Annotated in this window: 52 protein-coding genes, 1 tRNA gene, 1 pseudogene and 1 riboswitch; of the genes and pseudogenes, 15 read left to right on the forward strand and 39 right to left on the reverse strand. The window is 73.4% G+C overall.

From position 1 onward, the window contains the following. Positions 1–46: 46 nt before the first annotated feature. The 3 genes from ACWGKU_RS16245 to ACWGKU_RS16255 form a co-directional block, all read right to left on the reverse strand. A complete protein-coding gene (locus ACWGKU_RS16245; protein WP_452178221.1) occupies positions 47–1,378 on the reverse strand; it encodes an LAETG motif-containing sortase-dependent surface protein in 1,332 nt (443 codons plus the stop codon). A gap of 227 nt (positions 1,379–1,605) precedes the next feature. Continuing rightward, positions 1,606–2,352, reverse strand: coding sequence for an MBL fold metallo-hydrolase (locus ACWGKU_RS16250; protein ID WP_401048362.1), 747 nt, complete (start codon positions 2,350–2,352; stop codon positions 1,606–1,608). Between the two features lie 244 nt (positions 2,353–2,596). Continuing rightward, positions 2,597–2,788 carry a MarR family transcriptional regulator gene (locus ACWGKU_RS16255; RefSeq protein ID WP_359904135.1) on the reverse strand — a complete coding sequence of 64 codons (192 nt, stop codon included), beginning with the start codon at positions 2,786–2,788 and terminating at the stop codon, positions 2,597–2,599. Positions 2,789–2,974: 186 nt separating this feature from the next. On the opposite strand from ACWGKU_RS16255, the gene ACWGKU_RS16260 reads away from it, so the two are divergent. Then, positions 2,975–3,433, forward strand: a complete 459-nt coding sequence (locus ACWGKU_RS16260) for a type II toxin-antitoxin system PemK/MazF family toxin (protein ID WP_380545619.1) — start codon at positions 2,975–2,977, stop codon at positions 3,431–3,433. Positions 3,434–3,490: 57 nt separating this feature from the next. Here the strand turns inward: ACWGKU_RS16260 and ACWGKU_RS16265 are convergent, their stop codons facing one another. From ACWGKU_RS16265 to clpS, 7 genes are all read right to left on the reverse strand, one after another. Then, a complete protein-coding gene (locus ACWGKU_RS16265; protein WP_359904138.1) occupies positions 3,491–4,459 on the reverse strand; it encodes a PLP-dependent cysteine synthase family protein in 969 nt (322 codons plus the stop codon). 71 nt (positions 4,460–4,530) lie between these two features. Beyond that, entirely contained in the window at positions 4,531–4,809 is a 279-nt protein-coding gene (locus ACWGKU_RS16270; protein ID WP_030242903.1) for a MoaD/ThiS family protein, read from the reverse strand. 117 nt (positions 4,810–4,926) lie between these two features. Continuing rightward, positions 4,927–5,046, reverse strand: coding sequence for a putative leader peptide (locus ACWGKU_RS16275; RefSeq protein ID WP_387694855.1), 120 nt, complete (start codon positions 5,044–5,046; stop codon positions 4,927–4,929). A 139-nt stretch (positions 5,047–5,185) separates the two neighbouring features. Next, a complete protein-coding gene (locus tag ACWGKU_RS16280; protein ID WP_359904141.1) occupies positions 5,186–5,617 on the reverse strand; it encodes a M67 family metallopeptidase in 432 nt (143 codons plus the stop codon). A gap of 157 nt (positions 5,618–5,774) precedes the next feature. Then, the gene (locus ACWGKU_RS16285) at positions 5,775–7,163 is read right to left on the reverse strand and encodes an amino acid permease (RefSeq protein WP_401048363.1); all 1,389 of its coding nucleotides are present in this window, start codon (positions 7,161–7,163) and stop codon (positions 5,775–5,777) included. Between the two features lie 304 nt (positions 7,164–7,467). Beyond that, positions 7,468–8,040, reverse strand: a complete 573-nt coding sequence (locus ACWGKU_RS16290; protein WP_452178222.1) for a DUF2017 domain-containing protein — start codon at positions 8,038–8,040, stop codon at positions 7,468–7,470. A 130-nt stretch (positions 8,041–8,170) separates the two neighbouring features. Continuing rightward, a complete protein-coding gene (clpS, locus tag ACWGKU_RS16295) occupies positions 8,171–8,464 on the reverse strand; it encodes an ATP-dependent Clp protease adapter ClpS (protein WP_049654313.1) in 294 nt (97 codons plus the stop codon). Positions 8,465–8,604: 140 nt separating this feature from the next. On the opposite strand from clpS, the gene ACWGKU_RS16300 reads away from it, so the two are divergent. Then, complete coding sequence (locus ACWGKU_RS16300; protein WP_401048355.1) at positions 8,605–9,939, forward strand: nicotinate phosphoribosyltransferase; 1,335 nt, start codon at positions 8,605–8,607, stop codon at positions 9,937–9,939. A gap of 214 nt (positions 9,940–10,153) precedes the next feature. Further along, entirely contained in the window at positions 10,154–10,744 is a 591-nt protein-coding gene (locus tag ACWGKU_RS16305) for an isochorismatase family protein (RefSeq protein ID WP_380545613.1), read from the forward strand. Positions 10,745–10,883: 139 nt separating this feature from the next. Here the strand turns inward: ACWGKU_RS16305 and ACWGKU_RS16310 are convergent, their stop codons facing one another. Beyond that, the gene (locus tag ACWGKU_RS16310) at positions 10,884–11,891 is read right to left on the reverse strand and encodes a hypothetical protein (RefSeq protein WP_452178223.1); all 1,008 of its coding nucleotides are present in this window, start codon (positions 11,889–11,891) and stop codon (positions 10,884–10,886) included. A 256-nt stretch (positions 11,892–12,147) separates the two neighbouring features. On the opposite strand from ACWGKU_RS16310, the gene ACWGKU_RS16315 reads away from it, so the two are divergent. Beyond that, the gene (locus ACWGKU_RS16315; RefSeq protein WP_452178224.1) at positions 12,148–12,822 is read left to right on the forward strand and encodes a hypothetical protein; all 675 of its coding nucleotides are present in this window, start codon (positions 12,148–12,150) and stop codon (positions 12,820–12,822) included. 587 nt (positions 12,823–13,409) lie between these two features. Continuing rightward, entirely contained in the window at positions 13,410–13,850 is a 441-nt protein-coding gene (locus ACWGKU_RS16320; protein WP_401048709.1) for a hypothetical protein, read from the forward strand. A gap of 33 nt (positions 13,851–13,883) precedes the next feature. Here the strand turns inward: ACWGKU_RS16320 and ACWGKU_RS16325 are convergent, their stop codons facing one another. Further along, positions 13,884–14,480 (reverse strand): DinB family protein, encoded by a 597-nt coding sequence (locus ACWGKU_RS16325; RefSeq protein WP_359904161.1) that lies wholly within the window; start codon positions 14,478–14,480, stop codon positions 13,884–13,886. A 206-nt stretch (positions 14,481–14,686) separates the two neighbouring features. Between ACWGKU_RS16325 and ACWGKU_RS16330 the strand changes: the two genes are divergently transcribed. After that, the gene (locus ACWGKU_RS16330; protein ID WP_452178225.1) at positions 14,687–15,268 is read left to right on the forward strand and encodes a GNAT family N-acetyltransferase; all 582 of its coding nucleotides are present in this window, start codon (positions 14,687–14,689) and stop codon (positions 15,266–15,268) included. Here ACWGKU_RS16330 and mycP read toward each other — a convergent pair. The 4 genes from mycP to ACWGKU_RS16350 form a co-directional block, all read right to left on the reverse strand. Further along, the gene (gene mycP / locus ACWGKU_RS16335; protein ID WP_452178226.1) at positions 15,262–16,512 is read right to left on the reverse strand and encodes a type VII secretion-associated serine protease mycosin; all 1,251 of its coding nucleotides are present in this window, start codon (positions 16,510–16,512) and stop codon (positions 15,262–15,264) included. The genes ACWGKU_RS16330 and mycP overlap by 7 nt on opposite strands. A gap of 85 nt (positions 16,513–16,597) precedes the next feature. After that, complete coding sequence (locus tag ACWGKU_RS16340) at positions 16,598–18,025, reverse strand: PPE domain-containing protein (RefSeq protein ID WP_452178227.1); 1,428 nt, start codon at positions 18,023–18,025, stop codon at positions 16,598–16,600. A gap of 37 nt (positions 18,026–18,062) precedes the next feature. Beyond that, positions 18,063–18,512 carry a hypothetical protein gene (locus tag ACWGKU_RS16345; RefSeq protein ID WP_380545597.1) on the reverse strand — a complete coding sequence of 150 codons (450 nt, stop codon included), beginning with the start codon at positions 18,510–18,512 and terminating at the stop codon, positions 18,063–18,065. A gap of 95 nt (positions 18,513–18,607) precedes the next feature. Further along, a complete protein-coding gene (locus tag ACWGKU_RS16350; protein ID WP_401048717.1) occupies positions 18,608–19,321 on the reverse strand; it encodes an endonuclease V in 714 nt (237 codons plus the stop codon). A gap of 222 nt (positions 19,322–19,543) precedes the next feature. On the opposite strand from ACWGKU_RS16350, the gene ACWGKU_RS16355 reads away from it, so the two are divergent. Next, positions 19,544–19,846, forward strand: coding sequence for a hypothetical protein (locus ACWGKU_RS16355; protein ID WP_452178228.1), 303 nt, complete (start codon positions 19,544–19,546; stop codon positions 19,844–19,846). A gap of 36 nt (positions 19,847–19,882) precedes the next feature. On the opposite strand, the gene ACWGKU_RS16360 is transcribed toward ACWGKU_RS16355, so the two are convergent. Together ACWGKU_RS16360 and ACWGKU_RS16365 are read right to left on the reverse strand one after the other, a co-directional pair. Continuing rightward, a complete protein-coding gene (locus ACWGKU_RS16360; protein ID WP_452178229.1) occupies positions 19,883–20,635 on the reverse strand; it encodes an RDD family protein in 753 nt (250 codons plus the stop codon). A gap of 73 nt (positions 20,636–20,708) precedes the next feature. After that, positions 20,709–22,364, reverse strand: a complete 1,656-nt coding sequence (locus ACWGKU_RS16365) for an RDD family protein (RefSeq protein WP_452178230.1) — start codon at positions 22,362–22,364, stop codon at positions 20,709–20,711. Positions 22,365–22,769: 405 nt separating this feature from the next. Between ACWGKU_RS16365 and ACWGKU_RS16370 the strand changes: the two genes are divergently transcribed. Beyond that, positions 22,770–23,186, forward strand: a complete 417-nt coding sequence (locus ACWGKU_RS16370) for an SsgA family sporulation/cell division regulator (protein ID WP_097237712.1) — start codon at positions 22,770–22,772, stop codon at positions 23,184–23,186. On the opposite strand, the gene ACWGKU_RS16375 is transcribed toward ACWGKU_RS16370, so the two are convergent. The 4 genes from ACWGKU_RS16375 to ACWGKU_RS16390 form a co-directional block, all read right to left on the reverse strand. Further along, entirely contained in the window at positions 23,183–23,305 is a 123-nt protein-coding gene (locus ACWGKU_RS16375; RefSeq protein WP_452178231.1) for a hypothetical protein, read from the reverse strand. The genes ACWGKU_RS16370 and ACWGKU_RS16375 overlap by 4 nt on opposite strands. A gap of 60 nt (positions 23,306–23,365) precedes the next feature. Then, positions 23,366–24,766 (reverse strand): glycosyltransferase 87 family protein, encoded by a 1,401-nt coding sequence (locus ACWGKU_RS16380; RefSeq protein ID WP_452178232.1) that lies wholly within the window; start codon positions 24,764–24,766, stop codon positions 23,366–23,368. 177 nt (positions 24,767–24,943) lie between these two features. Then, on the reverse strand, positions 24,944–26,515 hold the full coding sequence (locus tag ACWGKU_RS16385; RefSeq protein ID WP_452191465.1) for a sensor histidine kinase: 1,572 nt from the start codon (positions 26,513–26,515) through the stop codon (positions 24,944–24,946). Positions 26,516–26,574: 59 nt separating this feature from the next. Next, the gene (locus ACWGKU_RS16390; protein WP_401055119.1) at positions 26,575–27,279 is read right to left on the reverse strand and encodes a response regulator transcription factor; all 705 of its coding nucleotides are present in this window, start codon (positions 27,277–27,279) and stop codon (positions 26,575–26,577) included. 134 nt (positions 27,280–27,413) lie between these two features. On the opposite strand from ACWGKU_RS16390, the gene ACWGKU_RS16395 reads away from it, so the two are divergent. Next, positions 27,414–27,965 (forward strand): hypothetical protein, encoded by a 552-nt coding sequence (locus ACWGKU_RS16395; protein WP_452178234.1) that lies wholly within the window; start codon positions 27,414–27,416, stop codon positions 27,963–27,965. 128 nt (positions 27,966–28,093) lie between these two features. Here the strand turns inward: ACWGKU_RS16395 and ACWGKU_RS16400 are convergent, their stop codons facing one another. Further along, a complete protein-coding gene (locus ACWGKU_RS16400) occupies positions 28,094–28,636 on the reverse strand; it encodes a VOC family protein (RefSeq protein ID WP_401055117.1) in 543 nt (180 codons plus the stop codon). A gap of 342 nt (positions 28,637–28,978) precedes the next feature. Between ACWGKU_RS16400 and ACWGKU_RS16405 the strand changes: the two genes are divergently transcribed. Then, complete coding sequence (locus ACWGKU_RS16405; RefSeq protein ID WP_401055998.1) at positions 28,979–29,440, forward strand: Lrp/AsnC family transcriptional regulator; 462 nt, start codon at positions 28,979–28,981, stop codon at positions 29,438–29,440. A 153-nt stretch (positions 29,441–29,593) separates the two neighbouring features. Continuing rightward, a complete protein-coding gene (locus tag ACWGKU_RS16410; RefSeq protein ID WP_359904201.1) occupies positions 29,594–30,364 on the forward strand; it encodes a helix-turn-helix domain-containing protein in 771 nt (256 codons plus the stop codon). Positions 30,365–30,408: 44 nt separating this feature from the next. On the opposite strand, the gene ACWGKU_RS16415 is transcribed toward ACWGKU_RS16410, so the two are convergent. The 3 genes from ACWGKU_RS16415 to ACWGKU_RS16425 form a co-directional block, all read right to left on the reverse strand. Continuing rightward, positions 30,409–31,215 (reverse strand): S16 family serine protease, encoded by an 807-nt coding sequence (locus ACWGKU_RS16415; RefSeq protein ID WP_401053469.1) that lies wholly within the window; start codon positions 31,213–31,215, stop codon positions 30,409–30,411. Between the two features lie 38 nt (positions 31,216–31,253). Beyond that, positions 31,254–31,904 (reverse strand): IclR family transcriptional regulator, encoded by a 651-nt coding sequence (locus ACWGKU_RS16420; RefSeq protein WP_049654777.1) that lies wholly within the window; start codon positions 31,902–31,904, stop codon positions 31,254–31,256. Positions 31,905–32,256: 352 nt separating this feature from the next. Next, positions 32,257–34,089, reverse strand: coding sequence for a DEAD/DEAH box helicase (locus tag ACWGKU_RS16425; protein ID WP_387694897.1), 1,833 nt, complete (start codon positions 34,087–34,089; stop codon positions 32,257–32,259). A 312-nt stretch (positions 34,090–34,401) separates the two neighbouring features. Here ACWGKU_RS16425 and ACWGKU_RS16430 point away from each other — a divergent pair, with 312 nt between their 5' ends. Continuing rightward, complete coding sequence (locus tag ACWGKU_RS16430) at positions 34,402–34,827, forward strand: SsgA family sporulation/cell division regulator (protein WP_401053472.1); 426 nt, start codon at positions 34,402–34,404, stop codon at positions 34,825–34,827. Between the two features lie 114 nt (positions 34,828–34,941). Here the strand turns inward: ACWGKU_RS16430 and ACWGKU_RS16435 are convergent, their stop codons facing one another. The 3 genes from ACWGKU_RS16435 to ACWGKU_RS16445 are packed head-to-tail and all read right to left on the reverse strand — an operon-like array spanning position 34,942 to position 39,475. Further along, complete coding sequence (locus tag ACWGKU_RS16435) at positions 34,942–37,545, reverse strand: rhomboid family intramembrane serine protease (RefSeq protein WP_452191461.1); 2,604 nt, start codon at positions 37,543–37,545, stop codon at positions 34,942–34,944. Next, positions 37,512–38,837, reverse strand: a complete 1,326-nt coding sequence (locus ACWGKU_RS16440) for an alpha/beta hydrolase (RefSeq protein WP_401051065.1) — start codon at positions 38,835–38,837, stop codon at positions 37,512–37,514. The genes ACWGKU_RS16435 and ACWGKU_RS16440 overlap by 34 nt, the downstream gene beginning before the upstream one ends. Continuing rightward, the gene (locus ACWGKU_RS16445; RefSeq protein ID WP_380351913.1) at positions 38,834–39,475 is read right to left on the reverse strand and encodes a class F sortase; all 642 of its coding nucleotides are present in this window, start codon (positions 39,473–39,475) and stop codon (positions 38,834–38,836) included. The genes ACWGKU_RS16440 and ACWGKU_RS16445 overlap by 4 nt, the downstream gene beginning before the upstream one ends. A gap of 404 nt (positions 39,476–39,879) precedes the next feature. Here ACWGKU_RS16445 and ACWGKU_RS16450 point away from each other — a divergent pair, with 404 nt between their 5' ends. Next, positions 39,880–41,190, forward strand: coding sequence for a hypothetical protein (locus ACWGKU_RS16450; RefSeq protein WP_452191463.1), 1,311 nt, complete (start codon positions 39,880–39,882; stop codon positions 41,188–41,190). A 3-nt stretch (positions 41,191–41,193) separates the two neighbouring features. On the opposite strand, the gene ACWGKU_RS16455 is transcribed toward ACWGKU_RS16450, so the two are convergent. Further along, entirely contained in the window at positions 41,194–42,633 is a 1,440-nt protein-coding gene (locus ACWGKU_RS16455; protein ID WP_452178236.1) for an MFS transporter, read from the reverse strand. Positions 42,634–42,757: 124 nt separating this feature from the next. Beyond that, on the reverse strand, positions 42,758–43,072 hold the full coding sequence (locus ACWGKU_RS16460; RefSeq protein ID WP_380545568.1) for a DMT family transporter: 315 nt from the start codon (positions 43,070–43,072) through the stop codon (positions 42,758–42,760). 44 nt (positions 43,073–43,116) lie between these two features. Continuing rightward, a riboswitch (guanidine-III (ykkC-III) riboswitch) is annotated at positions 43,117–43,182 on the reverse strand. An 85-nt stretch (positions 43,183–43,267) separates the two neighbouring features. On the opposite strand from ACWGKU_RS16460, the gene ACWGKU_RS16465 reads away from it, so the two are divergent. Continuing rightward, positions 43,268–43,339 (forward strand) — tRNA-Cys (locus tag ACWGKU_RS16465). A gap of 86 nt (positions 43,340–43,425) precedes the next feature. Here the strand turns inward: ACWGKU_RS16465 and ACWGKU_RS16470 are convergent. The 6 genes and pseudogenes from ACWGKU_RS16470 to ACWGKU_RS16495 all read right to left on the reverse strand — a co-directional run bounded on the left by ACWGKU_RS16470 (position 43,426) and on the right by ACWGKU_RS16495 (position 50,897). Then, positions 43,426–45,753, reverse strand: a complete 2,328-nt coding sequence (locus ACWGKU_RS16470; RefSeq protein WP_380545566.1) for a xanthine dehydrogenase family protein molybdopterin-binding subunit — start codon at positions 45,751–45,753, stop codon at positions 43,426–43,428. A 656-nt stretch (positions 45,754–46,409) separates the two neighbouring features. Then, a pseudogene (locus ACWGKU_RS16475) lies at positions 46,410–46,967 on the reverse strand ((2Fe-2S)-binding protein); the annotation flags it as partial. A gap of 68 nt (positions 46,968–47,035) precedes the next feature. Then, positions 47,036–47,902 carry an FAD binding domain-containing protein gene (locus ACWGKU_RS16480; RefSeq protein ID WP_355265826.1) on the reverse strand — a complete coding sequence of 289 codons (867 nt, stop codon included), beginning with the start codon at positions 47,900–47,902 and terminating at the stop codon, positions 47,036–47,038. Positions 47,903–48,268: 366 nt separating this feature from the next. Continuing rightward, positions 48,269–49,879: a beta-N-acetylhexosaminidase gene (locus tag ACWGKU_RS16485; RefSeq protein WP_452178237.1), complete on the reverse strand. Its 1,611-nt coding sequence runs from the start codon at positions 49,877–49,879 to the stop codon at positions 48,269–48,271. A 91-nt stretch (positions 49,880–49,970) separates the two neighbouring features. After that, positions 49,971–50,249 (reverse strand): DUF3039 domain-containing protein, encoded by a 279-nt coding sequence (locus ACWGKU_RS16490; RefSeq protein WP_359904233.1) that lies wholly within the window; start codon positions 50,247–50,249, stop codon positions 49,971–49,973. A 63-nt stretch (positions 50,250–50,312) separates the two neighbouring features. Next, a complete protein-coding gene (locus ACWGKU_RS16495; RefSeq protein ID WP_359904235.1) occupies positions 50,313–50,897 on the reverse strand; it encodes a YqgE/AlgH family protein in 585 nt (194 codons plus the stop codon). Between the two features lie 300 nt (positions 50,898–51,197). Here ACWGKU_RS16495 and murA point away from each other — a divergent pair, with 300 nt between their 5' ends. Continuing rightward, positions 51,198–52,538 carry a UDP-N-acetylglucosamine 1-carboxyvinyltransferase gene (murA, locus tag ACWGKU_RS16500; RefSeq protein ID WP_359904238.1) on the forward strand — a complete coding sequence of 447 codons (1,341 nt, stop codon included), beginning with the start codon at positions 51,198–51,200 and terminating at the stop codon, positions 52,536–52,538. A 73-nt stretch (positions 52,539–52,611) separates the two neighbouring features. Here the strand turns inward: murA and ACWGKU_RS16505 are convergent, their stop codons facing one another. Further along, positions 52,612–52,896, reverse strand: coding sequence for an HU family DNA-binding protein (locus ACWGKU_RS16505; protein ID WP_030242980.1), 285 nt, complete (start codon positions 52,894–52,896; stop codon positions 52,612–52,614). A 508-nt stretch (positions 52,897–53,404) separates the two neighbouring features. Next, complete coding sequence (locus tag ACWGKU_RS16510) at positions 53,405–54,877, reverse strand: NAD-dependent malic enzyme (RefSeq protein WP_401044310.1); 1,473 nt, start codon at positions 54,875–54,877, stop codon at positions 53,405–53,407. Positions 54,878–55,243 lie beyond the last annotated feature (366 nt).

The following is a 55,243-nucleotide window of genomic DNA, read 5'->3' on the forward strand; positions in this document are numbered from 1 at the left end:
GGCCGCCCCCCGCGCGCCCCGGGGCGGCCCCCCCCACGGCGGGCGGTCAGCTGGTGCGGCGGCGGCGGGCCAGGAAGAAGGCCCCCGCGCCGGCGCCCACCAGCAGCGCTCCGACGCCCGCGATCAGGCCGGTCCGGTCGCTGTCGGCGCCGGTGGAGGCCAGGTGGCCGCCCACCGGCCGGTCACCGGCCGCCGGGGCGTCGCCCGCGGGCGCGGCGGGCGCCGAAGCGGCCGGGGCGGCCGGTGCCCTGGTGACGTCGCCGGCCTGCTGGGCGGCGGGCGCGTCGCCGCCCGGCTGCGGCTTCGAGCCGTTCGAGCCGTTGGACGGGGCCGGGGCCGGGGTCCCGGTGCTCTCCGGGGTGCCGGTCGGGGCGGGCGTGGTGGTGGGCTTCGGTTCCGGGGCGACGACCCGGACGGTGGCGCCGGGCGAGCACATGGTGGTGCCGCGGAAGGGCATGCCGTCGCCCTCGTTGACGAACACGCAGGGGTTCAGCTCGGTCGCGCCCGGCGGCATGTCGGCCGGGTAGCTGACCCGGACCCGCTTGGTCTGCGAACTCCCGGGGGCCACCGAGGAGTTGCGGCCGTCCAGGTAGAAGCCCGCCGGAGGCTCGGCCTCGGTGGTGACCGGCGCCAGGACGGTCCAGGTGCCGTCGGCGCCACGGACCTCGACCCTGGCGTGCCGGTCGGTGAACAGCACGTTGCCGAGGTTGGTGTAGGCGGACGGCGTCGGGTTCCTGAGCACCGCGTCGAACTCGATGGGCGCCCCGCCCGCGACGGCGGTGGCCGGGACCCCGGACACCCCGTTGGTGATCCCCTCCACGTTGATCACGTGGGTGTCGTTGAGCGGCGGCTCGACCGGGGAGTCCTGCCACCAGCCCTTGACCGCGGTGCGGAAGGCGAGGTTCGGGCCGGTGCCACCGTTGGTGGCCCCGTCGTGCGGCTTGCCCATCGGAACACCGAGGCGGAGCCTGACGTCGGCGCCGCCCGCCGGGACCGTCACCTTGCCGGTGCCGCCCGCGTTGACCATCCGGTTCCCTTCGGAGCGCGCCTTCAGGTCCACCGGCAGCCAGCCACCGGTCATGTCGCTGAAGTAGTCGAGGCTCAGGGCGTCCGGCGGCGTCCCGAGGTCGCTCTCGATCTCGAAGTCCAGCACGACGGACGTGCCCTGGTCCCCCGGGTTGCCGATGTGCTCGGTGAACTCGACCGGCCCGCCCGCGAAGCCGACCACCGCCGGGGCGTGCACGGTCAGGCTGAGCGGCCCGGCGGTGGCGAACGCCGGGGTCGCGGTCACGGCGCCGCCGGCGACCAGCGCGGCGGTCAGCGCGACCGCCGGAACGAGCCGGCGGGCCCGGTTCAGGGCACGGTTGGTCTTGCGCATGGGAATCCCCCTGGATTTCCGCTCCGGACCGACACGGCCGGATCCGGGCAGCACGAAGCAAGCCTGGTGAGTGGTGTGATCGCGGCCGCGCCCGACGGGCCGACCGTTCCGGCGGCGTTTCCCGCCGCTCACCTACTAGGACGTACGGGGGGCGGCGAGGTTGCGGGTCGTCCCGGAACTTTTTCCCGGGAATTCCGCGGAACCCCGCGCAACCCCCGCCGAGCTGCTCAGACCTCGTACACCGCACCGGCCCGGGCGACCTCGACCGGCCCCGGGTAGGCGGCCGCGGCGTCCCGCCGGTTGTGCTCGGCGTCGGTCCACGGGGGGATGTGGGTGAGGACGAGCCGGCGGGCGCCGGCCGCGGCGGCGTGCTCGCCCGCCTCGCGGCCGTTGAGGTGGACGGCCCGATAGGTGTCGCGCCCGTCGATGTACGCCGCCTCGCAGAGGAAGAGATCGGTGTCGCGGGCGAGTTCGACGAGTTCGGCGCTCTCGCCGGTGTCCCCGCTGTAGACCAGCGAGCGGCCGTCGTGCTCCAGCCGGAAGGCGAAGGCGTCGACGGGGTGGTTGACCTGGGCGACGCCGATCCGGAACGGGCCGAGCTCGAAGCTGCCGGGGGTGAGCGTGCGGAACTCGAACACCTCCTTCATCCCGGGGTTCTCCGGCATGTCGTAGGCGCGGGCGAGCCGCTCGGCGGTGCCGGCCGGACCGTACACGGGCAGCAGTTCCGGGCAGCCCTCGGCGCGGTAGTTGCGGGCCACCCAGTAGGCGCACAGGTCGACGCAGTGGTCGGCGTGCAGGTGGCTGAGCAGGACGGCGTCGACGTCGTAGAGGCCGGTGTACTTCTGGAGGGCGCCGAGGGCCCCGTTGCCGAGGTCGAGCACGACGCGGTAGCCCTCGGCCTCGACCAGGTAGCTGGAGCAGGGCGAGTCGGGGGCCGGGAAGCTCCCCGAACACCCCACCACGGTCAGTTTCATCCGAGCCCCTCCGCCCCGACACATCCTGGCTGCTGCTGGAAAACGGCATCGCCGTCCTCCACCGGACAGCGTGGAAAACGGCATGGAAAACGGCAGGCCGGGCGCGGCGAACCGGCCGGTAGCACTGCGTTGGTGTGTCGAGGGTAAGGGCGGAGCGGCACTTTGCCCCCGTCCCCGTGCCGGGCTGTGGGCGGAATCACCAGAACGCCGGGAGCGGGAGCGGGGGTGGTTGACGGGCCGGGGATCAGCGGCGCCGGGGCCGGTTGCGGGCCCAGGTACGGATGGTGAACGGGTACCACCGCGGGCGGCCGCTGCCGTCGATCACGTCCGGATCGGGCAGCAGCCGGTGCCGGCGGTAACTGCGGACGGTCGCGGGCCGGACGTTGATGTGGCGGGCGATCTCGGCGCAGGACCACAGCTCGGGGCCACGGGTCACGGGGGCACCTCCGGGGGACGGGGGCGGACGTTCGTGACGCAGCCTTGCCGGACCGGCCGGGACTCCGGGCGCAGAACGGGCATTGTGGCAGTTCCGTGACGAACCGGGAGCAATGCGCGGACAAATGCCCGACTGTCACGGCCGGCACGGTAGTGGCGTTCACCCCGGCCCGGTACGGTTCGCCGCATGAACGGCATGACCGCTACCTGGCTCGTCCTGTCGCTGCTGGGCGTCGCGCTGCTGGCCGCCGCCGCGGCGGCGCTGGTGCGGCGCACCCGCCCGGCCCCGCGCCCGGCCGGGCCGACCGGCCCGAAGCCGCGGCCGGGGGCCGGCCCCGAGCCGCAGGAGATCTGGTGGGCGCAGGTGCCGTTCGAGGACGGGCCCGGGTCCAAGGACCGCCCGTGCCTGGTGCTGCGGGTGCGCGGCCGGACCGCCACCGTCGCCAAGATCACCAGCAAGCACCACGCGGAACGCCCGGGCGTACTGCCGCTGCCGCCCGGGACGGTGGGTGACCGGGAGGGCCGGGCCAGCTGGCTGGAGACCGACGAGCTGCGCGAGGTACCGCTGTCGGCCTTCCGCCGCCGGGCCGGCGCGGTGGACCGGCAGGTCTGGGCCCGGGCGCAGCGGGCGCTGCCGCGCGGTTAGCGGCCTGCCCCCGGATTCCGCGGGCCCGGCGAGGATCCACGGGACGGGCCCTGCGCCCTACGCCCAGAGCTGGCCCTGCAGCGCCTCGACCGCGGCCTCGGTGGACTCGGCGGTGTAGATGCCGGTGGACAGGTACTTCCAGCCGCCGTCGGCGACCACGAAGACGATGTCCGCGCGCTCCCCCGCGGCCGCCGCCTTGCGCCCGACACCGATCGCCGCGTGCAGGATGGCGCCGGTCGAGACGCCCGCGAAGATGCCCTCCTGCTGGAGGAGTTCGCGGGTGCGGCGGACGGCGTCCGCGGAGCCGACCGAGAAGCGGGTGGTGAGCACCTCGGCGTCGTACAGCTCGGGGACGAAGCCCTCGTCGAGGTTGCGCAGCCCGTACACCACGTCGTCGTAGCGCGGTTCGGCGGCGACGATCCTCACGCCGGGGACCTTCTCGCGCAGGTAGCGGCCGACGCCCATCAGGGTGCCGGTGGTGCCGAGGCCCGCCACGAAGTGGGTGACGGTGGGCAGGTCGGCGAGGATCTCGGGGCCGGTGCCGGTGTAGTGGGCGCCCGCGTTGTCGGGGTTGCCGTACTGGTAGAGCATCACCCAGTCGGGGTGCTCGGCGGCGATCTCCTTGGCCATCCGTACGGCGGTGTTGGAGCCGCCGGCCGCCGGGGAGGGGATGATCTCGGCGCCCCACATGCGGAGCAGTTCGCGCCGCTCCTCGCTGGTGTTCTCCGGCATCACGCAGACCATCCGGTAGCCCTTGAGCTTGGCGGCCATGGCCAGCGAGATGCCGGTGTTGCCGCTGGTGGGCTCCAGGACGGTGCAGCCGGGGGTGAGCCGGCCGTCGGCCTCGGCGCGCTCGATCATGTGCAGGGCCGGGCGGTCCTTGATCGAGCCGGTCGGGTTGCGGTCCTCCAGCTTGGCCCAGAGGCTCACCAGGCCGTCGGCGTTGCCGGGGACGGCGGCGGACAGCCTCGGCAGACGGACCAGCGGGGTGTTGCCGACGGCTTCGAGCGGACTGTCGTAACGCAAGGGGGCCTCCGGCCAAGGCGGTGGGGTGGAGAGGGCGGTTCCCCCGCCGTGCGGGCGGGGGAACCGGGAGGTCAGCGGGCGCCGCCGGCCACGGCGGGCAGGATGGTGACGCTGTCGCCGTCGGCGAGGGCGGTGGAGATGCCCTCCAGGAAGCGGACGTCCTCGTCGTTCAGGTAGACGTTGACGAAGCGGCGCAGCTCGCCGCCCTCGACCAGGCGGGCGGCGATGCCCGGGTGGCGGGCGTCGAGGTCGGTGAAGAGTTCCCCGAGGTTGCTGCCGTTGCCCTCGACGGCCTTGGCGCCGTCGGTGTAGGTGCGGAGGATGGTCGGGATGCGGACCTCGATGGCCATGAGTGCGCTCCTGGGCGAGTCGTGGAGTGAGTGGGCCGCGGCGGAGGCGGCGGGGCGGTCGCCCCGGGCTCGGCGTCGCCGGGGGCGGCGGGCCCGGGTGAGGTGGTGAAGCGGCTCTCAGCGCGAGCGCGCGGGCGTGCCGGGACAGATCGCACCGGCGTGCCGGCACAGGTCGATGTGCAGGCGCGCCACGAGGCGGATGCCCGGGGCCTGAGTGCTCACATCGACGGAACGCATGGGCTCATCGTATAGATTCCCGGGCCCGCTCCGACATGGCTGTCTCGGGATCCGGATGTTCCCGTTCCCAGGGCTGAGACGACAGCGGCCCGCCGCCCCTTCGGGAGGGGTCGGCGGGCCGCGTCCGCGGGGGTGCCGGTCAGACCGGGTAGGCCTCGACGACCTGCACGTCTTCCTCTGTGATCTCGCCGTCCACGATGCGGAACGAGCGGAACTGGTACGGGTCGTCCTCGCCCTCGCCCTCGGCGGTGGAGACCAGGACGTAGTGGGCGAACGGCTCGGAGGCGTAGCTCACGTCGGTGCGCGAGGGGTAGGCCTCGGTGGCGGTGTGCGAGTGGTAGACGATCACCGGCTCCTCGTCCCGGTCGTCCATCTCGCGGTAGAGCTTGAGCAGGTCGCCCGAGTCGAACTCGTAGAAGGTGGGCGAGCGGGCGGCGTTGAGCATCGGGACGAACCGCTCGGGCCGGCCGCTGCCGGCCGGTCCGGCGACCACGCCGCAGGCCTCGTCCGGGTGGTCGGCGCGGGCGTGGGCCACGATCCGGTCGCGGAGTTCTCGGGTGATGGTCAGCATGCGGGCCAGGATAGCCACGCCCCGGCGGCTGTCCGCCGGGGCGTCCGAGGCGCGGTCGGTGGGTGTCCACGTCCGGCCGGCGGGTGTCCGCGTCCGGGTGGTGGGTGTCCGCGTCCGGTCGGTGGCGCCGGGGCCGGGCCGTGGCGTCCGGGCCCGGTCAGCGGGCGTCCAGACTCCCGTCGCCGGCGGGCAGGTTGCCGTCGTCGGCGGGCTGCCGGTCCGCGGCGGCGTCGTGGAGGGCCCGCGGATCGCGGCGCTTGAGCACCTGGTAGCCGACCACCAGCAGCACGGCCCAGCAGGGGAAGACGAACAGCGAGATCCGGTTGTCCCGGTCCAGGCCGATCAGCACCACGACCAGGGCGAGGAAGGCGAGCGCGGCCCAGCTGACCCAGGCGCCGCCGGGTGCCTTGAAGGTGGGCGCCGGCAGGTGGCCGGCCCGCCAGGCCCGGCGGTAGCGGATCTGGGAGATCAGGATCATCGCCCAGGTCCACAGGCCGCAGACCGTGGCGACCGAGGTGATGTACTCGAACGCCCGCGCCGGGACGACGCCGTTGAGCACCACGCCGATCCCCATCAGCAGACAGGAGACGGTGATCGCGAAGGCCGGGGTGCGGCGGGAGTTGAGCCTGGTGAGCCGTCCCGGGGCCTGGCCGCGCAGCGCGAGGTCGCGCAGCATGCGGCCGGTGGAGTACATCCCGGAGTTGCAGGAGGAGAGCGCGGCGGTGAGCACCACGAAGTTGATGATGCCGGCCGCCGCCGGGATGCCGATCTTGCCGAAGGCGGCGACGAACGGGCTGACTCCGGGCCGGAACTCGGTCCACGGCACGAGCGAGAGGATGACCACCAGCGCGCCGATGTAGAACAGCATGATCCGCCAGGGCAGGGTGTTGATGGCCCGCGGCAGGGTCTTCTCGGGGTTCTCGCTCTCGCCCGCGGTGACGCCGACGAGTTCGACGCCCAGGTAGGCGAACATGACGATCTGAAGGGTCATCACGGTGGAGCCGATGCCCTGGGGGAAGAAGCCGCCGTCCTGCCAGAGGTGGCCGAGCGACGCGGTGTCACCGGCCTTGCTGAAGCCGAGGGTCAGCACCCCGACGCCGATCAGGATCATGCCGATGATGGCGGTGACCTTGACCATGGAGAACCAGAACTCGATCTCGCCGAACAGCTTCACCGAGATCAGGTTGGCCGCGTAGAGCAGGACCAGGAAGGTCAGCGCACTGACCCACTGCGGTATGTCGGGCGCCCAGAACCGCACGTAGACGGCGGCGGCGGTGGTCTCCGCCATGCCGGTGACGACCCAGAACAGCCAGTACGTCCAGCCGGTCACGTAGCCGGCGAAGGGGCCGAGGAACTCCCGGGCGTACTCGGCGAAGCTGCCGGAGACCGGTCGGTAGGTGAGCAGTTCGCCGAGCGCCCGCATGATCACGAAGATCACCAGGCCGGCGACGGCGTAGGAGAGGATCAGGCTCGGGCCGGAGCGGGAGATCGCGGTGCCGGCGCCGAGGAACAGGCCGGTGCCGATCGCTCCGCCGATCGCGATCATCTGGATCTGGCGGCTGCCGAGCCCGCGCTCGTAGCCTTCGCCGTCCGCCGCGCTGTCGACCCTTTCGTCGTACAACTTCTCGGCCACTGTGCACCGTCCTGGTCGGTCTCGGGGGTGGAGAAGTCGTACCACGCGAAGTTCGGACAGCGGTGTCCATCTGAGCGTTATTTGAGCATGACCTGGTATGGTTTGCCCGATTTTCATAAGAAATGCCCCGGCCAATCGTCCACATTCTGGACGAAACGGCCGGGGCTTGCCCGGAATCGGGCAGGATCACTCCCTCGAGGGGCGGGTCCGCTCGGACTCAGTCCGCCATCGCCTCCAGCAGCGACTCCTGAAGGGCTCCCAGCCACAGGTACGCCATCACCAGCGGCTTGCGCTCGTCGCCGTCCGGCAGCTCGTAGAGGCCGTCCTCGTCGTCCTCGGTGACCTCCAGCCGGACGCCGACGGCCAGCCGCAGGTCGTTCAGCGCGCCCAGCCAGCGCTGACAGTCGGGCACCGCCAGCTTGAGCACCCCGCCGTCGCCGAGGCCGTCCAGCGCCCGGACCACGAACAGCGCGTCGTCCCGCTTGCGGGCCCGCAGGTCCAGCTCGGTGAAGCGGCGGAACTCGCCGGACGCGACCCTGGCCTCCTCGTCCTCCGGCTTCCCCAGGTCGCCGTAGGCGTCCGGGAAGAGCCGCGCCAGCGCCGGGTCGGCGGGAGCCTCGGTCGGGCCCTCGGCGAACAGCGCGGCCAAGGGGTCGTCACCCTCCCCGCCCGGGCCTGGGCCGATCAGCTCCAGCAACTGCACTTCCAAAGAGCGCAGGATGGAGGCCTCCCACTCGTCCAGCGCGATCGCCGCGCCGCCACCGCCGGCACTCTCGAACAACCCAGCCATCTGTATCGGTCAGCCCGTCTTCGTCGTCTTCGGTCGTACGGCCGGCGGTCCGGCACCCGTCGGGCCGGCCCCGGCCGCCTGTGCGCCGGTCGCGCCGACGCCCGTACCGCCGGCGCCGGTCGGTCCGGCGTCAGTCGTGCTGCAGCGTCGCCCAGAGGCCGTAGCCGTGCATCGCCTGGACGTCGCGCTCCATCTCCTCGCGGGAGCCGCTGGAGACCACCGCCCGACCCTTGGTGTGGACGTCCATCATCAGCTTCCGGGCCTTGTCCTTCGGATAGCCGAAGTAGGCCTGGAAGACGTACTGGACGTAGCTCATCAGATTGACCGGGTCGTTGTGCACGATGGTCACCCAGGGCGTGTCCGGCTCGGTCACCGGCACCCCCTCGACCTCCGGGCGCTCGATCTCCACGGGCGCGACGCTCAAGCCGGGTCCTCCTCGCTGCACAGTCGTCCGTAACCCCTCATGCCCCATGCTGCCATCCGGGGGACACCCCGGCGATTCCGGCCCGGCACGCTCGCCGAGAAATCGTCACTCTGACGCTAAGTGGTAGTAGCATCATCCGTATGGACGCCACTTCCGTGCGCGCGGCCGGCTCGACCGCGCTGCTCACCGACCGCTATGAGCTCACCATGCTGCAGGCCGCCCTGCGCAGCGGGGCCGCGCACCGCCGCTCCGTCTTCGAGGTCTTCACCCGCCGCCTGCCGAGCGGCCGCCGATACGGCGTCATGGCCGGCACCGGTCGGGTCCTGGACGCCGTCGAGAACTTCCGCTTCACCACCCCCCAGCTGGACTGGCTCGCCGACCAGGACGTGGTCGACGAGACCACCCTGCGCTTCCTCGCCGACTACCGCTTCCGCGGCGACATCCACGGCTACCCCGAGGGCGAGGTCTACTTCCCCGGCTCGCCGCTGCTCACCGTCGAGGGCAGCTTCGCCGAGGCCGTGATCCTGGAGACGGTGATCCTCTCGATCCTCAACCACGACTCGGCCATCGCCGCCGCCGCCTCCCGGATGACCGCCGCCGCCGGCGGCCGCCCGGTGATCGAGATGGGCGCCCGCCGCGCCCACGAGCAGTCCGCCGTCGCCGCCGCCCGAGCGGCCTACGTGGCCGGCTTCGCCGCCACCTCCGACCTGGAGGCCGGCTTCACCCACGGCATCCCGACCACCGGCACCGCCGCCCACGCCTTCACCCTGGTGCACGACAGCGAACGGGACGCCTTCACGGCGCAGATCGCCTCCATGGGCAAGGGCACCACGCTGCTGGTCGACACCTTCGACCTGCGCGAGGCCGTGCGCACCGCCGTCGAGGTGGCCGGCCCCGAACTGGGCGCCGTCCGGATCGACTCCGGCGACCTCACCCTGCTGGCCCACCGGGTCCGCCGCCAACTGGACGAGCTCGGCGCCGACCGGACCAGGATCATCGTCACCTCGGACCTCGACGAGTACGCGATCGCCGCCCTGGCCGCCGCACCGGTGGACGGCTACGGCGTCGGCACCAGCCTGGTCACCGGCAGCGGCCACCCGACCTGCGCGATGGTCTACAAGCTGGTCGCCCGCGCCGGGACCGAGGGCGGGCCGATGGTGCCGGTCGCCAAGCGCGCGGCCGGCGGCAAGACCAGCATCGGCGGCCGCAAGTGGGCGGCCCGCCGGCCCGACGCCGACGGCGTCGCCGAGGCCGAGGTGGTCGGCACCGGACCCGTCCCGGACGGGCTGCGCCCGCACCTGGTGCAGGTACCGCTGGTGCTGGACGGCGAGACCGTCGGCCGGGAGCCGCTGAGCGCCGCCCGCGAACGGCACGTGCGCGCCCGCGCCGCCCTGCCGCTGTCGGCCACCCAACTGTCCAAGGGCGACCCGGTGCTGCCGACCGAACTGGTCCTGCCCGCCGGGCCGGCCCACTGACCGGAGCCCGGGGCCGGGACCGGCCCACCGGACCGGCCCCGGGGACTTCCGCCCCCGCGCGCCACTCCCTACAGTCAACCGTAGAGTTCCCCGAGTTCCCCCGGAGCTCCCCGAGTACCCCCCGCGCCCGCCGCGGCCGGGCCGCGTACTCCCGAGGGCTCCCCCCACCGGGGCGCCGCCTCCCGCGGGCCCCCGAGATCCGAGGATGCGAGCCATGCACCGGGCACTGATCGTCGTCGACGTGCAGAACGACTTCTGCGAGGGCGGCAGCCTGGCCGTCGCCGGCGGCGCCGAGGTGGCCGCCGCCATCACCGACCTGATCGCCGAGTCCTCCCCCGGCTACCACCACATCCTCGCCACCCGCGACCACCACATCGACCCGGGCGACCACTTCTCCGCCGAGCCGGACTACGTCGACAGCTGGCCGCCGCACTGCGTGGCCGGCACCGAGGGCGTGGGCTTCCACCCCAACTTCGCACCCGCCGTCATCTCCGGCGCGGTCGAGGCGGTCTTCGACAAGGGCGCCCACTCGGCGGCGTACAGCGGCTTCGAGGGGCTGGACGAGAACAACCGCGGTCCGGTGGAGTGGCTGCGCGAGCGGCAGGTCGACCAGATCGACGTGGTCGGCATCGCCACCGACCACTGCGTCCGGGCGACCGCGCTGGACGCGGCCCGGGCGGGCTTCACCACCCGGGTACTGCTGGACCTCACCGCCGGGGTCGCCGCGGAGACCACCGCCGCCGCGCTGGCCGAGCTGCGGGCGGCCGGGGTCGAGCTGGTCGGCACACCGCTGGTCCGCCCGTAGCGGCTCCCGGGGCCGTGCCCGGGGGTGCTCGCGGGGGTGCTCGCGGGGGGGCGTGTTCACGGGGGATGTGTTCGCGGGGGCACGGTCGCGAGGTCGTGCTCGCCGGGTCGTGCCCGCGGGGGCGTTCCCGCGGGGCCGCTCAGACCACCAGCAGCTCCACCACGTCCGTCCCGCCGGCCCGGTACGCCTCGCGCAGTTCGCCGCCGACCACGTCCGGGTCGGCGGCCAGCCGGGCCCCGCAGACGTACACCACGCGGACGCCCAGGTACTCCATCCGGTGCTGGCCGCCGCGCACCCAGGCGGCCTCGCCCTCGCTCACGCAGCGCAGCTCCGAGTCCACCTCCACCGCGACGCCCCGCTCCGGCCAGTAGAAGTCCGGGACGGCGATGTACGTACCGCCGCGCATCCGCAGCTCGGGGGCGCTCAGCGGCGCCGGCAGCAACCACTCGTCCACCAGGCTCCCCAGCCGCTCCAACACCACATCCCGCTCGGTGGCGAGCAGTTCGTCCAGCGCGGCACGCACCCGTGGCTCGCAGGTCAACCCGCAGTCGGTCAGCTCGGCCACCAACTCCCGCACCGTGCAGTGGTTCCCGGGCAGAGCGAGGGCCTCCCTCAGCACCTCGCGCACCGGAGCCGGGCCGCCCGACGGCTCCGCCGTCCACTCGACCAGCGCGTCGGCCACCGCCCGGGCCACCGGCGCACAGGCCAGCCCGTGCACCGAGCGGGCCACCAACTCCCGTTCGGTGCGCCGGATCCGGACCTCACCGACGTCCTTCAGCCGGCGCTGCCGGGGCACCAGGACGTCCACCCCCGTCACCGCCGGCAGCCGGGGCACGACGGTGAAGCCGTACAGCGCCAACGCGGCCGTGCCGGTGATCACCGCACCCTCCCGGCGACCCTCCTCGCGACCGTTCTGCGCGGCGTACAGCAGCGCGGCCCACATCCGCTGCTCGGGGGTGGGCTCGGCGGCCTGCAGCAGGTAGACCCTGGGCAGCATCCGCTGCCAGGGTCCGCCCCGGCGGCAGTGCTCGGTGATGATCCGGGCCGGCACGCCCCGGGCGCGCAACTGACTCGCGGTGACGACGTTCTGCTGACGCTTCGCCAGCTCCTCCAGGGACGGCGGCGGAGTCGGAATCCGGTAGCTCATGCCGACACCATCCCCAACCCCCCGGACCCGCGACCGGGACCCTGACGCACTGTTACCCAACCGTCGCGAAACCGGGATCAGCCCGCACTAAAGTCCTCATACCCTCACTCATTTGGAGTAATTGACGCTCATCAGGTTGTCATATGTGATCGAAAACGATCGTCGACCTGGTCGCCTGACCCAGAGTGATCAAAGGCATACGGCGAGGGATGCCCAAGGCGTCAATCCCGCCCCGGGGATTGCCTAGGCTTACGTCATGTCACGTGACGAGACCGCCGGCCTCCGCGCGGCCCAGCTCCGCCTCGGCCGCCTGCCCGGATACGTCCGCCGCCCGGACCCCGCCCGCCGCAGCGGCGAAAAGGGCCATACGTACAAGAAGGGCTGGGAGGTCCGCTTCACCGCCCGCAGTGAGGCCGAGATAGCAGAGATCCGCGACCTCGTGGTCGCCGCCGGGTTCGCCCCGGCCAGGCCCTTCTTCAAGGGCCATCAGCTCATCCAGCCCGTCTACGGCATGGCCGCCGTACAGGCCTACCTGGCCGCTAGACAGGCTGCCGAGGAACACGCCGCCCGGGCCGCGCTCGGCCGCCGACGACGGGCCCCGGGGCAGCCCGCCGGGGAGCACGCCCCCGGAGCCGTCACGGGCGGCGGGCACACCCCGGGGACGCACGCCCCGGGGACGCACGGCTCCGGGGCGCTCTCCGCCGGTCCGCACGGCTCCGCAACGCACGGCTCCGGGACGCACGCCGCAGGCGCCGCGCACCGGCGCGAGCGCGAGGAGGCCGCCGCCGGAGCAGCCGCGGCGGCTGCGGCCGCGGCCGCGGCGGTGGCACAGGCGGCCCGGCGACGGGCCGTCGAAGCCTTCCCGACCCAGGTCGAGCGGGACACCGCCGTCGACCGGATCACCCCCACGGAGGCCCGTACGACCTCCTGACCGGCGGCCGCTCCGCCCGCCCTCCCGCCCCGGCCGGCCCCGTTCAGGCCGGTCCCGTTCAGGCCGCCGGGGCGCGGTCGATGTGCCCGGCCCACCGCATCGGCCGTCCACCGCATCCGCAGTGCGCCCACTCCGCGCACGCCGTCAACGCCACGCGCACGACCGTCACCGTGATGACGACCGTGCCCCCGTCCGTGGTGATCTCCGCGACGATCGTGAGTGCGGTTGTGCGGGTGGTTGTGCGGGCGCAGGTTCGCGCCCTGAGCGTGGACGCCAGCCTCCTCAGGCCCTACGGTGTCACATCAACTGCCTTGCAGCCACAGCCGTCCTACGCACTCTGACCAGCTGCGACACGCTCGCACCTACGAGTCCCCCGCCACTGCGCAGTACTGCCCCGCCGGCCCTCGCCGGCCACCTTCCCGGCCGTCCCGCCGCCGCGCCGCACCCGGTCGCCACCGGAACCGGCCTGGCGGCGGCGGGTTCCGGGCATTCCATCGGATTGGTCACCCAGCGCACCGAGGGCCTACCGTAGAGTGAGCACAGATGATCGACCGTCAGAAATCCATCTCCCTTTCCGAGAAGCCGAGATGACCAACCGTCACGAGAGTTCCGCCGAGTCGCCCCCGGGGCCCGGCGAGCCGGCGGACGTACCACTGGAGTTCACCGCGTTCTGCGAACTCCACCGCCCCCGGTACCTCAGCTATGCGCGCGTGTGGCTCACCGAGCACGCCGCCGCGGCCATCGCCGTCCAGCAGGCCTTCGCGGAAATCGCGGTGCACTGGCGGGAGTTGATGGGCAGCTCCAACCCGACCGCGCACGCCTGGGAGATCCTGCGCGGCACCGTCGCCGAACACACCCGCCGGGTGACCGCCGACCCGGGCCGGCACCCGGCCGAGGACGACCTGGCGATCCTGCACTACGTCGTCGGCCTCGCCGCCCCCGAGATCGCCGACGTCATCGGCACCGACGCCGCCAGCGTGGCCGGACGGCTGCGCCGCACCATGCTGCGCGAGGCCTCCGGCTGGTGACCCCGCGCGCCCGCCGCCGCCCCCGGCGCGGCCTCAGACCCGTTCGCCCGTCACGTCGAACAGATGGTGCACCGGGTCGTGGATCAGGTACCGGGCGAACGACTCGACCGTGAACCGCGCCCCGTCGCTGCGGTTCCCGGTCCGCCCCCACTGCTCGCCGGCCACCCGCTCGAAGGCCCCTGCGAGCCTCTCCGCGGCCTCCGCCAGCTCCCCGGCCACCACCTTCGGGTCCTGCTCCCCGTAGCGCTCGGCGACGGCCGTGTCGTCCTGGTCCCAGTTCGGGAACAGCGGGTCCTCCCGGTCCAGCATCAGGCCCAGCCGGACCTCGAACAGCCGGAAGACGTCCCGGACGTGGCACGCGTACTCCAGGTCCGACCACACCCCCGCGGCGGGCCTGCGGCGCAGTCCGTCCGCCTCCCCCGCCAGCACCGTCAGCCAGCCCTCCGCATTGGCCCGGACCATCCCGGCAACGTCCTCCCGGACCACCCGCGGAGTGTCCAACCCGCAGTCGGGACAGGGGCGTTCCAACACCCAGGTCCAGTCCTTGGTGTCCGGGACGATCCCGGCGTCGGTGCTGTCGGTGGCGGCGATCGACGTGCTCTCGACCGGCGTGCTCTCAGAAGCGCTCATGGGCCCAGCATCTCCACCACCCGACAAGCCCCACCAGTGGCAATGACGCCAGCGATCGCCGAAATGCTGCCACCCCCGGCGCACCCACCGGCGCATTCCCCCATCACGCGCCCCCATCCCCGCGCGCACTCCAGCCCGGTGCGCACCCGCACCACCGGGATCAAAGACGTGGACGAACCGGAAACCGGCCCGCCATCCTGGACGCCATGACCGCCGACACCACCAACCTCGCCGACCTCGCCGCCCTCGCCGGGAAACCCACCCTGCACGGCCCCACCATCCGGCTCGTCCCCCTCGACGAACGGCACACCGACCCGATGTGGGAACTCTGCACCGACAAGACGACCAACCGGCTCACCGGCACCCGCACCGCCTTCACCCGCGACCGGATCCACCAATGGTGCGCCACCCGCCCCGACCAGCCCGACCGCCTCGACCTCGCCGTCGAGGACCCCACCACCGGCCGCTTCCTCGGCGAAACCGCCCTCACCGACGTCGACCCCGACAACTCCTCCGCCAGCTTCCGGATCGCCCTCACCCCGGACAGCACCGGACGCGGCATCGGCACCGAGACCACCCTCCTGGTCCTGCGCCACGCCTTCGAAACCATCCGCCTCAACCGCGTCCACCTCGAAGTCTTCGAGTACAACGAACGCGCCGCCCACGCCTACCGCAAATCCGGCTTCACCCTCGAAGGCCGCTCCCGCCAGGCCCACCACTGGGACAACCGCTACTGGGACGTCCTCCAGATGGCCGCCCTACGCGACGAATGGCTCGCCACTCACTGATACGACCCCCCACCAGCCGCCCCCCGCCGCCGCCGCGCCCGCACCACGAGCGCCACGACGCCACCGACCACCAACACCAAACCCCCGGCCGCCACCCCCACCACGACCCCCACCCCGCTCCCGCGGTCCCCCTCGGGGACCATCGGCTCCACGGAGGGCTCGTCGGTCTCCTCAGTCACCGGAGGCGGGGTGCCCTTCGCTTCCATTCGCCCGATCAGGGGATTCTCCCGAGACCCGTTGTCCACGGCCGGATTCGCTTCCAGGGCCTTCGCCGGCGCGACGAGCCCGTAGCCGTACTGGTTGTTGGGCACTACCGCCCCGTTGGCGGGCGGAGAAGCCGACTTGATCATGCGGTTGATCACCTGTCCAGCGGACAGATTGGGGTACTTGGACCGAATGAGCGCAGCGGTGGCGGCGACATAGGCGGTGGAATCCGAGGTGCCGCTTCCGGTGACATACGCCATCGAAGACTTCGCAGCCGCGTGGTAGATCCCCACCCCGGGCGCTACGAGCGTCGTCTCAGGACCTGACGTCGACCGATCCCACACAGACCCGTTGGAATCCACTGCCCCGACCGCCACCACTCCGGGGAAGGCAGCCGGGTATCCGACCCCCAGGCTTGACCCGGTGTTGCCCGCGCCGGAAACCAGCACGACATCCTTTGAAACCGCGTAGTTGACGGCCTTTCTCAGCTGCGAGTCCCAACGGTAGGACCCGGAGAGGGAGATGTTGACGACCTTCGCGCCGTGGTCCGTCGCGAATCGAATCGCCGCTGCGAGTTCGTTCTGACCCGTGTCAGAACCTTGCGAAGAACCAGGATCCGGCGAAGGACTGGAGTTGTCGGCATCTGTTGTCACCCTCACCGGAAGGATCTTCGCCTTCGGGGCCAGCCCCATCACCCCTGCCTGATCGCCGTGCCCGTGTCCTGCGATCAGGCTCGCCATCCCCGTGCCGTGACCGTCACTGTCCACTCGACCGTCCGTATTACCGCCGGAGAAGTCGGCCCCGGAAAGCACCTGTCCGGTCAAGTCCTGGTGATCCTGGTTCACGCCGGTATCGATCACTCCGACAATCACGCCGTCGCCCTGACTTACCGGCCAGACCTTCGTCTCCGCTTCGAGGGATTTCAACGCCCACTGCTGGTCTCTGGCCTGGTCGGCCGATGCCACCGGCGTGGCCGAGCCCAGCATCAGTACCCCGGCAGCCAGAGCCGCCGCACCACGCGCCAACCGGCGGCTCGTCAAACCTGGTCACCCCACTCAGTGAGGCATCCCGCAGGCCGTCGACCTGCGGGATGCGATCAGATCACCCGTCCGTTCCCGGACCGGTTCATTTCACCACGTTCGGATTCCTGGGCTTTTCCAACGCCCAGGTCTCCTCATCCTCGACGAGATAGTCCGGCCGCTTGCCGTCCTTCCCCTGGTCCTTCTTACGTCCTTGTGCTCCGCTCATCGGGACACCGGGAGACATACCGTTCGCGCTTGCGACCCCCGACTCACCCCTGAGCCGGTTTCGCGCTCCAAGTCCGGATCCGCCTTCCGTGAAAGCCTGCTTGCCTTGTACTCCACCGGGCTTCGCCGTCTCCCCGATGACCCCACCAGGCCGTGCCAGAGGTTGCCCGGCCTGCTTTCCGCCAAGCGCTCCGCGGCCTCCGGTACCGATGCCCGGATGGACCTCGCCAGCACTGCCGCTAGCCCGCCCTCCACGCTGTCCGGGCCCCTCGACAGGCGTCACCCCGGCCGAGATCTCCCTACCTCCTGGGCCGGACTTTCCCTGACCCACGATCGGCCCGACCGGGGATATGGTCGTCGGGCCCGTGGACCGAGGGACGTCCGGCCCGCTGCCGGCCCCGAACGGCCCAGTGGCAGGGCCTCCGGTGTGCACGGGATCCAGCCCCGAGGTCTGGATCCCGGCAAGTGACGGACTCGGGACACTTCCGGTCGAAGGTGCAACCGGCTTGCCGTAGACACCCGCACCGGAGCCGGGGCCGGGAGGCACCGACGGCTTTGCCGGGGCTTGCGCCGTACCGCCCTTGATGCCCGAGTCGCTCGGAGCCGGCGCGCTCCTCGCGACGGATCCGGCGGTCATCGGCGGTTGGCCGGACTTGCGCTGGGCAGGCGGGACAGTCGTCGCCCGTGTCGACGCCCCCGCCGTTCCCATCGAGGTTCCTGACACCATTGCCGCCGCCATCGCCGCTGCCCCAGTCGGGTCGTCCGTCGAACCGGCGTCGGGGGTTTCAACCCTTCCCGGCCTCTTCGGGTCGTACGGCGGCGGGGGCTTCAGGGCCGGGGTGGCGATGCGGTAGTGCATGGCGAGGGTTTGCATGATGGCGGCCGCTTCGGCCTTCTTGCGGTCGGCGAGGGGGAGGTGTTCGTCGTCGTCGCCGAAGAGGGCGTCGCCGACGGTGTCCTTGACCTTGTCCCAGTTGCCGGGTTCCTCGGGCATGTCGCGCTTGGCCTTGGCCATGGCTTCGGAGGCGGTGTGGAGGATGTTGGCCGCGTCGTTGGCGTAGGCGGCGGCGTTGTTGATGCTGGCGGCCAGGGTGAGCATGCGGGTGTGGAAGGCGTCGCTGGTGGTGCCTTCCCAGGAGGTGGCGGCTTCGGTGCTGGCTTTGGTGAGGGTCTGGCGGATCTGTTTGAGGGTGTCGGCGGCCTTGCGCCAGGGGTCTCCGGCGGCCATCACCGCGCCGGGGTCGAGGGCCTGTGCCATGGTGCGGAGCTGGGCGTGGCTGTACTTGGTGAAGTCGGTGTAGACCACGGGCGGTCGGCCTCCGTTCGGTCCGGGCGGGCGGCGGTCAGACGGTGGCGTTGCCGCGGGTGGACGGGGTGAGGTTCTGCTGGGCCGCGGCCTGGCTGCCGGCGGAGGGGTGGGCGACGGACCAGCCGTCGTCGCCGAGTTTGAGTTTCGCGGCGGCGTGCTGGTCCTGCTCCTCGTAGTTGGTGGCGGTGAGGTCGGCCTTCTGCTGGGCCTCGTTCACGGCTTCCTGGAGCTGGTTGAGGACGTCGCGCAGCGCGTCCCGCATGGTGCCGTAGCGGCCGTGGATCTCGGTGGCTTCGGCGAAGGTGCCGAAGGCGTTCTTGCCGATGCCGCTGCGGCCGTGGGTGTCGCTGCCGTCGGCGTGTTTCTGGAAGTCGGCGAGCAGCAGCCGTACTTGGCCGGCGAAGGCGCGGAGTTGTTCGACTTCGATGCGGTAGCCCTGTCCGGCTCCGCCGGTCGATCCGGTTCCGGTGGTCCCTGATCCCATTTCGGCGCCTCCCCCGTGCGTCCGTCCCTGGCGGTCGGGGCCGGGCCCCGGTGTCATGTCTAACACACCGGGTCCGAATCCCGCCCGGGGCTTGGTCAGTTCGCGGTCGTCCCGGTCCGTTGGGCGTCGGTGAGGGCGCGTCGGCAGAGCGAGTCGGCGTGCCGGGTGGTTTCGGGGAGGCGGTAGTGGCGGGCGAGTTGGAGGGTGGTGCGGACGGCGGTGTCGAGGCCGGTGCGGTGGCCGACGGAGACGAAGACGGGTTTCACGCCTTCCCTGGTGCGGACGGCGCGGCCGACCTCCTCGCCGGTGGCGGGGTCGGTGAGCGGGGTCCAGGAGCCGCGGGGCGCGTCGGGTTCGTGGTGGTCGAAGGTGAAGGGGGTCTTGGCGACGCCGAGGGTGCGCAGTCCGGTGAGGACGCCGAGGTGGCTGGCGAGGCCGAGGCGGCGGGGGTGGGCGAGGCCGTAGCCGTCGCAGACGACGAGGTCGGGGGTGCGGGTGAGTGCGGCCAGTGCGTCGAGGACGGCGGGGAGTTCGCGGAAGGCGAGGAGTCCGGGGACGTACGGGAAGGCGATCCGGCCGACGGCGGTGGCCTGTTCGACGACGGCGAGGGTGTCGCGGTCGAGCAGGACGGCCGCGGCGGCGACGAGGTCGTGGTCGTCGTCGTAGGCGACGTCCACGCCGGCGACGAGCGCGTCGGGGGCCGGGTCGCCGGGGCCCTTGTCGTCGTGGGCCTGGACGAGCGGGCGCAGCCGCTCCTGTTCGGCGAGTGCCTCGGCCTCGGTGGTGGGCCAGTCGGCGGGGATGGGCATGGTCGGTTCCCCCGGGTGCGGTGGTGTGCGGCGGTGCGTGGTGTCGACGGGTTTCGCCTCACCGTACCGACCGGGCCGGACGACCCCGGGGTGAGCCCGTGCGCCCCCTGTGCCCCCGCGTTCGGGGGCTAGCCTGGTCGTACCCGTCTCCCCGCGGGGTAGGACCACTGGAACCCGGCACCATTCCCGCCCGTTTCCCCCGACGTGCGAAGGACCTCCGCCATGCCGCGCCCCTCCGTCGCCCAGGTCTGCCTCGGCTCGTTCACCGTCGTCGCCACCACGGTGGTGCTGCTGGCCGCTTCGGGTGCTTCGGGCGTCCTGGCGGTCGCGGTGCTGGTGGGGTTCGCGCTGGTGCTCGGCACCGTGGTGACGGTGCTTTCGATGTCCGCCGCCGCCGCGCGGGCCGCCGCCGCGCGGGCCGCGACCGTGGAGGACGCGACCGTGGAGGCGGGCGGCGCGGACCCGGCGCGGGCACCCCGCCCCGCTGCGGCCGCCACCGGGCACGCGTACGCCCGGCAGCGCTGATCGGCCGCCGGGCGCCGGTGTGTCCTGCGCCGCCGCTCAGACCTCCGTGGTGACCACCACGGTCTTCGCGGCCTTGTCGTGCAGGCATTGCCGGTAGGGCTTGTCGAAAACGCCGAAGAACCCGTCGATGATCCACCAGAGCGCGGCGCAGCAGAGCACGGCCGGGAGGATGAAGACGGCTGCGCGGGTCCAGGCGGCGGCCGGGGTCGGCTTGTTCCCGTCGACGAGCATGGCGACGCGGACCTTCGTCGCCTTCTTGCCGAGGGTCTGGCCGTCCCGGCTGAGCATCAGGGCGTCGTAGACGAGGTAGATGGCGCAGCCGAGCCAGAACGCCTCGGTGGAGCCGTTGCGTGTGCCGAGGTCGACGAAGGGCCCCACGATGATCACGGCGACGGCCTGCACCAGGAGGTAGTCGATCAGCCGGGCGAGGATCCGTTTGGGCCAGGTGCCGATCGGCGGCATGCCGGGGACGGGGCCGGCGCCGGGGGTGCCGTACGCGCCGGGGCCGTAGCCGTGGCCGTACCCGGGCGGCGTCCGGTCGTACGGGGGTTGGCCGTACGGGCTCTGACCGGGGGTCGGCTCGCCGTACGGGCTTCCGCCGTAGGTGCCCTGGTAGGCGCCGGGGCCGCCGGACGGCTCGTGGGGCGGCTCGTTGGACGGCTCGGGGGACGGGGTCGGGCCCGACGGCTCGCCTTCCGGCGTGCCGCCGCCCGACTGCGGGGGCTGCTTGTCGAAGGAGGGCTTGCCGCCCCCCTCCGGCTGGGGGCCTGAGGGGTCGTGGGTGCTCATGACCCCGAGTAGAACATCACACATTCTCAATGTTTGGGACATTTTGTCCGTTTTGCACTGGGCCTATCGGCCCTCAGCCGCGCACCACCCGGGTGCGGGCCGCGCGGTCCTGCCACCCCCGCCGCGCCGTCCGGTCGAACACCGGCCAGACCAGGCCGAGCAGCAGCACCGTGCCGAGTTGCCGCACCGCCCACCGGAGGAGCGAGCGGCCGAGGCTCAGTCTGGTCCGGCCGGCCGGGGCGGCGGTGTTCACCACGCGGATCCGGGCCAGCCGCTTGCCGAAGGTCTGGCCGGTGCGGGCGACCGGCAGCACCTCGTAGAGCAGGCTGACGAACAGCAGGATGCCGATCAGGACGGCGATCTTGCCCAGCACCACGTCGTCCACCAGCCAGACCTGGATCTGACGCCGGCTGAGGGCGCTGGCCATCCGGGCCTGGTCGACCTTCTGCTGGAGGTGGTCGGTCACCGAGCGGCCGAGCGGAATCCCGGCGGCGACCGCGACCACCAGCAGCACGGCGGTGTCCACCGTCCGCGCCGCCAGGCGACGGCCGAGGCCGGCCGGCACGGCGACCCGGGCGGTACGGGCCGTCCGGGCGGTACGGGTGGCGCCGGCCGCCCGGGAGGACGCGGTGGCGGCGGGGGCGGCGGCGGACGGGCGGGGCTGGACGGCGGTCTCCCGAACCGTCCGTACGGCGGGCAGCGGGGCGGCGGAGGCCGCCATGGCCCCGGCGGTCGCGGCGACCGCAGCCACCGGCTTCGGGGCGACCGCAGCCGGGGCCTGGACCGCAGCCGGGGCCGGGGCCGGAATCGCCTTCTCGCCGACCACCGGCACCGGGCCCGAGGCCAGGACGGCCGGTACCGGCGTCTCCCGCACGGTCACCGCCGCGGCGGGAGCGCCGGCCGCGGCCAGTTCGACGGCAGCCGGAGCGCGCTCGGGCTCCGCACACCCCTCCTCCGCATCGAGCGCCTCCGGAAGCACCCCCCAGGAGACCCAACGCGGCGCGTCGCCCGCTTCCATCAGGCCCGGCTGCGCCCGGGGATCGGCCTGCCACCCGGACTCCCCGACCACGGGCGCCGGGGCCGGCCCCGAACCCAGGGCCGTACCCATCCCCTGGACCGCCTCGGGCACCGCACCGACGGCCACCGGCTCCTCCAGGGCCCCGGGCAGCCCGGCGCCGGCGAAGCCCGACGGCGCCACCGGCGAGACCCCCGGCGAAACGCCCGACGAAACGCCCGGCCCGTCGACCGTCCGGAACACCGGCCCGCCGATCACCTCCGCCACCCGCGGCCCGAGCACGAAGGACGCCCCGCCCGAGGTCTGGTCGAAGTACACCGGCCCGGTGTCACCCCCACCCGCGGGCGGCCCGACCCGGACCTCCGCCACCGCCCCCGGCACCACCGGCTCCGGGGCCATCCGCTCCGGGGCCACCGGCTCCGGCGCCGCTGCCACCTCCGGGAGCCCGGCCGGCTCCGGCACCACCGGCGCCACCACCGGCGCTACCGGCGGCCGCACCGGCCGCACCGCCGCACCGCCCGGGGCGGACCGCCGCGTCGCGTACCGGGGCGGCTGCAGCACCTCGCCCCCGGCGGGCGCGGGCCGACTGGTGCCGGGCACCCAGGCCGAGCCGCCCCAGTACCGGACGAAGCCGGGGATGGAGGGGTCGGAGTAGTAGCCGGGCTCGGGTGCGACGGCCGGGTCGCCGTCGGCGGCGAAGGGGCGGTCCGTCATGGGGGTCTTCTTTCCTGGCAGGTCCTGACGAGGACGGCGCGGGCCGACCGGGCCCGACCACCGCAGACGCGTCCACGCGCGCGCACGACCCGGCGCGCACCCTGCGCTCGGCGCGCGTGGGGGCGCCACCGATGGGCGGACAGTCGCCGGACAGTCACAAAGGGTAGTACCTCACCGAAGCCGTGACGGAAAGTTCGCGATTCCCCGGACAGCAGGGGGTAGCTCAAGGTAGGGAACCCAGCGCACGACGTTTGCTCGCGCGCCGTGCCACCCGCCGTTCACCACCCTCACCAAACTTCCCGAAGAAATCCCGGAAACGTGTGTAAGAGCCGGTGCGGACCGCCCTCTCAAAGGTCACAGGGGCCCGGAACCGGGCACCGCCCGAAGGCAGAGAGGAAGACGATCATGGAGCGTCCCGTCAGCGTCGTCGAGCACGAGCTGGAGCTCAACCTGGTGCTCTCGCCGGAGCACAGCGTCCCCGTCCCGGCCCGGCTGTCCTACGGCAGCCACGACCCGTACGCGGTGTACATCACCTTTCACCTGGACACCGGTTCGCCGGTGACCTGGGTGTTCGCCCGCGAGCTGCTGGTCGAGGGCACCTTCCGCCCGTGCGGCCAGGGTGACGTGCGGATCTGGCCGACCCGTTCGGGCCGGCGCAGCGTGCTCTGTCTGGCGCTGAGCTCGCCCGCCGGGGACGCGCTGCTGGAGGCCCCGCTGCCGGCCGTCGCGGCCTGGCTGGAGCGGGCGCACCGGCTGGTTCCGCCGGGCAGCGAGCTGGCCGCGCTGGACATGGACGGCTCGCTCGCCGAACTGCTCGCCTAGACATGCGCCGCAGCGTGCACCGGCTCGTACACCAGCACCAGCATCAGCACCCGCACCAGCAGCACCAGCACCAGCACCAGCACCAGCACCCGGACGAACACCCCCAGGAACGCGACCACGCCCGCAAGGACCGGCGGCGACAACGGGAGCAGGGAAGCGGGAGCGGCGCCCCCGCCGGCTCAGCGGGCCGCGGGGGCCTGCTGACGACCGCGGGCGGTGTCCGGCCCTCCGGCGTCCCGCTGTCCGGGCAGCCGGACCAGCGGCGCGCCGGCCGAACGCCGTCGGGCCCTTATCCGGACGGCGGCGGCGAGCAGGAAGCAGAGTCCGACCCACGGATAGACCGAGGTCGGCAGCTGGCGCCACGGTGACATGTCGAGGACGGCCAGGCCGACCGGCTTCGCGGCCCACATCGCGAAGGACAGGAACGCGACCAGCGTGGCCCAGAAGACGGCCCGCCAGCGCAGCCGGCGGACGCCGGCCGGGCGGGCGTGCTCGACCGAGGCCTCGGCGGCGAGCAGGACGAGCATCGGCACGCACCAGACCCAGTGGTGGGTCCAGCTGATCGGCGAGATCAGGACGGCGGTGACGGCCGCGCAGCAGACGCCCCAGGCCTCGGCCCGGGGCAGCCAGCGGCCGCTGCGCGCGGCCCAGGCGGAGACCGCGAGGCCCGCCAGCGCGATCAGGCCGGCCCCGAGGGTGGCGACGGTGCCGGGGTCGGCGCTGTGCAGCAGGCGGGCGAAGGCGCCGCGCATCGACTGGTTGTCGACGATCCAGGTCTTGCCGACCCGGGAGGAGTCGTAGAGGTACTTGGTCCAGAAGCCCCAGGTGGCGTCCGGCAGGACCAGGGCGCCGAGCAGGAAGGTGCCGAGGAAGGTGAGGCCCGCCACGAAGGCGGCCCGGATCCGACCGGTGATCAGCAGGTAGACCGCGAACAGGCCGGGGGTGAGCTTGATGCCGGCGGCGATGCCGATCGCCACGCCCTTGCTCCGCCGCCCGTCCGCACGGGTGAGGTCCCAGAGGATCAGGCAGGCCAGCGCGAGGTTGATCTGGCCGTAGCGGAGCGTGGTGAAGACCGGTTCGAGCCAGACCCCGAGGCCGGTCGCCAGGATCACGCCGATCGGCCGCAGCTCGCGGCGCGGCCAGCCGACCAGCTTGAAGGACAGGTGGGTCAGCAGGGCGAGCAGCCCGACGTTGCCGAGAGTGATCGCCACCCGGAGGACGGGCACCGGGAACCAGGTGGTCGGGACGAACAGCATCGCCGCGAACGGCGGGTACGTCGCGGGCAGGTTCCACTCGGTGACGCGCAGCGCGTACAGGTCGGTGCCGTTGGCCACGGCGGCGCCCTCGGCCCGGTAGACGATCATGTCCACCATCGAGGTGTGGACGAAGTGGCGGACCACCGCGTACACCAGCAGGGACAGCAGTGCCACGGCGGAGGCCGCCAGCAGCGGACGCCGGGGGGCCTCGCGCAGCGCCCGGACGGGGGCGCCGAGGGCCCGGCGCAGCCGGTCCGACAGGGGGGCGGGCGAGGGGTCGGGTGCGGTCCGCACCGGGCTGCGCTCGTCTTGCACCGCTGTCACTGTCCACTCCGTCCACGGCTCGGCCAACCAGCGACGATACCGGATGCCGTCCGAACGGAACCGGACACGATCAGCTACTCAGCGTGACAAAGTGGCTCTGACCGGCCGCACTCCGTCGCGGGCGGAGCACAAACGGCCGGAACCCGGACGGCCGGAACCGGGACGGTGGTCGCCCCCTCACCTCTGGAACAGGGCGCCCCGGCTCCGCCGCCGTCCGCCCCGCGCGGGCTCCGCCTCCTGGGGCCCGGTGCGCAGCCGCAGCCGGGTCTCGGCGCCGCCGAGCACCGCGGATCGGCCGAGCGCGACGTCCCCGCCGGTGGACTCGGCGAGCTTGCGGACGATGTCCAGGCCGAGGCCGGTGGAGCCCTCTCCGCCGTGCCCCTCGCCGCGCTTGAGGGCGGCGGCCGGGTCGCTGTACCCCGGTCCGGCGTCGCCGACCAGCACGATCACCGAGCAGTCGGTGGCGAGCACGTCCACCGAGAAGGCGGTGCCGACGGAGGTGTGCCGGAAGACGTTGCCGAGCAGCGCGTCGACGGCGGCCGCGAGGTCCCCGCGCTGGACGGGCACCGGCGCCGCCCGCTCGGCGCCGGCCAGCTGCCAGCGGCGTCCCTCGTCCTCGGCCAGTGCCGACCAGAAGGCGACCCGTTCCCGGATCACCTCGGCGGCGTCGCAGCCGACGGAGACGGCGGGCGCGTCCTCGGGGGCGCGGCGGGCCGAGCGGATGATCTGGTCGACCTCGCGCTCCAGCTGGGCGACCGCGTGCCGGGTGGCGTCGGCCGCGTCGCCCTCGCCGAGCGAGGCGGCGTTGAGCCGCAGCACGGTCAGCGGGGTGCGCAGCCGGTGCGACAGGTCGGCGGCCAGTTCCCGTTCTGCGGCGAGGAGTTGGACCACCCGGTCGGCCATGGTGTTGAACGCGTGGCCGGCCTCGCGCAGTTCCTCGGGGCTGCCCTCGACCTGCTTGCCCTCCACCGGGACCCGCACGGAGAGGTTCCCGGCGCCGAGCGAGCGGGCGGCGGCGGCGAGCTTGCGCGCGGAGGCGACGATGCGGCTGCCCATCCGGTCGGCGACCAGCACCGAGATGGCGACCAGGCCGAGTGCCACGGCGGAGAGCACCTGCCAGGCCGTGGCGACGCCCCGGGTGAGGTCGCTCTCGGCCACGAACACCTCGACCACCGCGGTCCGCCCGGTGTCCACCGCGACGGGCTGGAGCAGGGCGTACCCGCCGGGCACCTTCACGGTGAAGGAGCGGCCCTGCCCGCCGGCCGTGGCCACGTCGGCCGTGGTGGCGCGCCCCTCCCCCAGCATCGGGCCCCCGGGCTCGCCGGTCCCGGCGGCCACCGTCCCGGGGCCGCCTCCGCCCGGCCCGGCTCCGTCGCCCTCGACGGCGTGGACCGCGTCGCCGCCGCCTCCGCTCCCGCCGGCGGTTCCACTCCCGCCGACGGCTGCCGCGCCGCCGGCTCCACTTCCTCCGCCCGCTCCACTTCCCCCACCGGCCGCCGCGCCGCCGTGGAGCGCGCCGCCGCCACCCGCCCCGGCGGGCTGCCCGGCCGCCGGAAGGTGCACCGCCATCCGCCCCTGCCCGCCGGCGTCCGTACTGGCCAGCGCCCGGGTGATCGCCTCCTCGTCGGTGGTGATCGCCAGGGCCGGCCCGAGCGCCGCAGCCTGCCGCTCGGCGGCGGTGAAGGCCCGGTCCCGTGCGGTCTGCTGGACCATCAGTCCGAGCGGGATCAGGAAGGCCAGCGCGACCATGGTGGTCCCGGCGACGGCGGCCTTGATCAGGGCCCAGCGCAGCGAGCGCCCGAACCGCCTCATGTCCGGTGCTCCGCCGCGCCCCCGACGGCTTCCAGCCGGACCCCGACGCCCCGGACGGTGTGCAGGTAGCGGGGGTTGGAGGCGGTCTCGCCGAGCTTGCGGCGCAGCCAGGAGAGGTGGACGTCGATGGTCTGGTCGCCGCCGTAGGTCTGCTGCCAGACCTCGGCGAGGATCTCCTTGCGGGGCACCACCACGCCGGGCCTGGCCGCCAGGAAGGCCAGCAGGTCGAACTCACGGCGGGTCAGGTCGAGCGGGCTCCCGTCCAGCGCGGCCTCCCGCCGCTGGAGGTCGATGGCCAGTCCGCCGACCCGCAGCAGCTGGGCGACGGGCGCCGCGCCGCTGCCGAAGCGGCGCAGCACGGCGGTCATCCGGGCACTGAGGTGCTCCCCGGAGAAAGGTTTCACCAAGTAGTCGTCGGCGCCGTCATTGAGCAGCCGGATGATCTCGGCCTCGTCGTCCCGGGCGGTGGAGATGATCACCGGCACATTGGTCAGGCCCCGGATCATCTTGAGCGCCTCGCTGCCGTCCAGGTCGGGCAGTCCGAGGTCGAGGATCACCAGGTCGCAGCCGACCTGGGCGACCTCCCGCAGCGCCTCCAGAGCCGTGCCCACGCTGCGGACCGCGTGACCGGTGTCGGTCAGGTGGCGGATGAGGGCGGAGCGTACGAAGGGGTCGTCCTCGACCACGAGCACTGTTGCCATGGGCCTGCACGGTACGCCATCGCCGGTCAGTGGTCTGTACCTCGGGGGTGGGTCCGGACATTGTGCAACTGCCCTGCCGAATACCGGGGGTGCCGGTCTCCATCCGTTTGGAAATACGGCAGGATGTGCGGACGATGCGGAACGGACTGGTACAGCTCGGCGCCTGGGCGGCGGCCACCGGGGCGGCGGTGGCGCTGTCCTGGCTCGGCGTGCACGCGGTGCTGACCGGCGCCGCGTTCGAGCAGCCCACGGCGATCGCGCTGCCCTCCCCGAAGGCCGAGGGCACGCCGCACTCCGCGCCCGCCACGCCGGACCAGCCGCGCTCCACCCCACCGTCCACGGCCCCTTCCCCGGCGGCCTCCCCGACCACCACCGCCACTGCCGCCACCGCCCCGCACGGCCCGGCTCCCGCCACCACCACCGCGTCGCCCGGCCGCCGGCCCACCCCCAGCGCCGCCGCGACGTCCACGGTGAAGAGCTACCCGATCCCCGGCGGCAAGGTCGCGCTGGACCTGAAGCCGGACCGGGCCACCCTGGTGTCCGCCACCCCGGACCCGGGCTGGCAGATGCAGGTGTGGACCGACGGCCAGTGGCTGCGGGTCGACTTCACCCGCGGCGACGAGGCCAACTCGGTCTTCGCCTCCTGGAACGGCCACGCGCCGATCGTGGAGACGGTGGTCCGCTGACGCGCGGACCCCGACACCCCGACACCCCGACACCCCGTCAGGCGGCGGGCGGCGGGCGGCGGGCGACGGCACCGCCGGCCGTCGCGGCGCGAGCGGTCGGACAGCGGACGGTCGCACGGCGGGCGCCGTCAGAAGCCGTCGCACGGCACGTACCCCGGCAGGTACGGCCCCACGTACCCCGCCCGGTCCACCAGCGTGTGCCTGGTCCCGCCCGGCACGCCGATGGTGGCCAGCACCACCGCGCCGTAGTCGTCCCGCGCCTCGTAGGGCTCGGCCAGCGACAGCGCGCCCCGGTCCACCGCGTAGTCGTAGGCGTAGTAGACGTCCGGCACGCTCACCGTGAGGTCCAGCACCCCGTCCCCGTACCGGTCGAGGTACGCGGTCAGCTCCCGGCCGCGCGGGCCGGTGGTCCGCACCGGGGAGGTGAGCACGATCCGCGTCCCCGGCGCGGCGAGCACGTACGAGAGGGTCTCCGGGTCCCCGGTCCGCGGCCCGGCGTACGCGGTACAGCGCAGCCCGAGCGCGGCGCAGTAGCGGCGGGCCGCCCGCTCGGCGTCGGCGACCGCGAAGACCACCGCGTCGGCGCGGCCCATCGGCAGCGGCCCCTGCTCCGCGGGGTCCGGTTCGAGGCCGGCCCCGAACAGGACGGGTTCGGCGGCGGTGTCGGTCATGACTGCCCTCCCGGTAGGCGTACGGACCATCCTGGCCGTCCCGGGCACCGGGGGTGGGGCCCTGCGCACGGGGGTGTGGCTGGAGGGTGGCGCCGGTCCGACCTGCGCGCAACTGTTCCGTTTCCTCCTGGTCAAGCTGTGCCCCGGAACGGGAGAATCGGCCGCGCCGCTGTACAGAATGCCCACCACAGGACGGTGCCGTCGATGCCCCCCGCTCACGTCCCGAGCTCCCCCGGCTCGCCCAACTCCGCCGCTCCACAGGGATCTTCCTCCGCTCCGCAGGGATCTTCCTCCGCTCCGCAGGGGTCTTCCGCCGCCCAGGCGGGCAGCACCAACGACGCCATCGACATCCTGGACGGCCGGCTGATCCGGCTGCTCGCCGAGGAGCCCCGGATCGGGGTGCTGGAGTGCTCGCGCCGGCTGCAGGTCGCCCGGGGCACCGTGCAGGCCCGGCTGGACCGGCTCCAGGCCAAGGGCGTGATCGGCGGTTTCGGCCCGGAGGTGGACCCGGCGGCGATCGGCTACCCGGTGACGGCCTTCGCCACCCTGGAGATCTCCCAGGGCCAGGGCGCGGACGTGCGGGCGCACCTGGCGAGCGTGCCGGAGGTGCTGGAGCTGCACACCATCACCGGGATCGGGGACATGCTGGTGCGGATCGTGGCCCGGTCCAACGCCGATCTGCAGCGGGTGATCGACCGGGTGCTGGGCTTCGACGGGATCGTCCGCTCGTCCACGGCGATCGTGCTGGAGAACCCGGTGCCGTACCGGATCCTGCCGCTGGTCGACCAGGCCGCCGCCGAGTAGGAGGATCGGATCGGTCCGACGCGCCGATTCGGGCATATGCGTGAGGCGCCGACGGCCGCAAGATTTCTATATGAACGTTCTACTACCTCTCGCGCCGCCCTCCGGTCCGCTGATACCCGCGGCAGCCGCGCCCCGCGCCGGGTCGGCCCCGGCATGACGAACGCGGTCGCGGCCGTCGGTACCGCCCCCACCCTCATCGCCTCCGCCCAGCGCGCCCTGCGCCTGCTGGAGGCGGCCGCCCGCTACCCCAAGGGCGCCACCGCCAAGCAGCTCGCCCGGGACACCGATCTCGCCCTGGGCACCGCCTACCACCTGCTGCGCACCCTGGTGCACGACCACTACCTGGAACGCCGCAGCGGGCTCTACCGGACCGGCCCCGCGGTCGCCGGGCTGATCCGGGACGACGGCCCGGCGACCGGCCGGGCCCGGCTCCGGACGCTGCTGGGCGTGCTCGCCGACGAACTGTCCGCCGCCGTCTACTTCACCTGGTACCGGCACGGCGAGGTGGAACTGGTCGAGGCCGCCGAGGCCCCCGGCGCGCCGCTGGTCGACCGGCACGACTTCCGGGCCGGCGCGCACGCCCACGCGGCCGGCAAGACCCTGCTGGCCCTGATGACGGCCGAGGAGCGCCGGGCCCACCTGGCCCGCTACCCGATGGTGCCGTTCACCCCGTACACGCTGCGGGACCCGGCCTGCCTGCCGCTGCTGCCGCGCCAGGGCCCGCGGCGGGCCGTCCCGATCACCCAGTTCCAGGAGTACGCGCTCGGCACGGCGGGTGCGGCGGTGCCGGTCGTCGCGGGCACCGGCATCGGCGCGATCTCGGTCTCCCTGCCGATGGCCCAGGCCCACCGGCTGGCCGGGATCGCCGCCCGGTTGAGCACCCGGGTGGGCGAGGACTTCGCCGAGATGGCCTTCGGGGTCTGACCCCGCCGACCGGGCCGGCCCCGCGCGGGAGGGGCGGCGCCCGGTCAGCAGGAGGGGACGCTGCCGCCGCTCCTCAGCGCCTGGAGGGCGGAGACCGACTCGGCGAGGGTGCCGACCGGCACCAGGCGCAGCGACGCCGGGGTGTTCACCCTGGCGTCCGCGCACTCGTCCTTGGGCAGCAGGAACACCGTCGCGCCGTCCCGGGCGGCCGCCTGCGTCTTCAGGGGGACGCCGCCGACCGGGCCGACGGTGCCGTCCTTGTCGATGGTGCCGGTGCCGGCGACGGTGAGCCCGCCGGTGAGGTCGCCGCCCTTGCCGTCGCCGGCCAGCTTGTCGACGATGCCCAGCGCCAGCATCTGGCCGGCGCTCGGCCCGCCGACCTCGCCCAGGTCGACCTTGACCTTCACCTGGTCCGGCGACAGGTGGAGGTAGCCCAGCGCGGCCGCGGTGGCGGCGTCCTGCGACTCGGCCATCTGCTGGGCGGTCGCCTCGTCGGCCTTCACCGGGTTGCTCTCCGGGTAGACCGTCTCGGACGGGCGCACCGCCTCCTTCGGGTCGAACCACGCCCGCAGCGAGCGCCAGAAGGTGTTCTTCTGCCCCGCGTTGGTCGCCGTGATGGTGACCATCCGCAGCTCGCCCTCGGTGGTGCGCAGCGGCGCCCCGGTGATGGTGAGCACCGGCTTGCCCTGGTACGAGCCCAGCGTGTCCGCGGTCAGGCCCGGCCAGGTGAGGGTGTACGGCAGCGGAACGAAGGCGGCCACGCCGAACAGCGCGGCGACCAGCACCCCGCACAGCGCGAGCGCGCGGGTCCGCGGGGTGGTGAGGGCCTTGGGGAGCTTGGTGTCGGACACAAGGGGAATCCAAACACACCCGACACCGTGTGCGGGCGCTACCTCAGGGCGTCGGCCACCTCGGTCGCCGCCTCCACCACCCGGGGGCCGACCCGCTCGGGCACCATGCCGTTCAGCATCACCACGCCGACGCTGCCCTCGATGCCGCTCAGCCCGACCAGTGCGGCGGCCGCCCCGCTCGCCCCGGACTGCTCCTCCGCACGGGTGATGACGAAGCCCTGCTCGGGCCGGCGCTGGCTGGGGAAGGTGCGCGCCTCCAGGATCGCCCGGCCGGCCGCGCTCTCGGTGAGCGGGTGGCGCAGGCCCGTCCGGTAGGCGACGTGGAAGTCGGTCCAGCTGGGCTCGACCACGGCGACGGCGAGCGCCTCGTTGCCGTCCACCAGGGTCAGGTGGGCGGTGGCGCCGAGGTCCTCGGCGAGGCTGCGCAGGGCCGGCAGCGCGGCCTCGCGCAGCAGCGGGTGCACCCGGTGCGCGAGGCGCAGCACGCCGAGGCCCACCCGGGCGCGCCCGCCGATGTCCCGGCGGACCAGGCCGTGCTGTTCCAGGGTGGCCAGCAGCCGGTAGACCACCGTCCGGTTGACGGCCAGCCGGGCGGCCAGCTCGGTCACGGTGAGCCCTCGCTCGGAGTCGGCGAGGAGCTTGAGGACCCGGACGCCGCGGTCCAGGGTCTGGGAGGTCTCGGCAGTCACGACGGGCAATCCTTTCCGCGGCGCTCGCGGGGCGGGCGGCGCCGTTCCAAGGTCGGTGTCGCGCGCAGGTGGGGGTGGCCGCGCTCGGGCCGCACGGCGTCGTCCTTGACGCGCACGGCCCCGCGACGCCGTCCCGCGGGGGTTGCCCGGCGGAAGAGCGTGGGGGAAAGGTAGTGAAGGAAATGACGCGACGGAAGTGGTTGTCCAAAATTCGGGCGTGATCAACTTCAACACCGGCTCGAATTCCGGACAAACCCCCGCGATTCGCCGGGTGCGTCGGGGTGCGGGAGCGCCCCCGGTCCGATGACCGGACGCGCCCCCGGTCCGACGGCCGGGCGCGCTCGCGGCTCCGCTACTTGGCCCACTCCCGGATCTTCGCGATCCGCGCGTTGAGCTGGTTGACGGTGGCCTGCGCGGTGAGCGGCCCGCCGCACTGGCGGCGCAGCTCGTTGTGGATGGTGCCGTGCGGCTGGCTGGTGCGGTGGTGCCAGGCGGCGACCAGCGCGTTCAGCTCCTTGCGCAGCTCCCGCAGTTCCTGGTGGGTGACCACCGGCCGCTGCTCGGCCGGCAGCTCCAGCAGGTCGGCCTCCTCGGCGGGCTTGGTCTTGCTGCGCTGGATCTGCCGGTGCTGGCGCTTCTGGAGCAGCATCTGCACCTGGTCCGGCTCCAGCAGGCCCGGGATGCCGAGGTAGTCCTCCTCCTCCTCGCTCCCCGGGTGGGCCTGCATGCCGAACTCCATGGCGTTGTACAGCACCCGGTCGAAGACCGCGTCGGAGCCCAGCGCCTCGTAGGAGAACTCCTCGCCGCCCGCGCCGTCCGGCCCGTCGTTGGCCCGTTCGGCCTCGGCGAGCAGCCGGTCCTCCTCGTCGAAGAGGCCCTCGCCCTCCTTCTTCGGCCGGTCCAGCACGTGGTCGCGCTGGAGCTCCATCTCGTTGGCGAAGCCCAGCAGCAGCGGGATGGTCGGCAGGAACACGGAGGCGGTCTCGCCGCGCTTGCGGGCGCGCACGAAGCGGCCGACGGCCTGGGCGAAGAACAGCGGGGTGGAGATCGAGGTCGCGTACACCCCGACGCTGAGCCGGGGCACGTCGACGCCCTCGGACACCATGCGGACGGCGACCATCCAGCGCGAGGTCCCCTCCGCGAAGTCGGAGATCCGCTTGGACGCCTCGGCCTCGTCCGAGAGCACCAGGGTGACCTTCTCCCCGCTGATCTCGCGCAGCATCTTGGCGTAGGCCCGGGCCACGTTCTGGTCGGTGGCGATGACCAGCCCGCCGGCGTCCGGGATCGCCTTGCGGACCTCGGTGAGGCGCCGGTCGGCGGCCTGGAGCACGGCCGGGATCCACTCGCCCTGCGGGGACAGCGCGGTGCGCCAGGCCTGGGCGATCAGGTCCTTGGTCATCGGCTCGCCGAGCCGGGCCTCCAGCTCGTCGCCGGACTTGGTGCGCCAGCGCATGTTGCCGCTGTAGCTGAGGAAGATGACCGGGCGGACGACGTGGTCGGCCAGCGCGTGCCCGTAGCCGTAGGTGTAGTCGGCGACGGACTTGCGGATGCCGTCGCCGCCCGCCTCGTACGCCACGAACGGGATCGGGTTGGTGTCGGAGCGGAACGGCGTACCGGTCAGCGCCAGTCGGCGGGTGGCCGGCTCGAAGGCCTCGAAGCAGGCCTCGCCCCAGGACTTGGAGTCACCGGCGTGGTGGATCTCGTCCATGATCACGAGGGTCTTGCGGGCCTCGGTCCGGTTGCGGTGCAGCATCGGGTTGACCCCGACGCCCGCGTAGGTGACCACGATGCCGTGGTACTCCCGGGACAGCGGCCCGGAGGAGTACGCCGGGTCCAGCTTGATGCCTATCCGCGCGGCGGCCTCGGCCCACTGCTTCTTCAGGTGCTCGGTCGGCGCGACGACGGTCACCTGCTGCACCAGGTGGTTGTGCAGCAGGTACGAGGCCAGGGTGAGCGCGAAGGTGGTCTTGCCTGCGCCCGGGGTGGCGACCGCGAGGAAGTCGCGCGGCTGCGTCTCGATGTACTTGTCCAGCGCGCCCTGCTGCCAGGCCCGCAGCTTGCCCGCGGTGCCCCACGGGGCGCGGCCGGGGAAGGCCGGGGAGAGGTGGTGCGAACCGGCGGGCGCACCATGGCCGGCGGATCGGGCGGGCGCCTGCGACTCCGGTGCGTCGGAGAACAGCGGCATCGAGGAGGCGGCGGCAGTACTCACGGTCTCCGAGGGGGGATCATCGCAGGTCAGAGGCGGTTTAGCGGCCTCGCCCCGCGGTCGGGCGGCGATCGGGCAACCCGCCCAGCGTACCGGGTCCGGCGCCGTTCGGGCCTCCGGGCGAGGCGCCGCGCCCGGCCCGCGCGGCCGGAAATCGATGTGACCTGGATCACATCCGATATCTCGTGAAACCCGGTAATCGCCACCCGTCCCGGGACTCTCACCAGGGTGAGGCCGTACCGACCCCACCTGCCGCACCGCGGCCTCGCACCGAACCGAAGGGACCCACCCGTGCGCACCGTCGAAGAGCCCGTCCAGGCCCGTCTGATCCTCTCCCCCCACCGCTCGGTCCGGCTGCGGGTGGTGCTCTCCTACCTGCCGGAGGACCCGCTGGCCGTCCGGATGGCCTTCCCCGCCGAGTTCTCGCTGGACGAGCCCGCCGAACGCCGGGGCTCCGAGGACATCGTCTGGATCTTCGCGCGCCAGCTGCTCTCGGCCGGCATCGAGCTGCCGGCCGGCGCCGGCGACGTCCACGTCCGGCCCGCGGTCGGCCGGCGCACCATGGTCGAGCTGCGGGCCCCCGAGGGCACCGCGCTGCTCCAGTTCGACACGACCGACCTGCGCCGCTTCCTGTGGCGCAGCCGGCTGCTCGTCCCCGAGGGCGAGGAGCACCTGCACCTGGACGCCGACCGCGCGCTCGCCCAGCTGCTCGGCTGACGGGCGGCGGCGTCCGGAAGCGCCCCCGCGCTTCCGGCCACCCGCGTCCGTCGGCGGCAACCCGGGTCCGGGGCCCGGGAAGCCCGTGCGGTCGCCCGCCCTCCCCGGGGCGGATCAGCCCGAGAGCTTGCGCATCAGCCGGACGCCCTGGGCCGCCGTCAGGTGCGGCAGGTACGCCTTGCCGATCGCCCGGGTGATGCCGGGCAGCGCGGCCGGGTCGGGGTACGCCATGTACATCGGCCGGTACTCCGGCTGGAACTTCGCCTTGAAGGCCAGCAGCGAGCGGAAGCCGTACACCGGCTCCAGCACCTTGCCCATCCAGTCCAGCATCCGCTGCAGCCCGGTGGGCTCCTCGTCCTGCCCGGTGCGGGCCAGCGGCGCGCCCGACAGCGACAGGAAGCGCGCGCCCTCCTCCTTGAAGCCGAGCGCGGCCGAGGCGATCAGGAACTCGCTGACGCCGCGGAAGCCGTCCGAGCGCCGGCGCATGAAGTCCAGCGTCCAGCCCACCGGCACGCCGTCCTCGTACACCGGCATCCAGCTGGTCAGCCCGTGCACCACCCGCTGCTCGTCCACCGCGATCAGCACCCGCACGTCCGGGTCGTCCAGCTCCGCCAGCCCGCCGAGCGTGAAGCCCATCTCCGGCAGGCCCTTCTCGGAGACCCACTCCTCGGAGATCGCCCGGATCTGCTCCCGCAGGGCGAGCGGCGCCTCGTGGTACGCCCACCACTCCGCGGAGATGCCCTGCTTGCCGGCCTTGTTGAGGGCGGTGCGGATGTCCTGCCACTTGCGGCCGGTGAAGGCCAGCTCGGGCAGCGGCACCACGGTGTCCTCGGCGACCTGCAGCGAGCGCCAGCCGAGCCGCGCGGCGGCGTCCCTGGTCTCGCCGCAGACGCTGTAGAAGCACGGCGTCCAGCCGCGCGCGTCGCAGTACCGGGCGAAGCCGGCCACCGCCCCGGCACGGTCCTCCGGCGCGCCGAACGGGTCGCCGGTGGTCAGCGCGACGGTGCCCACCACCCGGTAGGCGACGGCCGCCCGGCCCTGCTCGTCGAACCAGTAGTGGTTGCCGTCCCAGGTGGCGATGAACGAGAGCGTCCCGCCGCCGTGCTCGGTCAGCAGCGCCCGCGCCCGGTCGGCCGCCGCCGCGTCGGTGTGCAGCACCGGACGGCGGAAGACGGAGAGCAGCACGGCCAGCGCGACCGCCCAGAACGCCAGCCCGCAGTACGTCTCCAGGAAGCGCGCCACCGGCCCGACCGCGATCGGGTAGTCCGGCAGCAGGTCGTTGTACGCGGGCGGCAGGAACTGGGCCGGCAGCCCGGCCACCAGCCGGCGGGCGGTCGCCCCCGGCTCGAACTCCCCGGCCGCCAGCCGCCCGACCCCCACGTAGGTGGCCGCGGAGGCGAGCGCCGCGCCGCCGAGCACCAGGGCCAGCCGGCGCACCGAGCTGCCGGACAGCCGCAGCGGGAAGCGCTTGCGGGTGGCCACCAGCAGGGCGGTGGTCAGCAGCGGCAGCAGCAGCGCCTCGACGAAGTACTGCACCACGTCCCGGCTCACCGGCCCGGCGTCCAGGTACAGCCAGCACAGCAACGCCGCCCAGAGCAGCTCGGTGGCCACGGTGACCAGCCAGGCCAGCCGCAGCCCCCGGCGCAGCCCCTCGGCGAGCACCAGCAGCAGCGCCGGGAAGAGCGCGGCCATCATCCGGCCCGGGGTGTCGAAGATCCGGACGACGGCGTGCGCGCGGGCGCAGTCGTGCGCCGACAGCGCGCAGAAGTCGGCGACCTCGTCCGGGCTGAGCCGGTGCGAGAAGTACAGCTCGGAGAAGGTGTTGAACGGTCCGCTGGCGTTGTCGTACAGCGAGGCGAGCAGCGGCCCGAAGGCGGCGGCGACCAGGCAGAGCGCGACCAGCACCCGGGTCTCGGAGTGCGAGGAGCGGTGCGTGCGCAGGTGCGGGCGGCCCCGGCTGACCAGCGCGCCCAGGCCGAGCCCGGCCAGCGCGGCGGCGCACCGCTGGACGCTCTGCAGGTGGCCCACGTACAGCGTCATCACCAGCGGGACGAGCAGCACCAGCAGGTGCAGCCGGCGGCGCCAGAGCACGGTGAGCCGGTACCCGAGCACCCCCGCCAGCGCGAACACGCCGACGCCGGGGCCGACCGAGATCTGGTCGGCCACCGAGGCGGTCCACTGCTCCCCCGCCGAGGAGCCGAAGGCGACCAGCGCGGTGCCCAGCAGGGTGCCGACGACCTGCCCGCCGACCAGCACCGCGAGGGTGCGCGGCCGCCCGAGCCGGTGCTCGGCGGCCGGGCCGACCAGGAGCAGCAGCAGGCTGGTGAACACGTACGAGCCGCTGCCGGAGCACCAGAACATCGAGGTGACCGGCGTCCACCAGTGGCCCTCGGCCAGCGTGGGCAGGCCGATCCCGGCCCGGTCCAGCAGCCGCTCGGACGGGCCGTGGCCCAGGCTCCCGGTGGCCGCGCCGAGCAGCCAGAGCCCGGCCAGCAGGGTCAGCGTCAGCGGCGCCGAGCGCAGCCGGGAGCCGAGCGCCCTGGCCGCCCGCCGGACCCGCTGCGGGCGCGGCTCCGCGGTGCGGGTGACCGGAGCCCGGTCGGTGCCGCGCTCGGCCGAGCGCTCCGCGTCCGGCCCCGGCTTGCGCTGCTCGCCGACGGTGGCCAGCGCGGTCCCCGCCCCGGTCACCGCGTCAGCCCGGTCTGCTGGGCGAGCCACGGGAGCTGCTGGACGATGCCGGGGCGGAAGACGACCCAGCCGTGGCCGCCCGGCATCAGGTCGAACTTGGACTTCATTCCGGCCGCCTGCGCGGCCCGGTAGACCTTCTCCATCTGCGGTCTGAACTCCTCGTCGGTCTCGCCGACGACCAACGCGACGTTGGTGTCCGGGAATTTCCTGCGGGCCATCACCTGGAGCGGATCGACCGCGTCGAACTTCTTCTCGTCACCGCCGAAGGCGGCCTTGACGGTCTGTTCCCGGCTGCCCAGGGTCGGTTCCTCCTGCCCGGACATGTCGAGGACGGTGCCGTACACGTCGGACGCGTTGACGCCGAGCTGGAGCGCGCAGGTGCCGCCCATCGAGGCGCCCCCGATCGCCCACGCGGTGCGGCCGGTCGCGGCCTGGAGGTTCTGGTGGACCCAGTCCGGCACGTCCACGGCCAGGTACGTCTGGGTCTTGGCGATCTTGGAGTCGAGGCAGAGCGTGTTGGCCCAGGTGGAGCCGAGCTGATCGGGCATCACCACGATCGGCGCGAGGCCGCCGTGGTCCGCGGCGAAGGCGTCCAGCGCCTCGTTGATCTGCGCGGAGAGCACCCAGTCCCCCGGAACCCCGGGCTGGCCGGTGATCATCACGACGACCGGCAGCAGCGGCCGCGGGGTGGCCTGGTAGGCGGGCGGGAGGTAGACGTACGCGTCGCGGGCCTTGAAGCCCGACTTGGTGCCGGGGATCGGCACCACCGAGACGGTGCCCTTCTCGGGCAGGTCCGCCGGGGGCTTCCAGGCCTCCTCCAGCGACTTGCCGGGTGGGGCGCTCATGGTCTGGCCCGCCTTGGTGGCGACCAGCCCGTCGGTCCTGGTCAGCCAGGGCGCCAGCATCACGCGCCCGCTCGGGAACTGGCCGAAGCCGATGTTGACCTCGGAGGAGGACATCAGCAGCACCAGGCCGCTCAGGCCCAGCGCGAGCCCCCGGCGCCGCCAGGTGAGCCGGCGCAGCCGGTAGCCGACCAGGCAGAGCCCGAGCAGGGCGACGGCTATCCACCAGGTGACGTACCGGGGAGTGCCCTCGGGGAAGGGGTGCCACCATCCGTCGACCACCACGTCCAGCAGCCAGCTGAGCGCGGCCGCGGTGAACAGTGCGGCGGGTAGGCGGACCCGCCACCAGCTGCGGCCGCGGCCGATGGCTAGCGCGAACAGCGCCGCCCAGCCTGCCGCCAGCACGGCGTGCGGGATCAGGCCCTCGGTGAGCGGCCAGTCGATCGGGTTCCAGCGGGAGGCAAGGGTCAGCGTGGTCATGCGGCTTTGCCCGGCGGGGTGGTGTCGGCCAGGAAACCGTAGGCGACGACGTTGCCGTCGTAGCCGTGTTCCTCACTGTACGAACCGCCGCAGGTGATGACCCGCAGCTGTGCGTCAGCGGCCTGACGATAGACCCGGTCGTCCGGGAAGTCCTTTCGGTCGTGCACTTCGATGGCGTAGAGCTGGTAGACGGCGGTGGCGCCGTCCGCCCGGGCGATCTCGATCCGGTCCCCCCGACGGAGCGCGCCCAGATGATAGAAGACCGCGGGGCCGGCCTTGTTGTCGACGTGTCCTGCCAGGATCGCGGTGCCGCGCTGGCCGGGGCTGGCCCCGCCGCGGTACCAGCCCGCCAGGTTGCGGTCCGCCTCGGGCGGGGTCTGGAGACGGCCGGCGCCGTCCAGCCCGAGCGCGGTGACCGGGGCGTCCAGCCGCACCGCCGGAATGCGGATCCGGGTCGGCGCGGACGGGCCGAGCGGCGGCACGATCGAGACCGGCGCGATCCCGGCCTGGGCCTGACCGGCCCCCGGCGCGGGCGGCAGCGACGAACCTCCGTCGTGCAGCAGCCAGGCACCGAGGACCAGCGCGGCCCCGGCCGCCAGGGTGCCCGGCCACGGGCCCCTGCTCTGCTGGACGCCCATGGGCGCTCCCCTCTGCCGACGGAACCCCGCTTCCTGGGAGTTTCCTGGGAACAATTCAACCGGAACGGACTGTAAGGCACGTCCATACGACGGTCGTACCGGCACCCGCCGATCGGCAGGGCGGACGGCCTCTTTTCTGCGCCGCGTGGGCGCCCGGTCGCGGAGCGCGACGACCGCCCCCCGCGCACGATCGCCGCGGGTGCACGCCCGACACGAGCTACCGACGGTTCAACGGACCCGATCGGTTGCGTCGTTCGAGCGATCACTCACGAGCTCGCGCTGCGCCTCTTCGACCGGCCCCGCCCTCGTGCCATGCTGACCCGGTTACGGGTTGTATCACCCACTTGTCCGACCGGACTCCGCACTCCCGCACGCCGCCCGCCCGCCCCACGAACGGAGTGACCATGGAAGCCCTCTCACGCCGCACCCTGCTGACGGCCGGCGCCGCCACCGCCGCCACCCTGGCGGCCGGGTGCGGCAGCAACCACGCCACCGGCGAGGAGCGGGCGACCGGCAGCGCCGCGCCGGCCACCGGAGCGGCCGACAAGCAGGGCGCCACTCCGGCCCCGGCCCCGCTCCCCCGGCCGCAGGCGGTCCTGATCGGTGACGGCTCCACCTCGGACACCGGCGCCCAGCCGCACCAGCCCGTCCCCGACCGGCTGCAGCCCGGCCAGCGCCCGCCGCAGTTCGTGGTCTTCTCCTGGGACGGCGCCGGCGAGCTCGACAACGGCCTGTTCGCCCGCTTCCGCCGGCTGGCCCGGGACCACGACGCGAAGATGACCTTCTTCCTCAGCGGCCTCTACCTGCTGCCCGAGTCCAAGAAGGACCTCTACCGCCCGCCGCAGCACAAGGTCGGCGCCTCCGACATCGGCTACCTGAGCGACCAGCACATCCGCGACACCCTGGAGAACGTGCACGCGGCCTGGCTGGAGGGCCACGAGATCGGGACCCACTTCAACGGCCACTTCTGCGGCTCCACGGGCGTCGGCGCGTGGTCCCCGGAGGAGTGGGACAGCGAGATCCAGCAGGCGATGGACTTCGTGACGAACTGGCGCACCAACACCGGCTTCACCGACCTGCCCGCGCTGCCCTTCGACTACCGCAAGGAGCTGATCGGCAGCCGCACCCCCTGCCTGGAGGGCCAGCGCAACCTGCTGCCCACCGCGGTCAGGCGCGGCTGGCGCTACGACAGCAGCGGCAACGGCACCCAGGTGTGGCCGCAGAAGATCCAGGGCGGCGCGCTGTGGGACCTCCCGCTGCAGTCCATCCCGTTCCCCGGGCACACCTTCCAGGTGCTCTCGATGGACTACAACATCATGTACAACCAGTGCGGCCCCAACACCAAGGCCGACCCGGCGCTCCACCCCGGCTTCCAGACCCAGGCCCGCGACGCCTACCTGATGGGGTTCGACCGCACCTACGACGGCAACCGGGCGCCGTACGTCATCGGCAACCACTTCGAGGAGTGGAACGGCGGCATCTACATGAACGCCGTCGAGGACGTCCTCAGGACCATCGCGGACAAGCCGGAGGTCCGGCTGGTGTCCTTCCGGCAGCTGGTCGACTGGCTGGACGCCCAGGACCCGGCGGTGCTGCGCAAGCTCCAGACCCTCGCCCCGGGGCAGTCCCCGGCCGGCGGCTGGGAGGCCTTCCTCGGCGCCCCGGCGGGGGCCGCGGCCCCCGCTGCGGCCCCCGCCGGCGCCACCGCCGGCTGACCGTCAGGCCTTCGTCCGCACCCGGCCGGAGAGCACCGCGCCGAGCAGCGCCACCCCGGCCATCGACAGCAGGATCACCGCGAAGGCGCCGGGCGAGCCGGCCTCCCCGCCGCCCCCGTGGGCGGCGGCGAGCGAGCCGCCGCCCAGCGCCGCGAACATCACACCGGCCAGACCGGTCAGCAGCACATTGCCCAGCGCGTCGCTCATCTGGAGCGCGGCCGAGTTGGCCCCGGCGTCCTCCGGGGTGGAGAGCTTCATCATCAGCACGCTGACGCTCGCGATCGCCATCCCCATCCCGACGCCGCCGACGCCCCAGGCCACCGACGCGGCCCAGGCCGGCACCGCCGGGAACAGCACCAGCGCGGCGCCCGAGATCGCCACCGCGGTCAGCACGAAGCCGCCCCGGATCATCACCGTGCGGTAGCGCTCCGCCCCGGGCCGGCCCTGGAGCCAGGAGCCGAGCGCCCAGGTGAGACCGCCGCTGGTCAGGGTCAGGCCGGCCAGCGTCGGCGAGAGCTCACGCTGGGTGGTCATCATCAGCGGGATGAAGGCCTCGGCCGCGAAGAACGCCCCCGCGGCCAGCCCGCGCAGCAGGATCACGGCCGGCAGTCCCCGGCCGGCCCGCAGGGTCCGCGCCGGCAGCAGGCCGAGGACCGCCGGCACCAGCAGCGCCGCCCCGGCGATCCCGGGGGCCAGCCCGATCAGGTCGCGCCGCTGGCCCGCGTACTGCAGCAGGCCGGCGCCGACCGCCGCCATCGCGGCCAGCAGGGTGCGACGGCGGTCGAAGGCCGCGCCCCTGGCCACCGGGTGCTCGCGCTCGGTGCGGGCCAGTGCCGGGCCCATCACGGCCAGCGGCAGCAGGATCAGCACCGGCACGGCCAGGAACACCCAGCGCCACCCCAGGTGCTGGGTGACGGCCCCGGAGACCAGCGGACCGATGATCGAGGGCAGCACCCAGGCCGAGGAGAAGGCCGCGAACACCGCGGGCCGCAGCCGCTCCGGGTAGGCCCGGCCGACCACCACGTACAGGGCGACGATCACCAGCCCGCCGCCGAGGCCCTGGATGGCCCTCCCGGCCACGAACACCCACATCCCGGGTGCCGTCCCGGCCACCACCAGCCCCACGCCGAACACGGCGATGCCGCTGAACAGCGGCCGCAGCGGGCCGCTCCGGTCGCACCACTGGCCGGAGACGACCAGGGCGAACAGGGTGGTGGTGAAGTAGCCGGAGAAGGCGAACGCGTACAGCCCGAGCCCGTTCAGCTCGCGGGCCGCGGTCGGCATCGCGGTGTTGACGGCCGTCGCCTCGAAGGCGATCACCAGGACCACCGAGACGATCCCCAGCGTCAGCGCACGGTAGCGGCCGCCGAGGACCCCACCACCGGGGTCGTCGTCGAGGGGTATCGGTACGGGGTCGACCGAGGTGGGGGAGGCAGTGGTCATACGTAACATCGTAAGAGCCGTCTGCCCCGATGACCCCTGACCCCGGTCGGTGATCTCCTCGGCCGCAGGGCCCAGGACGGGCCCCGGGACCCAGGACGGGCCCCGGCCGGGACCGCGGCGGAGGTCAGTGCAGCACCTTGAGGCCCACCACGCCGGAGACGATCAGCAGCAGGCAGGCGATCCGGGCCATGGTCACCGGATCCCCCAGGACGGCCATGCCGTAGACCGCGGTGCCGACCGCTCCGATGCCCACCCAGACGGCGTAGCCGGTGCCGATCGGAATGGTGCGCATCGCGTACGCCAGGCCGCCCATGCTGAACAGCAGTGCGATGCCGAAGACGAGGCTGGGAACGAGGCGGGTGAAGCCCTTGGACGATTCCAGGGCGACCGCCCAAATGGTCTCCAGGACACCCGAGACGATCAGAACGAGCCAGGCCATGACGGTGCTACCTCCGCAGTCCACAGCGGCCGGATTGCCGCTGAACTGCGCCGTCTTGTCGTCACCGGGTACGACGCGCTCGTCCGGGGTGGCGGAAATACCGCCACCTGTCCCCGACGGTAGCACACATTGCCATACAGAATTTACAAAAGGGCATTGACCCCTCTCCCCCGGATCGGCCACTATGAATTCACTGGCCGTGTGCCCGAGTGGCTTAGGGAACCGTCTGCAAAGCGGTGCACGCGGGTTCGATTCCCGCCATGGCCTCACCGGAAAAGGAAATTGCCGGTCGACTCCGAAAGTCGACCGGCAATTTCCTTTCCCTGCTTTCCGCCTTTCCCGGGAGCTCCCGGTCAGGCGGTGACGGCGTCCTCGGCCCGGATCGGCAGCCGGCCGACCGGCAGGCCGGTGGCGGCGCGCACGGCCGCGGCGACGGCCGCCGGGGCGACCACCGCGGGCACGGCTCCGACCGCCTTCGCGCCGAACGGGGCCACCACATCGCGCTCCTCCAGCAGCGCGGCGATCCGCACCTCCGGGGTGTCCAGCGCGGTGGGCAGCCGGTAGCCGGTGAGCGAGGGGTTCAGCAGCACCCCGCCCTCCGTCCGCAGGTCCTCCAGCAGTGCCAGGCCCACGCCCTGGGCCACCCCCGCCTCGATCCGGTCCTCGATCTGGCGCGGGTTCAGCGCCCGGCCGACGTCCTGGGCGACCGTCATCTCGACCACCCGCACGGCGCCCAGCTCGATGTCCACGTCCACCACCGCACGCATCGCGCAGAACGAGATGGAGACGAAGGCGTCGCCCTGCCCGGCCTCGTCCAGCGGCTCGGTGGGGTGCGGGCGGCACTGCGCGGTGGCCCAGAGCTCCTTGCCCTCCAGCGCCTCGGCGACGGGCATGCCGAGTACCCCGTCGTACGAGGTGATCTTGCCGTCGGCGATCTGGAGCAGCTCCGCCGACATCCCGAAGTTCGCCGCGATCGGCTGCAGCAGCTGGTGGCGGACCATCAGCGCGGCCCGCTCGACGGCGCCGCCGGAGACCCAGGTGTGCCGGCCGCGGGCGGACGGCCCGGCGATCGACTGGTCGCTGTCGGCCGGGGCGATGTAGACCTCGCTGACGCCCAGCACGGTCTGCACGATCTGCCGGGCCAGCGTGGCGAAGCCCTGCCCGGCGTCGACCGCCGCGCAGATCACCGTGGCGTGGTCCCCGCTGACCCGCACGGTCGCCGTGGAGACCTCGTCCTCGCCCTCGGCGCCCAGCATGTGCACCATGCCGACGGCGTAGCCGATCCCGCGTCGCACCGCCGCCGGGTCGCCCGCGCCGCCGGGCCCGCCGGGCAGCAGCCACTCGGCGTCCGGGTCGTCCACCGGCAGGGCCGGCAGCGGCTCGGCGGCGACCGCGTCCAGCAGGGCGCGCACCGGCGCCGGGCAGGTGACGGCCTGACCGGTGGGCAGCGGGTCGCCGGTGGACATCGCGTTGCGGCGGCGGATCTCCACCGGGTCCACGCCGATCCGGGCGGCCAGCTGGTCCAGCTGCGACTCGTACGCGAAGCACGCCTGCAGGGCGCCCTCGCCGCGCATCCGGCCGGCCGGCGGGTTGTTGGTGCGCACCGCCCAGGCGTCCACGAAGACGTTCGGGCAGACGTACGGACCGGCCGAGAAGGCCGTCGCGGCGGCCAGCGCCTCGGCGGAGACGTCCGCGTAGGCGCCGCCGTCCAGCAGGATCTGCGCCTCGACCTTCACCAGCGTGCCCTCGGCGTCGGCGTGGTGGCGGTAGCGCAGGAGCGCGGGGTGGCGCGAGGTGTGGGTGTGGAAGGACTCCTCGCGGGTGAGCGTCATCTTCACCGGGCGGCCGGTGCGCAGCGCCAGCAGGGCCAGGGTGACCTGGAACGAGAGGTCCTCGCGGTCGGTGGTGGCGCCGGGCACGCCGGTGACCACCAGCCGGACCCGGTCCGGCTCCAGGCCCAGGCAGGCGGCGGTGCGGTCGCGGTCGCCGTGCGGGTCGGTGGAGGACAGGTGCAGCTCGACGCCGCCGTCCGGGCGCGGTACGGCCAGCCCGGCCTCGGCGCCGAGCGGGGCCGGGTCCTGCCGGCCGACCTGGTAGAGGCCCTCGACGACGATCTCGCCGACCGCGTCCGGGTCCCCGGTGCGCAGCGGCAGGTGGCGGAACAGGTTGCCGTCCGGGTGCAGCGGCGGCGCGGTGAAGGCCTGCTCCGGGTCGGTGACGGCCTCCAGCGGCTCGTAGTCGACCGCGATCAGGCCGACCGCCAGCCGGGCGGTGTCCGGGTGGTCGGCGGCCACCGCGGCGATCGGCTCGCCGTGGTGGCGCACCACGCCGGCGGCCAGCACCGGCCGGTCGGCGACGATCGGCCCGGCCGGGGCACCGTCGGGGGTGCCGTCCGGTCCGGGCGGCAGGTCGGCGGCGGTGACCACGGCGTGCACACCGGGCAGCGCCAGCGCGGCCGAGGTGTCGATGCCCCGGATCCGGGCGTGCGGGTGCGGCGAGCGCAGCACCGCGCCCCACAACAGCCCCTCGGCCCACAGGTCGGCCGCGTACGGGTAGATGCCGAGCGCCTTGGGCAGCGCGTCGCTGCGCAGCGGGGAGCTGCCCAGGCCGATCGGCTCCGGTGCGCCGCCCTCGCCGCCGTCCTGCTGGAGTGCTGCGCCGATGTCGGTAGGCGACGTCATGATGCGTGGTCGTCCTCGGGGAGCCGGATGCCGTGGGCGGGGGTGGCACCGTACGGGACACCGGCCGGGGCGCCGCCCTCGGCCGGGGCACCGTGCGGGTGCGGGGCGGCGTACGGGGTGCCGTGCGGGGTGCCGTCGTGGACGGAGCCGGGCAACGGGGTCCCGTGCGCGGGGGTGGGCTCGTAGACCGGGGCGTCGTACCCGGTGTCGTAGCCGTTCTGCTGCTGGTGGCCGTCCGGGTAGGGCACGTAGGTGCCGTGCGCGGGGGTGGCCTGGTACGGCTGCTCGGGGTAGCCCTGCGGCGGGTAGTACACCTGGTCGTCGGCGGCCTGGGCGGGGATCCGGGCGGGGATGTCGTCCCGGATCGGGGCCAGCACGGTGGTGTCGTACACGCCGGTGTCGTAGCCGCCCTGGGGGTCGCCGTACGGCAGCCCGGCCGGGGCCTGCTCGACAGCGTGCTGTTCCACGGCGGGCTGCGCCGGGTGGTGCTGCTCGGCGGCGTGCCGCTCCGGGTGGTACTGCTCCGCGGGGTGGGCGACCGGGTGGGCCTCGACGGGCTGCTGCGGGACGTGCTCGATCCAGGCCTCGGCGTCGGCGTAGACCGGCGGCTCGACGGCCTGCCCGGGTTCGACCGGCGCGTCCACCGGCACGTCGGCGGGCGGTTCGGCGACCGGCTCGGCCGGCCCCCCGGGAGCGGGCCCGGCGGCCTGCGCGGCGGCCTCCTCCGCCTCCTCGGCCTCCGCCGCGCGGGCGTCCGCGACGGTCTGGACGGCGGCCAGCACGCCCCGGTAGCCGGTGCAGCGGCAGAGGTTGCCGCACAGCGCCTGACGGGCCTCCACCTCGGTGGGCCGGTGGTTGCGCTGGAGCAGGTCGTGCACCGCCATCGCCATGCCGGGGGTGCAGTAGCCGCACTGGACGGCGCCGGAGGCGGCCAGCGCCTGCTGGACGGCGCTCGCGCCGCCGGCGGCGGACAGGCCCTCGACGGTGCTGATCTCGCTGTCGGCGGCCAGGGCGGCGGGCACCAGGCAGCCGGCCACCAGCTGGCCGTCCACCTGCACCGAGCAGGCCCCGCACTCGCCCTGCTCGCAGCCGTCCTTGGCGCCGGCCAGGCCGAGCCGCTCGCGCAGCACGTAGAGCAGGCTCTCGCCGATCCACGCGTCGGTGACGGGCCGTTCGAAACCGTTGACCCGCAGCGTGTACGAGGCGCACGGGCGCAGCTCGCGGCTGACCTGCGGGGAGAGGCCGAGCGGGTCGGCGTCCAGGGTCTCGATGGGGTCTGTGGTCACTTCAGCGCCCTTCCCAGTGCCCGTCGGGCCAGCACCGATACGGTACGCCGCAACCGAACCGCGGCCGCGGTCGGCCCCTCGGTCACGGCCTCCCAGGCGCCCTCGGCGCCGTAGTTGTCGGGGACGCAGGCGGCGGCCACGTACTCGCCGAAGGCGGCGGTCGCGGCCGGGTCGATCTCCCGGCTGCCGTCCCAGTCGATGCAGCCGGCCACCCAGGCCTCGGCCTCCAGCGGGCGCAGCGGCACCGGCGCGACGGCCCCGACGGCGCAGCGCACCGAGCGCCGGGCCGGGTCGAGGACCAGGGCGACGGAGGCGGTGGCGCGGGCCGGTCCGCTGCGGCCGGTGGCCTTGAGGAAGACCTGCGGGGCGTGCAGCAGCGGGACGCGCACCCAGGTGAGCAGTTCGCCGGGGCGCACCGGGTCGAGTCCGGTGAGCAGGTGACTGACCGGCACCTCGCGGGTGCCCCCGGCCCGGGCCAGGGTGACGCTGGCCTCCAGCGCGGTGAGCACCGGGAGGGTGTCGCCGGCCGGGGCGGCGGTGACGATGTTCCCGCCGAGGGTGCCGACGTTGCGGACCTGCGGCGGGCCGGCGGTGCGGGCGGCGTCGGCGAGCGCGGGGATGAGCGCCGCGAAGTCGGGGCGGTCCATCCGGGCGTGGGTGAGTCCGGCGCCGAGCACGGCGGTGCCGCCGTCCTCGTAGCGCCAGCCGCGCAGTTCGGTGATCCGGCCGAGGCCGACCAGGGCGGCGGGGCGCAGTCGGCCGGCGTTGACGGCCTCCATCAGGTCGGTGGCTCCGGCCACCGGTACCGCGGCCGGGGCGGCGGCCAGCGCGTCGACGGCCTCGTCGAGGGAGGCCGGCAGCATGATCGTCCGGTTCACCTGGGTCCCACCGTGCTCCACTTGCTCATCGATCGCCTGCCGCCCGCCGGCCTTCGGCCGTACTGTCCTGCGTCAGCAGCCCGGCCTGGCCCGTAGGGTACGGGCGATCGGGCCGGGTTGGGCAACTCTGGCACACAATGCTCGATGATCATTTCGGGACCGGTGAACGGGACTGCCCGATTGAGACTGATACCGGGCGGTATCTGCCCCGACCCGCTCCGGGCCAGGGCAGATGTTCATCAGTTCTTGACGTCGGACGACCGCTCAGAAGTTCCCCGCGGGTAGGACCGGGGCGTTTCCCGCGGGTCTTCGCCGGGTCCGGCGGGACCCGCGGGACCTGCGGGACCCGCCCTACCGCACCGGCGGCGGACCCTCGATCGGCCGGCCGAGCACCCCGGGCCGGCGCTGCCACGGGTGCGGACCGTCGGCCGGGCGGTACTCGACGCCGAGCGCGTCAAGGGCCCTCAGGTGCGTCGTCAGCCGCTGCTCGAAACCGGCGAAGTCCCGCTCGGCCGGCTCGGCGGGCAGCTCCGACCAGGCGACCTCGGCGAAGGCGACCAGCCGGGGGAAGGCCCGGTAGTCGATGTCCCGGGCGCTGTCCATGAACTCGCTCCACAGGTTGGCCTGGGTGCCGATCACGTGCCGGGCGGCGGCCTCGTCCAGCTGCTCGGGGACCGGCTCGAACCGGTAGACGTCCTCCAGCGTGCGCACGAATCCGACCGGGATCGGCTCGTCCGGTCCGTCCGCCTGCCGGTGGTCGAAGTAGACGTGCTGCTCGGGGCACATCACCACGTCGTGCCCGGCCTTCGCGGCGGCGACCCCGCCGCCGAAGCCGCGCCAGGAGGAGACGGCGGCGCCCGGCGCGAGCCCGCCCTCCAGGATCTCGTCCCAGCCGATCAGCCGGCGGCCGCGGTCGGCCAGCCAGCCGTCGAAGTGCCGGATGAGGTGGCTCTGCAGTTCGTCCTCGTTGGCCAGGCCCAGCTCGCGTATCCGGGCCTGCGCGGCGGCGCTGTCCTTCCACTGCTCCTTGGGGCACTCGTCGCCGCCGAGGTGGATGAACTCGGACGGGAAGAGCTCCAGGACCTCCTCCAGCACGCCCTCGAAGAAGCGCAGGGTCTCCTCGGAGGCGTTGAGCACGTTGTGGCTCACCCCCCAGTCGGTCCAGACCCCGAGCCCGGCGGTGTCCACCACGTCGGTGTTGCCCAGCTCGGGGTAGGCGGACACGGCGGCCTGGGTGTGGCCGGGCAGGTCGATCTCCGGGACGACGGTGACCCCGCGGGCGGCCGCGTAGGCGACGATCTCGCGCAGGTCGTCCTGGGTGTAGTAGCCGCCGTGCGGGCGGTCGTCGCGGCGCTGCCCGGCCCGGTAGCCGACCATCGAGCGCTCCCGCCAGGCGCCGCGCCCGGTCAGCCTCGGGTAGCGCTTGATCTCCACCCGCCAGCCCTGGTCGTCGGTCAGGTGCAGGTGCAGCACGTTGAGCTTGTGCGCGGCCAGCAGGTCGACGAAGCGCAGCACGTCCGACTTGGGCAGGAAGTGCCGGGCGACGTCGAGCAGCGCGCCGCGCCAGCCGAACCGGGGGGCGTCCGCGATGTCGGCGCCGGGCAGGACCCAGCCCTCGCGGCGCAGCGGCGAGCGGCGGTAGGCGTCCGGCCCGAGCAGCTGCCGCAGGGTCTGCGCGCCCCACAGCGCTCCGGCCGGGCCGCCCGCGGCGAGCAGGGCGTGGCCGGGGCGCACCGTGATCCGGTACGCCTCGGCGGCGAGCGTCCGGTCCTCGACCAGCTCGATGCCCGAACCCGGCCGGCCCGGGCCGAGCGGCAGCCCGGTGGCGGCGGACAGCGTGGTCCGCAGCCAGCGCTCGGCGTCGGCCAGCGCGGGGGGTGCGGTCAGCGTGGTGGCGGCGTCGAGCGGGTAGTCCTCGTCCGGGCGGCGAACGGCACTCGACGGTGCGGGAATGAGGTCCATTCCGACATCCTGCCCACGCCCCGGCGATTGGCATAGACCACCGGGGAAACCCTGGTGCTATGCAAAACGGCGTTGTGCGCGGCGCCGCGGACTACTTGTTGTCGCCGTCGCCGCCCTGCGGCTTGCCGATGCCGTCGTAGATCTCCTTGCACATGGGGCAGACCGGGTACTTCTTCGGGTCGCGCCCGGGCACCCACACCTTGCCGCAGAGCGCCACCACGGGAGACCCGGAGAGGGCACTCTCCATGATCTTGTCCTTCTGGACGTAGTGCGCGAAGCGCTCGTGGTCGCCGTCCCCGTGGGACACCTGTGGGACGGGCTCGACCAGGGTGCCGGTGCCGAGGCCGCGCTCGGGCTCAAGAGTGCTCATGGGTGCCAAGTCTATGGGGGCCTCCGGAAACCCGGCCAGTGTCGCGGCGCGGGGCCGGTCGGCTCAGTTCATCGTGGGGTCGTCCGGGTAGGTCGCCAGCAGGGCGAGCGGGCCGCGCTGGCGGCGCAGGACCGCGCGCCACAGCCGTTCCGGCTCGGGGCTGGAGACGTCCCCCGGCTCGCAGTCCACCAGGTACCAGGCGCCGCTCTCCAGCTCCGCCTCCAGCTGTCCCGGCGACCAGCCGGCGTACCCGGCGAAGATCCGCAGGCTGCCCAGCTCCCCGGCCAGCACCTCGGGCGGCGCCTCCAGGTCCACCAGGCCGATCGCGCCGTGCACCCGGCGCCAGCCGAGCGGCTCGCCGGTGCCCGGCTCCCCCGGTGCCACCGCGAGGCCGAGCGCCGAGTCCAGCGCCACCGGGCCGCCCTGGAACACCACGGCCGGCTGTCCGACGAGTCTGTTCCAGCCGTCCAGCACGCTTCCCACCTCGACCGGCGTCGGCCGGTTGAGGACCACGCCGAGCGCCCCCTCGACGTCGTGGTCGAGGAGCAGCACCACCGCCCGCGCGAAGTTCGGGTCGGTGAGCAGGGGCGTCGCGACGAGCAGACAGCCGGTGTGGGACCGGCCTCCGTGCGAATGGGCCGCCGTCATGCCCACATGATCCCGCAGAACGGCACCGCTCGGACACCGCAACACCCGGAAACCCCCACGCCGGACGAACACCCGTACGGCCGCACCGGGGGGCGGGCGCGGGCCCGGAGAGAGCACCATCACGGGAGAGGCTCACGGGAACCAACGGAGCGCCTACTACCATCTACGTCTGGTGGACGCCCATACGGTGCCGACTCGGTTTCGCCGGGGGCCCGAACGCGCCCGTACGAACGGTCCACCACCGGCTCTCTCCCGGAGCCGCCCTTTCCGACTCCTCTGGCACCCCGGATTGCGAGAACGATGACCGACGACGTCCTGCTGGTCCATGGCGGAAATCCGCTCGAAGGCGAGATCCGCGTCCGCGGTGCGAAGAACCTGGTGCCCAAGGCCATGGTCGCCGCCCTCCTCGGGCAGGGCCCCAGCAGACTGCGCAACGTCCCGGACATCCGCGACGTCAAGGTGGTCCGCGGCCTGCTGCAGCTGCACGGCGTGACCGTGCGCACCGGTGACGAGGACGGCGAGCTGATCCTCGACCCCTCGCACGTCGAGAGCGCCAACGTCGCCGACATCGACGCGCACGCCGGCTCCTCGCGGATCCCGATCCTGTTCTGCGGCCCGTTGCTGCACCGCCTCGGCCACGCCTTCATCCCCGGCCTCGGCGGCTGCGACATCGGCGGCCGCCCCGTCGACTTCCACTTCGAGGTGCTGCGCCAGTTCGGCGCCACCATCGAGAAGCACCCGCAGGGCACCTACCTGGTCGCCGCGCAGCGGCTGCGCGGCACCAAGATCGAGCTGCCCTACCCCTCGGTCGGGGCGACCGAGCAGGTGCTGCTCACCGCCGTCCTCGCCGAGGGCGTCACCGAGCTGCGCAACGCGGCCATCGAGCCGGAGATCGTCGACCTGATCTGCGTGCTGCAGAAGATGGGCGCGATCATCACGCTGGGCACCGACCGGACGATCCTGATCACCGGCGTGGACGAGCTGAACGGCTACAACCACCGCGCGCTGCCGGACCGCCTGGAGGCGGCCTCCTGGGCCTGCGCGGCGCTGGCCACCAAGGGCGACATCTACGTCCGCGGCGCCCGCCAGCTGGAGATGATGACCTTCCTGAACACCTTCCGGAAGGTCGGCGGCGCCTTCGAGGTGGACGACGAGGGCATCCGCTTCTGGCACCCGGGCGGCGAGCTCAAGGCGATCGCCCTGGAGACCGACGTGCACCCGGGCTTCCAGACCGACTGGCAGCAGCCGCTGGTGGTCGCGCTGACCCAGGCCACCGGCCTGTCCATCGTCCACGAGACGGTGTACGAGTCGCGGCTCGGCTTCACCGGCGCGCTGAACCAGATGGGCGCGCACATCCAGCTCTACCGCGAGTGCCTGGGCGGCACCCCGTGCCGCTTCGGCGCCCGCAACTTCCTGCACTCCGCGGTCGTCTCCGGCCCGTCCAAGCTGATCGGCTCCGAGCTGGTCATCCCGGACCTGCGCGGCGGCTTCTCGTACCTGATCGCGGCGCTGGCGGCCGAGGGCACCTCGACCGTGCACGGCATCGACCTGATCAACCGCGGCTACGAGAACTTCATGGACAAGCTGCGCGACCTGGGCGCCCACGTCGAGCTGCCCAGCGAGCAGCTGGTCGACGCCTGACGGTCCGGTCCCAACGGCGAGAGGCCGGGCTCCCCAGCGGGGAGCCCGGCCTCTCGGGCGTTCAAGGGGTGGCTCAGGCAGCGCCCTTGGCGGCTTCCTTCAGCTTGGAGCCGGCGCTCACCTTGGCGCTGTAGCCCGCGGCGATCTGGATCGGCTCGCCGGTCTGCGGGTTGCGGGCCGTGCGGGCAGCGCGGTGGGTGCGCTCGAAGGTCAGGAAACCGGGGATGGTGACCTTCTCGTCGCCCTTGGCGACGACCTCGCCGACGATCTCGGCGAAGGCGGCCAGAACGGCGTCGGCGTCCTTGCGGGTCACCTCGGCGCGCTCGGACAGCGCGGCCACCAGCTCACTGCGGTTCATGTGTACTCCTGTGGTCTGTTCGCTTGCGGTGCGCGGGGGCCCATCGGTGCTCCCACCGGGGGGCACCCGGATGGGCCGCAGGTCCGCACACTGTGCTCATGCAGGCAATGCGTGGTCGCAGGCCGGGTCCGTACCCGATGCCGCGCGCCGGAGCCGTCGAAGGCCCACCCGCCCGCCTGGATACGAATCCTGCCCCGACCGGCCCCGAGAAAGCCAATCGGGCCCCGGGCGAGCCACCCGAACATCGCCCGCTCGTTGGAGGTGTGACGCTCCGTCGGCTCCGGCGGACCGGGCGCGGGCGGCGGTCGGGACGACACGCCGGAAGACCAGGGGGACGTTCCGTACTTGTCGGACACGCCTGCCCCGTGCAGGGCTACGGTACGCCCTAGGACTGACAAGCCCAAACACGCCCCTCGCCCTTGTGTCGCAAGGGTTCGGGGCGGGCTGGGCGGGTATGGCCCTTATTCGTACATTTGAGCGATCCGTGACACGTCGCCCGACCCGGTCGTCAGAGCTTGACGACGGGGAACGCGGCGGTGTCCAGGGTGCCGACGATGCCGGGGGTCGGACGGGCCGGCGCGCGGTCCTCCTGGGCCCCCGCCAGGGCCGCCTCGCGCACCGCGGAGGCGACGGTCTTGGCGACGTCCTTGTGGAACACGCTCGGGATGATGTAGTTGGCGTTCAGCTCGTCGTCTGCCACGGTGGTGGCCAGCGCCCGGGCGGCGGCGATCATCATCTCGGTGTTGACGGTACGGCTCTGGGCGTCCAGCAGGCCGCGGAAGACGCCCGGGAAGACCAGCACGTTGTTGATCTGGTTCGGGAAGTCGCTGCGGCCGGTGGCGACCACGGCGGCGGTCTGCCGGGCGATGGCCGGGTCGACCTCCGGGTCCGGGTTGGCCAGCGCGAAGACGATCGAGTCCTCCGCCATGGTGGCCAGGTCGTCGCCGTCCAGGACGTTCGGGGCCGAGACGCCGATGAAGACGTCGGCGCCCGCCACGGCCTCCTTGAGGCTGCCGGTGCGGCCCGAGCGGTTGGTGTGCTCGGCGATCCAGCGCAGGTTCTCGTTGAGGTCCCCGCGGCCCAGGTGGACCACGCCGTGCACGTCCGCCACGGTGGCGTGCTCGACGCCGGCCGCCATCAGCAGCTTGAGGATCGCGGTGCCGGCGGCGCCGGCGCCCGACATCACCACGCGGATGTCGGCGATCCGCTTGCCGACCACCTTCAGCGCGTTGGTGAGGGCGGCCAGCACGACGATCGCGGTGCCGTGCTGGTCGTCGTGGAAGACCGGGATGTCCAGGGCCTCGCGCAGCCGGGCCTCGATCTCGAAGCAGCGCGGCGCGGAGATGTCCTCCAGGTTGATCCCGGCGAAGCCCGGGGCGATCGCCCTGACGATGGCGACGATCTCGTCGGTGTCCTGGGTGTCCAGGCAGATCGGCCAGGCGTCGATCCCGGCGAAGCGCTTGAACAGGGCCGCCTTGCCCTCCATGACCGGCAGCGCGGCCTCGGGGCCGATGTTGCCCAGGCCCAGCACCGCCGAGCCGTCGGTGACCACGGCGACGCTGTTGCGCTTGATGGTCAGGCGGCGCGCGTCCTCGGGGTTCTCCGCGATCGCCATGCAGACCCGGGCGACGCCGGGGGTGTAGATCATGCTGAGGTCGTCACGGTTGCGGATCGGCAGCTTCGAGGACATCTCGATCTTGCCGCCGAGGTGCATCAGGAAGGTGCGGTCCGAGACCTTGCCGATCGACACGCCGTCGATCGCGCGCAGCTTCTCGACGATCTCCTCGCCGTGCGCGACCGAGGAGGCCGCCACCGTGACGTCCATCCGCAGCGCCTCCAGGCCGGAGGCGGTGACGTCGAGACCGGTCACCGACCCGCCGGAGGACTCCACGGCCGTGGTGATCGCACTGACGGCGTTGCCCCGGGCCGGGACCTCCAGCCGTACCGTGATCGAGTTGGAGACACTGGGCACCGTCGCCATCGACGCTTCCTTCTTCCGTCTGTCCCGCAGGCTCAACATTTTGTTGAAGGCATCGCCCGCGCATGCTAGACCTCGATCGTCGCACCTTCCAAGGGGTAGCCAGAAATAACGTTCATTGAGTGTGCGGACCCGACAATCCCACCCAATGGCCGCCGGTCCCCCGCCGCTCACTCCTTGCCTCTCCCGGCCGATGCGTTACATTGGACGGGACACCGGCTCGATCCAAGCCCCCGGGCCCAACCTTCGTCCCTTCGAGGGACCACTTGCCGCGAGGCGAGCATGGCGGGTCGGTGTCGTAAACGTCTGAAGGCCCCTCACCGTCCGGTGAGGGGCCTTCTTCCGTCGGGACCCGACGAGTCCCGACGG

Source organism: Kitasatospora sp. NPDC054768 (assembly GCF_053612025.1).

What these genes read in the sequence shown, in the direction of transcription:
- ACWGKU_RS16245 (WP_452178221.1), bottom strand. Translation starts at nt 1,378, where the DNA reads ATGCGCAAGACCAACCGTGCCCTGAACCGGGCCCGCCGGCTCGTTCCG.
- ACWGKU_RS16250 (WP_401048362.1), bottom strand. Translation starts at nt 2,352, where the DNA reads ATGAAACTGACCGTGGTGGGGTGTTCGGGGAGCTTCCCGGCCCCCGAC.
- ACWGKU_RS16260 (WP_380545619.1), top strand. Translation starts at nt 2,975, where the DNA reads ATGAACGGCATGACCGCTACCTGGCTCGTCCTGTCGCTGCTGGGCGTC.
- ACWGKU_RS16270 (WP_030242903.1), bottom strand. Translation starts at nt 4,809, where the DNA reads ATGGCCATCGAGGTCCGCATCCCGACCATCCTCCGCACCTACACCGAC.
- ACWGKU_RS16275 (WP_387694855.1), bottom strand. Translation starts at nt 5,046, where the DNA reads ATGCGTTCCGTCGATGTGAGCACTCAGGCCCCGGGCATCCGCCTCGTG.
- ACWGKU_RS16280 (WP_359904141.1), bottom strand. Translation starts at nt 5,617, where the DNA reads ATGCTGACCATCACCCGAGAACTCCGCGACCGGATCGTGGCCCACGCC.
- ACWGKU_RS16285 (WP_401048363.1), bottom strand. Translation starts at nt 7,163, where the DNA reads ATGATCGCGATCGGCGGAGCGATCGGCACCGGCCTGTTCCTCGGCGCC.
- ACWGKU_RS16290 (WP_452178222.1), bottom strand. Translation starts at nt 8,040, where the DNA reads ATGGCTGGGTTGTTCGAGAGTGCCGGCGGTGGCGGCGCGGCGATCGCG.
- ACWGKU_RS16300 (WP_401048355.1), top strand. Translation starts at nt 8,605, where the DNA reads ATGGACGCCACTTCCGTGCGCGCGGCCGGCTCGACCGCGCTGCTCACC.
- ACWGKU_RS16305 (WP_380545613.1), top strand. Translation starts at nt 10,154, where the DNA reads ATGCACCGGGCACTGATCGTCGTCGACGTGCAGAACGACTTCTGCGAG.
- ACWGKU_RS16310 (WP_452178223.1), bottom strand. Translation starts at nt 11,891, where the DNA reads ATGAGCTACCGGATTCCGACTCCGCCGCCGTCCCTGGAGGAGCTGGCG.
- ACWGKU_RS16315 (WP_452178224.1), top strand. Translation starts at nt 12,148, where the DNA reads ATGTCACGTGACGAGACCGCCGGCCTCCGCGCGGCCCAGCTCCGCCTC.
- ACWGKU_RS16320 (WP_401048709.1), top strand. Translation starts at nt 13,410, where the DNA reads ATGACCAACCGTCACGAGAGTTCCGCCGAGTCGCCCCCGGGGCCCGGC.
- ACWGKU_RS16325 (WP_359904161.1), bottom strand. Translation starts at nt 14,480, where the DNA reads ATGAGCGCTTCTGAGAGCACGCCGGTCGAGAGCACGTCGATCGCCGCC.
- ACWGKU_RS16330 (WP_452178225.1), top strand. Translation starts at nt 14,687, where the DNA reads ATGACCGCCGACACCACCAACCTCGCCGACCTCGCCGCCCTCGCCGGG.
- ACWGKU_RS16345 (WP_380545597.1), bottom strand. Translation starts at nt 18,512, where the DNA reads ATGGGATCAGGGACCACCGGAACCGGATCGACCGGCGGAGCCGGACAG.
- ACWGKU_RS16350 (WP_401048717.1), bottom strand. Translation starts at nt 19,321, where the DNA reads ATGCCCATCCCCGCCGACTGGCCCACCACCGAGGCCGAGGCACTCGCC.
- ACWGKU_RS16355 (WP_452178228.1), top strand. Translation starts at nt 19,544, where the DNA reads ATGCCGCGCCCCTCCGTCGCCCAGGTCTGCCTCGGCTCGTTCACCGTC.
- ACWGKU_RS16360 (WP_452178229.1), bottom strand. Translation starts at nt 20,635, where the DNA reads ATGAGCACCCACGACCCCTCAGGCCCCCAGCCGGAGGGGGGCGGCAAG.
- ACWGKU_RS16365 (WP_452178230.1), bottom strand. Translation starts at nt 22,364, where the DNA reads ATGACGGACCGCCCCTTCGCCGCCGACGGCGACCCGGCCGTCGCACCC.
- ACWGKU_RS16370 (WP_097237712.1), top strand. Translation starts at nt 22,770, where the DNA reads ATGGAGCGTCCCGTCAGCGTCGTCGAGCACGAGCTGGAGCTCAACCTG.
- ACWGKU_RS16385 (WP_452191465.1), bottom strand. Translation starts at nt 26,515, where the DNA reads ATGGTCGCGCTGGCCTTCCTGATCCCGCTCGGACTGATGGTCCAGCAG.
- ACWGKU_RS16390 (WP_401055119.1), bottom strand. Translation starts at nt 27,279, where the DNA reads ATGGCAACAGTGCTCGTGGTCGAGGACGACCCCTTCGTACGCTCCGCC.
- ACWGKU_RS16395 (WP_452178234.1), top strand. Translation starts at nt 27,414, where the DNA reads ATGCGGAACGGACTGGTACAGCTCGGCGCCTGGGCGGCGGCCACCGGG.
- ACWGKU_RS16400 (WP_401055117.1), bottom strand. Translation starts at nt 28,636, where the DNA reads ATGACCGACACCGCCGCCGAACCCGTCCTGTTCGGGGCCGGCCTCGAA.
- ACWGKU_RS16410 (WP_359904201.1), top strand. Translation starts at nt 29,594, where the DNA reads ATGACGAACGCGGTCGCGGCCGTCGGTACCGCCCCCACCCTCATCGCC.
- ACWGKU_RS16425 (WP_387694897.1), bottom strand. Translation starts at nt 34,089, where the DNA reads ATGCCGCTGTTCTCCGACGCACCGGAGTCGCAGGCGCCCGCCCGATCC.
- ACWGKU_RS16440 (WP_401051065.1), bottom strand. Translation starts at nt 38,837, where the DNA reads ATGACCACGCTGACCCTTGCCTCCCGCTGGAACCCGATCGACTGGCCG.
- ACWGKU_RS16445 (WP_380351913.1), bottom strand. Translation starts at nt 39,475, where the DNA reads ATGGGCGTCCAGCAGAGCAGGGGCCCGTGGCCGGGCACCCTGGCGGCC.
- ACWGKU_RS16450 (WP_452191463.1), top strand. Translation starts at nt 39,880, where the DNA reads ATGGAAGCCCTCTCACGCCGCACCCTGCTGACGGCCGGCGCCGCCACC.
- ACWGKU_RS16455 (WP_452178236.1), bottom strand. Translation starts at nt 42,633, where the DNA reads ATGACCACTGCCTCCCCCACCTCGGTCGACCCCGTACCGATACCCCTC.
- ACWGKU_RS16460 (WP_380545568.1), bottom strand. Translation starts at nt 43,072, where the DNA reads ATGGCCTGGCTCGTTCTGATCGTCTCGGGTGTCCTGGAGACCATTTGG.
- ACWGKU_RS16470 (WP_380545566.1), bottom strand. Translation starts at nt 45,753, where the DNA reads ATGACGTCGCCTACCGACATCGGCGCAGCACTCCAGCAGGACGGCGGC.
- ACWGKU_RS16480 (WP_355265826.1), bottom strand. Translation starts at nt 47,902, where the DNA reads ATGCTGCCGGCCTCCCTCGACGAGGCCGTCGACGCGCTGGCCGCCGCC.
- ACWGKU_RS16485 (WP_452178237.1), bottom strand. Translation starts at nt 49,879, where the DNA reads ATGGACCTCATTCCCGCACCGTCGAGTGCCGTTCGCCGCCCGGACGAG.
- ACWGKU_RS16490 (WP_359904233.1), bottom strand. Translation starts at nt 50,249, where the DNA reads ATGAGCACTCTTGAGCCCGAGCGCGGCCTCGGCACCGGCACCCTGGTC.
- ACWGKU_RS16495 (WP_359904235.1), bottom strand. Translation starts at nt 50,897, where the DNA reads ATGACGGCGGCCCATTCGCACGGAGGCCGGTCCCACACCGGCTGTCTG.
- murA (WP_359904238.1), top strand. Translation starts at nt 51,198, where the DNA reads ATGACCGACGACGTCCTGCTGGTCCATGGCGGAAATCCGCTCGAAGGC.
- ACWGKU_RS16505 (WP_030242980.1), bottom strand. Translation starts at nt 52,896, where the DNA reads ATGAACCGCAGTGAGCTGGTGGCCGCGCTGTCCGAGCGCGCCGAGGTG.
- ACWGKU_RS16510 (WP_401044310.1), bottom strand. Translation starts at nt 54,877, where the DNA reads ATGGCGACGGTGCCCAGTGTCTCCAACTCGATCACGGTACGGCTGGAG.